Here is a 45,038-nt window from a genome sequence, read left to right as displayed (position 1 = left end):
CGAGCGATAAACTAAACTTGTAGAAGTCCCCGCAAACCCGCGTCGGAAACCGGTTCGATTCCGGTCATCTCCACCATAACAAGCAAATACGCACCCTATATTTTGTTAGGGCAAGTGTTCGCAATCAATGTAAAACACCGCTTCGAGTGAGGCGGTGTTTTGTCGTTATTTATTCTTTAACTGATAGATAGAACTTTCAATCTGCGTTGTGAGCCATTCTTCAATGTCTGTGCCACTCTCTGTCATATAGTTAGTGAATTCGGTAGAGAGCTGCGCTCTTGCGGCTGTACGGGCTTGATTTAGGGCTTCTCTTTGCGCTTCGGGTGTGAATTCACCTTTTGCTTTGAGAGTTTCCACGAATGTTTGATATGTAGCCTGTACAACGCTTGTAACGGAGCTTATCGCTTGATTGAGAATAGCACGGAGCTTATCATTCTTAATCTTCGTATTGAGCCACGCCACCAAAACGCTTACCGCCCACGATGCCAAGCCCGTGAGAATAACGCTTACGACACTAATGATAATAGATTGCCAAGTCATACTGATACCTCCTTGTTTTTATATTAAAAGCGCGATAAGTGCGCCAAGTATGCCGCCGATAACCGTTGTAATAATGCAACTGATAATTGTGCGCTTATAATACTTTGCGTTATCGGCAGGTTCGGTTTCGAGTTTTTTCAACCTTTCGCCTTGCTCTTTCTGTTCGTCAAACATATAGCCCATATTGATGGCAAGTTTATTGACGGATTGTGTGAGTTCTCCGATTTCAGATTGTTTCTGTTCGACTTCCTCAACACGATGCTTTAACGACTTGATTTCGTGGTCGTGGTCGTTAAGTTTGAGTGCAATCTGCTGTTCGTTCATTATGAAGTACCTCCTTAAAGAATTCGTCCGAGTTTATTTTGCCGCGCTCTAAACACCTGTACCACAATTCGCAGGGCGTAGAACACGGTTTGTTTTTGCTTTCACAGGCTTTACAGATATTCTCAATCGTGAGTAACATTTTGCACCCCGTAATATTCTCTTGCGAATGTTTTACACGCCGTTACATAAGCGAGATATACGGCGTATTCTTCATTCTCGCTGTCGGTGATACCTTTACGCATAAGCGATATTTCATCGCCGGGAGTGTATTTCAACGCCACTAACGCCGAAACCATATCATCGTAGTTGTCAACGCTTACGGTTTCAAGGTAAAGACGGTATTCATATTCCGTGTGCTTTTTATTGCTTTCACGATCCGTTACAGTTACCTTTTGTGTGTTGTCGGTATGGGTAAGTTCATACACATTTCCGAAAAGGTGGTTGATGTCAAACTGCTGCGGCGAGTTTACCGCCCGTGTAATATTTCCTGCTTTCATTTCTGATAATCTCCTTTATTTTTGATAAATTTATTTTACCGTTAATGTGGTTGCGCCTTACATTTTCGCTATCGGTGTGTTTCAAATAGCCGTTGTAAGACATAAACGCTTGACAATTCTTCGGCGTATAATGACCTTTTTGCAAGCTACGGATATTTCGTAACAGGCGTAGAAAGATTGTTTTGCGTATAGTAGTTTTATATCGAAAGAACTTGAACCCAACAAAATCGGTTGCCCTGTGTTCTCTCGACCGTTTTGGTCGCTCTTTCTTATCCTTGAGGTACGGCATTTTGTAAACCTGCCAATTATATTTCAATCGTAACCCAAGTTTTACATTTAGAAATTCTGCCATTTTCTTACGATCTTCGTGAAGCTCTCTTTTGTTGCCGCAATACATAACCATATCGTCCATATACCGAACAGAATGTGTAATATGCAAAGTTTCTTTGACATAACGGTCGTTAGGAGTAAGATAAAAATTAGCAAGCGGAGCGGAAGTATAAAAACCTATCGGAAGTCCTGCGCCTTTGAAAGCATAAATTATTTTCGCAAGTATCGCAATAATCCGTTTATCTTTAATTTTCCGTTCGAGCATTTCAACTAATTTTTCTTTATCTATGCTCGCATAATAGGATTTAACATCCACTTGTAGGCAATATTTCGTACCCTTTTCATCTTTAAGCATTCTTTCAACTGCGCGTTTCGCATAGTGAGTTCCACGCCCTTTGATAGATGCACAAGAATACTCATAGTACGATTTCATTAAAACTTCGCCTACGATTTGCATAACCGCCCAATGGGCGCAGTGGTCGGGAAAGAATTGAGGTTTGTCTAATTCACGCTTTTTGCCTTTTGTTCCCTCGTAGGTAATTCCACGTTCACCATCGTGAAATTCTGCATCGGGATCGAGAAGAAATTCCTGTAAGCGTTCTGCCGCCTCGTCTAAATGCTCCACATACCACGCAACGCTTTTTCGTCTGCGCTTTTTCTTGCTTGCATTTAAGATTGCACGTTTGCAATTCTCAATGTCAGCAATTTGTTCTAATGTTATTTTTGCTCTATTCATATAACCGTTGTTCACAAGATGAGAGAAATTACTTTCTCTTTTCGCCTAATGCGCTTTCGCATCTTTCGACCTACTAACACACCTTTGCTTTGACGATATTTCTCCCAAGAGGGACGGGGATTGTGAGGTATAACCAAGTTTCATAGAAAAGAGATAGGCGCGCACCGATATTCCAATTCGAGTTGCCGACCGTATTATTCAGATTCCAATACGACAGACCGCAGTCACGACCGTTATTCAGATTACCGCCACACTCACAAACCCCGTGTATATTAAATATGTTATTTACGCAGCACAAAGGGGGAGAACCCCCTTAAAATCCCCCCTACAAAGACCTATGAGAAAGGCGCGCACCGATAAACCAATACGAGTAGCCGACCGTACTATACAGATACCAAAACGACAGACCGCAGTCACGACCGTTATACAGATAACCGCCAAAGAAAACGGTTCTTGCCCCACTTGCTACCCATACATAATCTGCATAATAGGTAGCATCAGAACCGCCGACAGCGGTCGGGAGAATAACTTCGGGATGTTGTGCATCATATCCCATAGTCTTGACATATCCGTTTTCCGTAGTTACAGAATAATTTACCGCACTGAACGCTTCGTTTGTGTTCGGAGTGCTTGTTTCCGTCCATTTTTGCAGGTCATCACATACATAGGGAACATAATCAAGAATAGTAATATCAAGAACGTGCTTCCATTGATTTCCCCATAAATTTTCGATTCCGAGCATTTTGAACGAATGAAGTTTATCGTTCGCTACCGTGCCGTGTAAACCATTGATCACATCCGTTTGTCCGGGCATAATAAGGTTGGATTCATCCCACGAATTGTCCGTATGTCCGTAATATCCTGCATCGCTGTTTTTGGATGCAAGCTGTATGTAAATTAACGGTTGCCAAATTTCCGTAATTTCGCTTGCGGTGGTAATGCAATAGAATTCACGGGTTAAATCGGTTATACCGAGTTTGGAGTGCCACGCCTTTGCCCTGTCAAACGCCGCCGTCCTTGTAAGGCTTCTTGCAAGCGTAGAGCCGCTTTTCGAGTTAAGATAGGTTACGCCGTCAATCGTTTCCGTACCGCCCTCGTAAACGGCAATATCGACATATTTCCAATTAGGTAGGAACGCTTTCGGAAGTCTGTAACCCGGTTGAACCTGTTTTCTGCATACCCAAATATACTCATAGTTTCCTATGGTTTCTTTGAGATAGTAGAACCTACTGAAACGCCTGAAAACATTTCCTGCGGCATCCGTCCAAAGTGCAGGATTAAACAGGTCATAAGCCGCAAACGGACAGTTTGCATTTCCGTTGTTAATGTTTCTTGTAAAGGTGATATTCCAAGCGGAAATAACCCCATTTTGCCTAATAACACGCTCACCTGCGGAATTGCTTGCACCGATAGTAAAACGCACTCCGTATTCGATTGAATCGTTACGGATCGCCGCACCTAATCCTTGAAGTGCAGCTACAATGTCTTGCCCCGTTTCGTCCGTCATAATTCTATGTTTTTCGGTTGATGTTGACATAATTTTTTGCTCCTTTTAATTTGTTGATTTATCTTGATAACAGGGATAACCCTCGTCATCGTAGAAGAAAGTTATTTGCATAGTAGCGGCTATTGCTTCTATGTTTGCGGCGTTTTCAACCACTTCATTAGCGGCATCGGTAGCTGTTTCCATAGCCGATTTCAAGGAGTTGAAAGTCTGTTGCCGTTGCGTTTCCGCCGTAACACGGGAATTTTCGGCAGTTACACGCCCAGCTTCTGCGGCAGACATATTGGTATTAAGCGTTTGCACTTGCAGGATAAGCCCTGTAAGCACATCGTAATTTTCATCTTCCGTAACAGCGTTCCCGTCATAGGCGGCAGGTTGTACCCGTATGATGAATTCAAGCGTAGTCAAACGGTTATCGCCCGTAATCATAGATATATCCGCTCGAACTTCACCATCTCTTTCTAACGCCCAATAGGGCAACGGTACTTTAACTTTACCGTCAATGACAGAACCGCTGAATGCCGCCTGATAATCGCTTGTAGCTTCTCCGTCATTGTGCGGTCGTTCAAAGTTAATGGTTATTGCAGAATTCGCATCAACCGTCATAGCTTTGCCGAGATTCGTGATAGTTGCTAAAATGTAACGGGTTGCTTTGTCGTACTGTTTAGCCAAGATAGCCGCAAAGATATTTTCCCGTGCAACATCTATTTCAAGCTCTCTTACAATTTCGTTAGCCATTTGCATCCTCCTTAATAAAATCTTCGATTATGGCAATATCGAGAACGGATAAAGTTAAATTTTGCAATTCGTCCAAAGTGAACGATATATCCGGTACGGTAACTTCAATATTGTTCAGTTCTTCGATTGCCTTTTTGAACTCATCGCTTTTTTCAAGGACGATATTCCCATTATTATCGAGAACGAATTTCCCGTTTTCGTCCTTTTTACCGCAGTCTTGAAGTAGCTCACGGAATTTTGTGTTGAAAAATTCTTCTTCAAATTCTATCGCTTTGATAAACTTCAAGAGCTTGTACGATAGACGGGGCGGTAAGCGCATCCGAATAAAGGGAGTGAATACGCCTTTGATTTTTAGTAATTGTCCGATTTTCATATTTACCTCCTATTAAACTACGATCGTGCCACCGCCACCCGATGAGCCACCTGACGAATTTTTCCAAACTAACGGTACTACATTTCCGCTACCTGCATTCGTCCGTAAATCATTTATGCTTCCCTCAATTATGCGAATTTCAAATATAGGAACAGATGTTCCCTGCGACACGGCGGCATAGTGTTCGTAGTTTTCAAATCCAAAGAAGATTACTACTGTGAATGCACCTGATGAACTTGCCGGCATTCGATTGTCTGTATCTTGAATTTCAAAAAGCGGATAATACTTATTGTGATAATAAGGGCGGTTTAATATTGTCGCACCCGATGTTTCTTTGATTTTTGTTTCGATAACCCAATTATCGTGGAGAATACACCTTGCTTGACTGAATTCAACCCAACCGGCGTGGGATATATCTTCTTTGTTATTTAGTTGATTTTCGCTACCGAATTTAATGGTGTTAGTAATCCAATGATAATACTCTGTAAACGAGGGGGATATAAACACGCCATCATTAGGTTGAAGCTCCGTTCCGCCCGATGAAGCGTATAATGCACCGTCCCGTAAAGTAAATCCACCGATAGTACCCGATACTGCTTCAATAGAACCTTTTACCGTCAAGCCGTCCGCCGTTACCTGCATAACGGTTTCGTTGTTGGATTTGAGCGTAAACCCATCCGCCGTTAAGCTCCACGAAAAAGACTGATCGTTTCCGCCTGTTGCGCTTACCTTTGCGGCTATTGCATCGGCAGTTAATGACAGTTGAGAGCTTAACGCCTGTTCCGCACCTGTTGCACGGGTTACTTCGGCGGTTATTGCATCCGCCGTTGCGCTAATGCGTGAACCGAGAGCTTCTTCCGCTTCCGTAGCCCGTGTTACCTCAAGCGTGATAGCTTCCGAAGTCTGCTGGATGGTGGAAGATAAAACTTCTTCCGCACCTGTTGCACGGGTTACTTCGGCGGTTATTGCACTTTGCAATAAACCATCTGCCGCCGTAAACTCCTGCCGTACTTCTGCCATACCTGTCGCAATTTGCTTTTTAACTTTTTGTACAACAACGGCTTGTTGTGTATTCAAAGGATTTTGATTGCTATAAGAATTTTTCTTAACGGTTTCACCTTTACCTGCAATTTCGTTCGACATATTCATTTTGAACGTCGTATTCGTAATAATTGTGTTATGTGCTACCTTATTTTTATCTGTATAGGAAATGCAGTCTAACGGATAAAGGAAAGGCATAGGCTTAATTGAGCAGGAATAAGGGCGGTAGGTAAATCCTCCGACAACCGCATACAGTTTTTCGACAACGCTTTCAAAATCGTGAGTAATGAGTTTATTACCCATAATGTTGAACGCATAGTCATCCGTGCCTTTTAGATAGACACTATCGTTTTCATCGGTTATCTGAATACCCGTTATGGTAACATCGTTTTCGTACAGATCAGAAGAATATCTGTCGGACGGTGTAATATTTATATCCGTGCTTGAATACCATTCCAAGCGCAATTCGCCGTTCCAATCAATGTAGGCGCAAGTACCCGTAAGTTGTGCCGCCCATTGTATGAGCTGCCTATATGTCAATTCTTCGTCCACTTCGGGTACATAGGTTATCATATAATCGTAGTTAGGTAACTGCGTTAAATCGGTATGCAAAGGAACACCGCAGGTCGTACAGCAGGTTTCGATTAAGGTTTTCACCGATGCCGGGAAAATATTTCCCGTAACAACGGTATCAAACTTCACCATCCTATCGAGCGCGGAAAGCGTAATGCTTGTAAGTTTGCGCGGCGGATCGTCAATGGTAAAAAAACCGCACGGAATCCACTCAATTTTTGCGTTTTCCCATTTACCTGCATCCCATTTTTTAACGCCGATTTTTACTTCTAATTCGGCATCTTCAAATACTTCGTCTGCGAAGCGGTCATCAGTATTTTCGAGCGTAAGCGAAAGTTCCGCCGCCACCGCAGAACCGAGTTCAAGTTTAGTATTAGATACGCAATATCTATCAATGGATAATCCACCTTGACGAATGTCCGATTCCGTTAAAGTGAACGTGCGGTTTTTGCCGTGAAAAATAATTTCCACGACCTGCCTGTAATTTTCTTTATAAAGTTTTTTTACATATTCGGAAATAGGGTACATTATTTCCTCCCATCGCGCTCGATAAGGTTGAAAGATATTTTCGACCACACTCCGAGTGCGGCATTATAAAGGGGAGAAGTACGGTTGCCGACATAAAATTTTGAAGTAACGAATTTTCCCTGCATAGCATCGAGGTATGTAACTTTTATATATTCGGGATTGAACGCTTGCAAAATTTTAGCGGCATCCGCTATTGAAACATTTTGCCACGAAAGCTCTATACCTACCACTTGCCCGATGCGCTTCTTATCCATAACGGTATCTTCGGTTCGTCCTGCATCGGAAGCGGAAATGTCTTCGAGCTTCCATTGATAGGCGGAGGGGCAAGGTATAGCGTGTCCGTCAACAGATTGAATAGGATTGAATTCATCTCTTTCGTCCATACCTTACACCCCCACACTAATAACGGTTTTACCATCACGGCGGTTTTTACGCTCTGCCGCAGTAATAATGGTTTCGCCTTTAATCTTTCCGTTAGGATCGACAATCTGAATAGTCCAATCGCCGCCTTGCCCGCCGCTTTCTTCCATAGCTTCTTTAACGCCTTGTTTAATGCCTCCGATAATCTGCATATTGTTAGCAACGGCAGTTTTACCGTTGGAGAATTCTCCGACAAGCTCCGTATGGTTAGCCATAAACAGCCCATCTTCAACCATACCGCCATTAGCGTGTGCAGGAACATCAACTTCAAATTCGGAAACGCTCCCTAAATAGGATTTTATCATTTCGAGAATTGCTTGCTGTTCTTCGTAGGCTTCCTTTCTTCCGTAATAACCCCAATCGTATAACCACGCAAAACCTGTTTTATACCAAGCTCTTTCGTCTTCCATAGCGTTAGCATTTAAGGCAGAATAGATAGAGTTGATAACGGCATTCACTTGATTATTTACTTCGTTTAAGGAAGCGTTGTAGCTTTCTGCAAGGGCGGCTAAATCATCTTGACTGAACAGGTCGGGATAAAGCGCAATAAGCTGTGTAAGAGTGCTTACATTCGATGCGTAGCTTTCTTTCATTGTTGCTATGTACTTGTTGCGTTCTTCGGTTAATTCCTTTAATACTGATTCAACATCTTCCTTGTTGAACCCTGCAACCGTACCTTTTTTGAGCATCTCATCCAAAGTCATTTGCCAACCGACAGCGGCACTCTGATCCGTAAGAGTATAGGTATCTAATTCTGCACGCAGTTCTTTTAGGCGGTCATACTGTTCGGGGGTATAATTTCCGCCATTATTGCTTATTTCGTTCAACAAACTTTGATATTCGGCGTTAATACCCGTGATTTTTGCGCTTAATAAATCCTGCGCCACCTCAAGCGAGTTTACCAATTCTCCTAAACGGGCGGTGAGTTCGGGTGTGATATTCATATTGATGCCCGTAGCGATGCTTGCCATTAGAGAACCGATGGCAGCTTCATTGACTGCATTCGCCGCTTCTGCTAAATCGTTAAAAGCATTACTTAAATTCTCAATGGTTTTTGCACTCATTTCACCGTTTTGCACCGCAGCCCACAGGGTGTTATAGTTGATAGCCGCTGTGTTCAATTCTGAAATTGTATCTGCGAGAGTTTCGTTCCATTCCTGTTGCTTGTCGATACCGAGAGCATTGAAATAGCCGTAAAGAGCGGTGGTTACTTCGTCAATAGCTACGCCTGATACTTTCCAAAACTTTTCCATTTCACGGTCTTTTGCCGCTTCGCTTACAGCTTTTATCCCGGCAACAACTCCTGAAATAACGGCAACAACCGCCGCTATAATCAATCCGACCGGTCCCCACATCGCATACATAGCAGCACCGACAATAGCTAACACGGGTATCAATTCGAGTAAGCCCTGTCCGACTGATTTTGTACCTTTAACCATTGAATAAAGCGCATCATAACAAACAAACGCCTCAACCGCTACCGCCGCAATAGAGATACCTGCTTTTTGCCAAGTTTTTGCGTTTTTAAGATACTTCCAAAGGTTTTTAATACCGCCGCCGAGCTTCTTGAAGAATCCCAATACATTCACGCCTTTTATAGCGGAAATAAGTAAAACCACGCCCGTAGTGAGAGCGGCAATTTTTCCGATAGAAGCCGCAATATCCCAACCGCTAATATCAACTTCTTCAAACATTTGAGAAGCATCAACGGCGGAAGTGTCCTGCTGTCCTAAAATATTTAATTCATCGAAACCCGTAGTCGCTCTCTTTACTTCGTTGAGCGCACCTGCGTAGTCCTGCGCATATTTCTTTGCTTTAATGAACGTACTTTGCCCGTTAAGAGCTGCTCCGAGATAGCCAACACTATTAGTAATGTCAACGAGTATATCGCCGATATTTATCATTGTCGGTAACAATGCCTGTAAAGCAGGAAGTAATGCAGAGCCGACCGCATTTTTCATATACAGGAATTCAGTCTTATATCCCGACATTACGGAATTTGCCTGTTCACTAAACTTTGCGATATTTTGAATTCCATCCGTTGCCGCCTGTGAAATTTTAGATAACAAGAAACGAACTATTCTATAAAACGCAACTCTTTTGAATTGTGCGAATAGCTTTTTGAATTTACCTGCGGATTTGGTAGATTCATTTCCAAGTTCGGAAACCGCATTTGTATTTTTATTTATCTGCTGTTCTAACGACTGATACTGTAAACGCACGGAGAGCAACTGTTTTTGAAGATTATCCCAAGCAGATAAATCTATATTGCCGTTTTCGACCATACTATTGAACTTTTCTTTAAGTATTTCCGCCTGTAAACGCAAACGCTCAAATTTATCGTCTAATGTATCTGCGAGATTGTTTCCTGCAATAAAAGTTTTGTCATCCGAGTAGAAAGTTGATTTCTCGCCTAATGCGGTTTTAAGCCTATCCCGTGCTGCATTCAAAGAGCCGACAGACTGTTCAAAACTATCCGAGATGGATTCACATTCGCTCTGCATACCGTCAAGCCAATCCGGGCGAGTGATTTCTGTCGGTTGCCCGAAATTTTCAACGGCTTCACGCACTTCTTCGCTTGCACGCTGTACTTCTTCAACCGTTTCACCGAGCGGAGCTGTTACATTTTGCGTTTCGATAGTAGGCGCAGGAATAACAATTTCGCTTATCTTTTTGCCGCTTCTTTGTAATTCTCTTATGTATGCCGTAACAGCAGCAAGCTGTACGGAAAGATTATCAAATTGAATGCGCGCTATACCTTGTAACTGCTTTTTAACAGCTACAAGGTTGGCGGATTTCCCGATTTTATCGAGTTTTTTCAACGAAGATACTAACCCGTTTAGGTTTTTAGCCGCATCGGTGGCGGACGATGTTATTTCAATTTGCAACGAATCTATATTTTCTTCGCCCGGCATAGTTTGTACCTCCTTATTGTTTTTTCTGTAACGCTTGTTGCGCTTTCGAGAGCATTATTGCTCTCATTTTTTCATATCGAGCTATCCTTTCAGCTTCTTCACGCTGTTTAGCTTCCTGCTCCGTCAAAGGTATAGGCTTATCAAGATACGGGATAGGTTTAGTACCCGGTTTGGCGAAAGCGTGAAGAACAGGAGCGGCATCAATAAGTGCCTGATATACATACAATCCCTGTAACCATAATTCCTCGTTTTTCCGTTTTTTCTGCAATTCGTTAGCTTCGCGATAGGCTTTAACAAGTGTACAATCGCTATCCCAAAACTGTTCCGCTGTCATACCGATAGAAAGGTAAAAGGGAAAGATTTCGTCAAACTGTTGTGTGTAAGTTTTAAGGGGAGCAGGAGCAGCACTCCCACCCCCCTTGATTTCTTTTACGGGCAACGAACAACTTACTAATTCGTTGTCCACGATATGTTTCCCTCGTTGGATTCGGGTTCGTCCATAAGGGCAACGATGGGTTCGTTATACATATCCGCAAGGGTTTCAAACAGCTTTTCCCTGTCCGTCATCCTTGCAAATATTCTGTCGATTACTTCCTGCTTGATAAACTTGTGATGCGCAAGGAACGCGCCTCTGAAAAGTGCAGGGAGAATACTTATCGGCTTGTCTGCGACCTGCGAAAGAGTAAATCCCTGATTTTCCATCGTCTTGATAGTGTTGCGTGTGAATTCAAGGGTGTATTCGTTTCCCTCGAAAGAAAATTGAATAGTCTTTGCCATAATTCACCTCGTTTTAGCTTCCCGATGCCGTTTCATCTACGGCGATGGGTTTTGTAGGCGCGATAGTGATTTTGATTTCCTGTATCTCGTTCACGCCTTTGCCGACAATGCCTGCGCTCAAATAACCTGCGAATTTGAACTTTCCGTCCACGCCCGTAGGGGTAGGAACGCCGTTCGCATCTTCCGTTCCGCCGAACCAAACCGCAAATTGAGTTTCTTGTCCTTTCAACGCCCTTAAAGCGGTAAAGTCGGTAAGCGTATAATTTGCGGTGAATTCCATTGAATCGCTTTCCTCGATGCCCTCCTCATAAGTACGGGCGCGATCCGACAGCGTAGTTTTTTCCAACGCTTCGGGAACGGGGAATAAATCGGGAAAGTCCTTAATATTAATGAGCTTTTCCCAAGTAACGGCATTTCCGGTTCCCACCGTGCCTTTCATCAGAAAGGATTTGTAACTGTTCATATTTTACCTCCGATAAAGTTTTTTTTCTGTTGATACAACAGCGGCATACCGCCCGATAAGACAATAAACGCCGCTACCTACATCGTTTACAGGTGTTCGGCTTTTGCGAGTAAATCCCAAAGAGAGAAGTACATCATCCGCCACCTTAAAAATGTTTTTGCATTCGGTCTTATGACCGCTTTTTTTGTTCGAGAAAACATATACTTCGTACATAACCCTTGCGTGGTTTTCATTACCGCCGCTGTCTTGTGTTTTCTCATAAGAATAGTTATCCGCTTCGTAAATGCTTGCGCAAGGAAATTCAGACGGGGCGGCAACGGGATCGCCCGTAACCGTAAGAGAGGGGAATTCAGCTTTTAGTGCATTATAAACTTTCGTATAAACGGCGTTTTCTATGTCTATCACCCGAATACCTCCTTTGCAATCTTTAATAATTCAGACCGCATTTTTTTACTTGCTTCCCACATACAGCGGTTTGCAGGATTACCGTGTGTAAAAACCAAACCCCGTGCTGCCATATTAGGATCGTGCGGTTCTTCACCGTTTGTTCCCGGTTCGCCTTGATAAAACCAAAAATCGTTCTTACCCCTGTGATGCCCGTAGCCGCCACGTTCATACCCAAATTCTTCGGCTTTCTCGTGCTGCGGTGTTCCGTAATGAACGCCCGTGCCAAATTCAATAAACAGAATAGAGCTGCCGCTTGCTTTAACAATAATGGTATTATCATTTACCCATTCGGGTTCGTGAACGACCACATCATTTTCACCGTCATACTGCGCTTGCTCAAACTGAATTGTCGCTTCCGCTGTGCCTGTTTCCGCAATACGGCGTAAGAATTCCTTTTGCTTTTTTTCAAGCGATTTTTGGTATTCTTCAACCTGCTTTAACGCTTCGGATATGTTCCCGATACTAACCTTTATTTTCATTTGCGTTCACCTTGCTTATGGCGATTGATACGCTGTTCAAGGATTTTGCGACCGCTTTAACGATGTAGTCGTGGTCGGGAGTTTCACCAACCGTAGGGGGCTGTGCGATTATATCGAGGCAGAGGAGGGAGTTCGTGTCGATAGGACAAGTTATGTCATCAAGCACGATTACCTTATCGTAGATAATATTCGTGCCAAAAAGTTCGACCTGTGCATCTCCGCTCCCTGCCGAGATATTCGCTTTACACTCAACGGGTTCAAGGTATGTAACGGCATTTTCGCCCGTATAGTTCCCGTCATCGTCCGTTACAGGTTGTTTTCCGCCGTAGAGATAGTAGAAGAACGTCTGCTTGTTTTTCTTTAAGCAACGCATTTACATCACCCCACAAAACGGAATAATATCCTTTAACATATCTTCGGGAACATCCGCACTTGCATAGGTACGGTCTATGCCGTTTTCCTTATGTGCCGTTTCGCCCTCTGCTCCGCGCTTCCCAAGCAGGTAACACGCAATCGAAATTTGAGTGCGTATATACCTGTCGGGAATTTCCGTTTTACTTGTATCAAACGGGTAGAGGCGGTTGAGAATTTTATCGGCGGCAAGGGCAAGATAGGTGGATAACACGGCATCGCTTTCATCCCCGTCATACATATTTTTCAGTAATTCGAGTTTTTCATTGTCGGTCATATTACCCACCTCCCGTTAATTAGTTTCCTGCCGCTTCGCCGATAGTAAGCGTAAATTCCTTGCTTACCACGCCGTAATCGTTGGATGCGATGACGGAGAACACATACTCACCAATGGTGGTAGGCGTACCCGTAATTTTACCCTTATCGCTCATAGACAATCCGGGCGGCAGAGTGCCTCTTTCGATTTCGGCTTTAACCGTTGCCGTACCCGTCAAGGTAAGCTGTTTGGTGTAAGCCGTGCCTTTCGTACCTGCGGTAAGCGCACCTGCGGCTTCGGTTATACCTGCGCCCGTATTGCTTGCGCCCTTGACGATTCTGACAACCTGCGTTTCGTCCGTAAGAGCAGGAAGGAAGTATTTACGGGAATAAACCTTGTTCAAACGAACATTGGGATCTCTTTCCTGTTCAACTTCCGTACCTTTCTTAACGAAATAAGTAACGGCTTTTCTCGTGCCGATTACGATATATCCGTTGGGTGCATCTTTTTTGGTGTAAAGGTTAATACCTGCGACCGTGCCGATATAACCCGTCCTTACAAACGCTTCCACATACTTCAAATCGTCTTTGAGTTGCTTACGAAGCTCTGCGGTATGCGCCGCATTGACGAAGCCAAACACTTCGATAGCCTTTCTTGCATTTTCGTCTTCGGGCAAATCAAGTTTCGCCGCCGCATCCACGAATGCCGCAAAATCGAAGTTTGCGGTAGCAACGGAAAGAGTTGCTTTGCAAAATTCCGTCATAACGCGCTTCTGCGAATTATTGAACATATCCGTAGTCATATGACCGATACCCGTAGGTACGACCATAGGATCGCGCATCTGTTCCTCATCGTAATACGGAAAACGGTTCTGCAAAAGCAAAACTTTATACTGTTCTTCCGCATAGTTTACTTCGATGTTTTTGGAGTTGCCCTCGCCCATTTCAAGGCGTTCCGTTCCGTCCGTTGCTCTGTATCTGCGAATCTTCTTAATATCGCCGGCAACGCCCTCCAAAGTTTTATCTACCGTAACGAAACGGAGCAGGTCGAGTTTGGAGTTATACTGATCTTCAATCTCGTTAGCAAGCACCTCGTTATCGTAGATAATGTGATTGTGATTAAGTGCCATAATGTTTATTCCTCCGAATTAAGTTTTTTGTATAAGGTGGGATTTTCCGTTGCCAATTTCTGTTTTTGGTCGAGCGGCATAGCACGATAGGCTTCTTTCGTTATGCCGTCCGTTCCGCCGCCGGGAGGGGGATTGGGAGTGCCTTTCATAAGTTCGGCTTTAATTTGCGAACGTTGCGCCTCGATGAATTTCTTCTGATTTGCAAACAGCTTCGCCGTATCTCCATCCACCATAGCCTGTGCGGTTTCGGTAGCAAGTGCCTCATCGTAACCCAACGCTATGAGCTGTCCTTTGTTTGCAGCTAATGTTTTTTCTTTGCGGAGTGTTTCGAGTTCCGTCTGCATAGCCGCAAGTTGCTGTGCTTGTTCTTCCTTTTGCTTTTCTTCTTCGGTCTGCTTTTCGCGCAATTTACGCTTATAATCAGCCGCTTCGGTGTTGCTTTTTGAAAGAGCCGTTGTCAACCTTTCGATTTCCTTTTTGGATTCTTCATCCGCCGGAAGTTCTGCTTTTGCAAGAGCCGCTTCGATTTCCGCCGTAGTCATTCCGTCCTTATAGGAATCACCGAGAAGTTGTTTGAGTGAAAGTGCCATAAATACCTCCTGCGATTAAAGTCTTCCCTGACTATTTTTTCCGTTTTACCGTCTTTTCTTGACCTTGCGATTAAAGTCTTCCCTGACTAATCAACTCTGTCGAGTTTAATTTCTAAAAATAAAAGGTTACAAGCAAAACGCTCATAACCCTTGTTGGTTGTTTCCTGCTAACCGTTTATAGCAGTCTTTATTTTTACCTGCCGCTTAATTTCGATAACGACAATATTGTTTTTTTCTCGTTTGACCTCTGCGGTATTACCTCGCTTAATTATATCGAGAGCGATTTTAACCCATTCATTATTCGGAATTTCCATCGTTTTTACCGTCCTTTTTCTGCTCTTTTGCCATAGCTTCTTCCCGTTCAAGAGCTTTTTTCTCCTGCATTTCGGCGTATTCGGCACTCATTTTATAGGCAAGCTCCGCATCGGGGAACATTCCACAATGTTGGAACGCTAAAAGCGGATGAATTTTCCCGTTATTGAGCATCGTGGTTAAAACGGTAGATTTGTTGGAAATATTCTCATAGTTGCGGCGCGTAAACCTAACATCAACTTGCGATACTTTCAAATCTAAACCACTTATTGTTTTAGCTATATCCAAAGCAATTCGTAAAAATGCTTTTTCCGATCGTTTGAACATAAGCTCCGTGTCTTTTGCTTTTGCTTCCGCAACTTCCCAACCATCACGCATAATTACCGCAGAACCCGTGTCGGAAGTAGAGCTGCCGCCATTACGGTTAGGCATTCCGCAAATAGTAAGTATCGTTTGGTACATATCGTTGAGAATTGTTTGGGTGTTTGTCTGATTGAGTTCAGGCGTAATGTAATCGACATCCGCAGGATTATCAGAAGTGGACTTGAACTTAATACCACCCAAATCTTTCAATTCCTTAAATTGTTCGGGTGATATATCAACATTGACAAATTTAATAAGTGCTTGAATGAATTGCTCCAATCCGTTCAATCTATCCGATACGGTCAAATTGTAGGCATCGAGTAGAGGAATAACAATTTCAAATGCGCCGAGCCGAGCCGAGTTTGCAGGGTATTCAACGATTGGGATAGTATGTAAAATATGCGGTTCGTTTTTTACTATACTGTCATTGACTATTTCGTAATAATCCGTTTCAGTATAAACACTATAAACGACCGTTTCATCCGAGCGTTTCACAAACTTAACCCCCATAACAGGCTTGTTTCCAAGCCCGTTATGATATACGACAAATGTTTGTCGGGGATCAAGCGTGTAAATATGGAAAGGAGAATCGTCCGTACCTCCATCTTTATTCGGTAGAATCATCCGATAGGAAGTTCCGCAAATGGTAAACCAATCGGCAAGCTCTTTATCCTTTGATGCTTTATCTTCCGAATACATAAACTCATTAAGTTGCGTGATTTTTTCAGTAGCCGTCTTATCATTAGAACTTCTGCTAACATATTGCAAAGGTTCTCCAAGAAGATAACCGACCTTAAAGGAAGTGATTTCGTTCGCCCTGTTCACAACGATTTTGTTGTTAATTTCGGGGCGAGTATCTTTCACACGGTTTAGAATAGGTTGAACACCGTTATTGTACTGATAAAGATAATCGATGCAACTTTGATTTATGTTATGGGTAGTAAGAGCCGCTTTCAATACCGATACAATATTCTTTTTTGTGATGACATCGACATCGGTAAAAATCACTTTACGACCGACTAAATCGGTTCTCGGTTCGACAGACACGGCACTTACCTCCTTAAAATTTTTTCGAGCGCATTATAGCACAAAAATATTATAGTTGTCAATGGTTTACTTTAATTTTGGTACGAAAAGAACCATTAGAGAATATTTTATTAAAAAGGACGGCGGAAAATTTCGGGTTTTCCACCGAAAGTTCCATCTCTCATTTCAACAAGCATCGCCAACGAATCGGGGGCATCATCGTTTTTGTTTTTGCCTGTAATTTTGAAAGAAAACAGGTTCATCATAAATTGACTATACTCCTTTGAGCGTTTCCCTTGCTCCAAAAAGTAGAATTCCCTTATTTCGGGAGCTTTATCGAAAATACGAAGTTCCTTTTTCTTCGTGGTTTGCGCTCGTTTCGAGGTAATATTCAACCGATAACCCTTTTCTTTTAATCGAGCTTCAACCCATTCTTGATATTCTTCGCCGCCGTTATTAGCTTCAAATTGAGCCGCCTGAACTTTGTTTCGCAGTACAAGCTCAACTACCATAGGACGGGTGATTTTTTTATCACCTGCATTAAAGACTAAATCGTGAATGAACACATCGTTATCATACTGAAACGCAACGGGAGCGGAAACAAAATCCCCACCACCGAACGCAGGATCGCAAGCCATAAAAATACGGTCGGGTTCTCCGTCCGGGAGTATGCCATTATAATACCGCAGGTCTTCGGGAGCGAACAAAGTTCCATCACGTTCAATGGGTTCTCCCATATATTGAGCGTTCCACGAAGCAATATCGTTGTTTCGTTCAAAGGATGCGCGGCGTTGACGATAATATTCCGTAGAAAATCCAACTCCATATTGATAATCAAAGTTAGATTCGTCCGTTTCGGGATCAAGAGCAGGAATATTGATTATTTTGTAACGGACAGTTGCGTATGTAGGATCGTTTATGAGCAAATCCATTCTTACACCGGCAGGATCGACCATCGACCATCTTGTACCAACCCATAACCTTTTTGCATTTTCCTTTGCACGGGGAATAAGGTTATTATCGACTTTGAACCACGCACTTGCAAGACGGTCTTTGTTCAGAGCTTCTTCAATACCGCCGATAAGGTCATCGCTTACCAAAAACCCGTTACAGTCGCAAGCACCGTTCAGCGTTCCGTAAAGAGAACGGCAGGTAAGTGAGGGATAACGCTTTTTTCTGTCTATATTAAGAATTTCATCTTTTGCATTAGTGTTAGCGATTTTACAATCCGGGAATATTTCGTGCCAAGTATAAGTGTAGCTGTCGTTGATTACCTCAAGCGCACCTGAATACATAGCGGCGGTGATAACATCCGAGTATGCGGAGTAAAGATTTGATAATTCCGAATTGCGCCCGACAATCCAAGTAAGAGCGAACATTATCAAAGTTGTTTTACCGACACGGGGAGGCATAGAGATAAACAGTTCGTCCAACTCATCATCGACAAGCTCTTGAATAGCATCAACCACTTCTTTTAACCGTTTGCGGCGCGGAAGATAAAATCGTTCCTGCGGTTTACGGTTGATTTCAAGATACTGCATATAACTATCAAACAGGTACGGAGCTTCAAAAAGTAAAGTTCGGTTTGACAATTTTACAAGTTTCGGGATAATACCGCCGCTTAACTGACGAATACTTTTTTCACATATCGAGCGAAGCATTGTGCTGTATGAGAGAGCTTCTTTTCGCTCATCGGAAATTGCCGCACGACAAAGAGAAAACAGGTCTTCGTATGCCTGATAGTCCGTAGGTGTCTTTTTGATTTTTGCGAGAATTTTTGCAATCAACAATTTATCCATATCTTTTCTCCAAAAAGAAAAGGCTATAAGCATTTTGCTCATAGCCCTTGTTAGCTTTTAATCACGCCTTTTTGCGTGAAGTATATTAAATTTAATCTTTTAATTCATATTCGATACGGTTCAATTCTACCACATAACCGCCTGAATAGTCAATGCCGCTCTTTTCCATTTCGGCTTCGTATTCGGAGTAAAATATATTCTCCGTAACGGTTTTACCTTGCCCGATGCCGCCAACAATCTGAAATTTATATTCTACCATTTGTTCGGCGGCGGTTATCCCGAAAATGAGATAAACCGAAATGGCATCCGCACTTGCATTACTTTTTATCACATAATAGTCGTGTTTCATAACCGCCGTGCCGTTAAGTATTGCTTCGAGCCGTTCTTCTTCGGTTTTGAATTTCATTTCTTCGTGCGTAATATGCGACACGGTGAAGTCATCTTTCCAAGTGCGCGGCTTCGGTTCGTCCGTACACCCAACAAAGAGCATAAGCACCGCCGCTAACAGACAAATTAAAAACGCTTTTTTCATATATTCACCTCGCTGCATAGTCTGTACCATTTGCTTTTTGAAATGTTGAGAGCTTGCATAGCTTCTACCGCCATAAGTTCGCCGTTCTGCACTTTACCTAAATACTCTGCAAAAAGCGGCACTTCGATTTTCCGCCGACCGTCCTTGTAGCCGGGCTTCTGCTTTGCGATAGCTTTTCCTGCATCCGTGCGCTCTTTGATTATTGCACGTTCAAATTCTGCAAAGGCAAGGAGCATAGTTACCATAAGATTGCCGATAGGGGTATCTTCTATCAATCCCATATTAAGAATATGGATTTTCACGCCTTTGCTTTTTAGGTAGTCGATATATTCTAAACCCTCTTTGGTGGAACGACAAAACCTATCGAGCTTCGTAACCACCACCGTATCACCTGCGGAGCAGCTTTCGAGAAGTTTCAAAAATTTCGGGCGTTCCTTTGCGCCGCTGTAAGTTTCTTCTATCACGGAAGCGGACGGGTAACGCTCTTTTATAGCGTTGGATTGATCTTCTTTTGAATTTCCTTGTTCCTGCTTCGTTGTCGATATGCGTACATATCCGTAAATCATTTTTCTTCACCGTCAACAATATACGCACCGTCAATACGCCCTGCTTTGCCACGAGGCATAATAACAAGGTCGTAATCGAGATAGCGGAGTATTTCAATCAACTTATCCGTACTGATATTTTCCATTCTTAATCTATCGCTCACCAAGCGAACTGATTTTTGCATTCTGTCGGCAAGTTTGGATAAGCCTACATTTTGGTTTTTCATAATATCACGCATAATTTCGTTAGCTTTCATAGTATTTCTCCTGTTCGTATAATATAGCACGATTATATTCGTAATGTCAAGAGTTTTTCGTAAATTTTTCCGAAAAAATTTTAAGAGTGATAATCAAAGTGATAAAAGTGAATGATTTTAGCGATTTTCCATAAACTCTTTTATATATTACTTCCTTATAGACACTTTTAGGGAAAAACTAAATATTATTCACTTTTTACACTTAAAGGCATCCTAAATAGGGTGTCTTTTTATTTTTTGCGAGTGCATACGGGGTTCACCCACCCACCTGCTCCGCCAAAATTCCCCCACGCCCGGCGGATCGCTGCCGGGTTGACAGCTCCGCAAACGCTCCGAAAATGTGCAAAAATGAAACGCAAAAAAAATTTACGAAAAAAATCGTAAAAAGTTTATAAAAACTGTTGACAATACGAATATAATCGTATATAATAAGCATATACGAAAATAATCGTAATAGCGGAGGCAAGTATGAAAAATTTTACAATTATAACGGGGCTTAATGACAAGGACACCAAACGCCAAATAATAAGCACCACGCAAGCGGAAAAGCGGATCGCCGGGATAATCCTATTATATACAGGGGGCGCAACGCTCACACGCTGCAAGGGCATTTACACCCACAACGACAACGGCGCAACGGTTTACGAAAACAGCATTAAAGCGGAGTTAAGCGGAATCGACACCGAAACGGCGTTAAAAATTGCAAGGGATATAAAAACAGCCCTGAATCAAGAATCAATTTATTTTGCCGTTACCGATGCGGAAATAGATTTTATTTAATGGAGGTTTATATATGTACATTTCATCGCAAGCAAGGATCGACAACCTTTTTACACTCTACGAAAGGCGCGCCGGGTTTATGTCTTATCTTATTCCCGGTAGTCTGTTAGACGGTTATATTTTAACCGCGCCGGGATGCAAAACAACCATTATAAAAGAGGTTTATTTGAATTGTTATTCAAGCGGTTATTCTGTCCGCAAATATAACAAAATCCCGGCTAAATATCAAAAGGTTATCGACCTAATAGAATCGGGCGCACCTGACGAAACAGTTTATAAAGCGTTTTGCGCCTAAAATGCACCGATGAGTCTTTGAGAATTAAGACGAAATCCGCCGCCGGGCGGATCTGCATAAAAATTTTATTGTATGGAGGTAACATTATGCAAACAGTATTTAACACAACAAGCAAGGGCGCGGAAATCGTTATAATTTGCCGCTCCGAAAGCACGCGCAACGGGTTTAGGCATATAGCCGAAATTCAAGTATGCAACGGAAAACAGGGCTATTTTTACACCCTGAACACGGCTAAAATTAGCTATTTGAATCGCACTTGGGAACGGTATAACTTTGAATCGGTTATACATAAAGCCCTCGAAAAATGCGTATTATGCGCCGACAAAGCCGAAAACGCAAAACGCATTAAAGGCATCAAGACAAGAATCGACCACAAAGCCCTCCCGGTTTGGGCGTGGTAAAGGAGGCGCATTATGAAATTATTTACTTCAAGTTGTTATAATCCGTTTTTTACGGATGTAAATGGTAAGCCTTACGAAATAGGCAATATATTATTTTTTGACCGCTCCGGCGTTATATGCGAAACGGGGCGCGGATGGTTTAGTATGGGCGCAAGCACAAATAACGAATTCAGGCGCGGCGGTTTAGAGCTGCCGACCGTCTGCACCTTGAAACGCAAGGCGGATTTTTCGCTTGATTCTGCCTTTATTATCAAAATAGCGGATAATGACGATCATATTTTCGGCGTTCGTTATGCGCTTTATATCCCGGCGGCGGTTGTTGGGTTGCAAGCTCCGACTGTTAGCCGTTGCAAATGGGAAGCGCGGCATTTTGAAATAACCTATAAAAGCAATATTGAGGGCGTTGGCGTGGTTCGTTGGCATTTTGTCGATAAAGCGTTAGCACCTATTCAGGAAAAAATAACGAAGTTGGGGGAAAATCTTTCTCACGCTTACAGAGAAACGCCCGAATCCCTGCAAAAGTATATAACGGAATTGTCTGTACTTAAACGGGAATACACAAAGGAATATAATAAAATGCTTGCTATAACTCCCGATGAAGTTTTGCAACAGTACAGGAGGGCAGAATAATGAAACGAATTTCAAAACAGGAAGCACGGGATAAATACGGCGTAATTGTAACGGGCGTAAACTCCCTTTACGATTATTATTTGACCGATGACGGAAAAGTTATAGACAGCGGCGGCGATGTACGATATACACCGCCGACCGCATACGAAAAGCACAAGCAAGCTGCAAGGCAAGCCGCCATCGAGTGGCAACACGAAACAAGCGAAACGGCGTGAGTTATTCAGAATTAGCGGCGGCATCTGCACACTTTGAAAAGTTGGCGCGGCGTTTTGGGTTGGTTCGAGAATTCAGGGAAAACGCTATTATTTGATTTTATAGGAGGAATATGTTATAATGGCAGCATCAAATTTTAAGTATCAGGAAGATTTTGACCTTTGGGCGGCGGATTTTTCTATTCCGCTTTACCCTATCAATGAAGAAACAGGCGAGGAAGACGAAAACGCCGATCCCGTTGATTATCTGTTCGATAATTATATGTGCAACGAAGCCGAAAAGAAAATTGACGAAGTAAACAAAACTTTGAAATTTTTCAAGCTGTGTTTATGGGATGGGTATTATGCCGGTACACAATTAGGCGTGGACGATTCCGAAGTTCCCGGCGAGTGGTATTTTGAACAGTATAGCCGGGATGCGTTTGCCGATTATGGCGTAAATAGCTATATTCTGCGCCGTATGATAAACGCCGAGCGGAAGCGGATAAACAACGAAATTTTACCGTTATTCAAAGAATACGGATTTGACAAATACGGCATAACGGCGCGTTTCTCAAACGGTGAAACGTGGTACAGTCGAGTAGCATAAAAAGGAGGCAAATATGTACATTCATACGAAATTAAAGCAGCTTGAAGAAATGGGGATTGATTCCCCGTCTGCGTTGGCGGATTTGCTTATTAAAGGCATTCTCCCGAACGGACAAACGATTGACGATCGAACACGCAAAGAATATATAAGCGTAACTTGCGGCATCGTGTACGAAACGGCGGAGGATATTAGGCATATCCAAAACTTTATCAACAATTAAAGGAGGTAAATATGGACTACTTTGTTAGCTTTACGGAAAACGACAAAAGCGTTATTCTGCACCAAACGCCCGATAAGGCGGAAGCGGTCGGATTTGCAATCGAGCGGCAAGCCGACTACAAAGCGCAAGGCAAGCACGGAATGTTGACCGTTTACACGCTTTCAACTGAACGTGGTAAGCCGATGCAAAAGTGTTTTGAATTCCTTGAGGTGTAATATGTTCTACAATTTACCGTCAAGCAAAATACTTTCAAGCGGTTCTGCAACCGGCGCAAGCAGCAGGATTTTCAAGGGCGAGGGTATAGCCGCCGCCCTTTCTGCCTATGGTTTGCATTGTGAATTTGTTTGCGCCGATGCAGCTCCGCAAGTTATCACCTATCACTTTGACCTTTCCGATCCTATGCAGCGTAACAGCGTAAAACGGTATATAAAGCCCGTGTCTGCGATGTTGCGTTGCAAGGTGGCGGAAGTTGACAGCAACAAAAACGCACATTTTGCGCTTGAGGTAACACGGCAGGAACGGCAGTTTGTGCCTTTCTCCGATGTACTCCGTAACAAGGAATACAACGACGTTCAAAATCCTTTGTCGGCGTGTTTGGGATATGATACGGCAAGCAAGCCCGTTATTTTGGATATAACCAAAGCTCCGCATATTCTTATTGCAGGTGAAACGGGCGGCGGTAAATCCGTTTGCTTGAATACCCTGTTAAACAGCTTACTATTCAGGGCAACGCCTAACCGCCTGCGCTTGCTTATGGTTGATACTAAACGGGTTGAACTTTCCGCCTATGAGGGTTTGCCGCACCTGTTAGCACCGATAGCAAAGGACGGGCAACAAGCGTTGCAAGTGGTTAAAAATCTGAATACCCTTATGCGCTCCCGGTATGAAAAACTGAATGCGGAAGCGGTTAGCAATATCGAGCAACTACCGCCCGACAAGGCGTTACCGCATATCTGCCTGATTATTGACGAATTAGCCGATCTGATGCTTATGTGCAAGGACGAAGCAGAGCCGCTATTAGTTAGCATAGCGCAATTAGGCAGGGCGGCAGGTATTCACCTGATACTTGCAACGCAACGCCCGACAGTCAATGTTGTAACGGGTTTATTGAAAGCGAATCTCCCGTGCCGCATAGCCTTACAAACGGCATCCATACGGGATAGTATGACAATCCTCGACCATAAAGGGGCGGAACGCCTGACCGGGCGAGGCGATGCGTGGTTGAAAACTCCCGACAAAGTTGAAGAACGGCGCATACAAATAGCATTTATCGACCGTGAAGACATCAACGCCGTTTGCGGTTGGTGGCGGAATAACGGCATAACTGAATAGCATACACCCCATATAATAAAAATCCGTAGCTGCATAATCGCAACTGCGGATTTTCTTTTGCGCCCGGAAGCGGCTAATTGTCATCGTCTTCGGGATGTTCTGCAAGGTATTTTTGTTTGATAGCTTCGGGATCGTCTGCATCTCCGAGCGGATTTTTAGGTTCAACGACAATTTCCTGTTTGTCGGTATATCCGAAGTGGTTTTTACCGAGAAAAATACCGCTTACGGGGTTTATTTTGCCGTTCTGCATATAATCTTCCCAAAGGATTTCCAACGCCGCCATAGCCTTTTTTACTATGGGTAAGTGCGTAACACCTCTCGTTTCGCCTCTGTTCCAATTATTCAAAGTCTTTCTGTCAATTCCCAACGCCATAGCTAATCCGCTAACGGTGGGCTTCATATCGTCCTGTATGCAATAAGTGAAGTACCACCTAATGCGTTCTTCAACCTTTTCTGCATCGGCAATATCAATAGGCGGTAAATCCCACATACCCATTGTATGCCGTAAGTAACGGGCGTTATCTCCCGGTTGAGTGTTAACATCTCCGAATCCACCAATCCCCGTAGGATTATTTCCTTTCCGCTTTACAACTTCTTTTGCCGTATCTGCGGATATTGCAGGTAAATTCTCACCTGATTTCTTTGCCATAGTTTACCTCCTAAAAGTGATTTATTTTATTTGAGAGAGTGTAAAAAGTGAATTATTTTAGTGTTTTTCTATAAAGTCCTCTATAAGAGAGTAATATATAAGACACTTTACTGAAAAAAGCTATTATTATTCACTTTTATCACTTTCGCTGAAAATTTCAAGACAGCGGTCAATCGCTCTATCCCAACCATACCGACCGCCGCCGACAGTACAACCGATAGGCGGGACGGCTTTCTGCAAGCATTCTTTCACGCCGTTGAGCCGTTTCTGCACTTCGTCCGAAACGCACTTTTCAAAGTATTGCGCCTGATTATAATTTGTTTCGTTTGCGACAGCGCAATTATGCTGTAAGCATTCAATCTGTTCTATGAGTTGCGCTTTCGTCCACGATTGCAAATAACTTCGTGAATATTGTTTAATGTAAATACTTTTGCTGACATCCGAGAACAATTCAACGAGTGTGCCACTGTTATCCATACACACTTTAATGCTTTCGTATAGGGCATTATCAATCGCCTGAATAAGATCGCTCCAACAATCGTTGGCAGGGGAAATATTGTATTTTTTGAGCCATTCAAATGCGGCGTGTTCTGCCTTATTATAAAGGATGTCCGCAAAGTGGTTCTGAAACGCAACGCTGACCTTTAATTTGCCGAATTCCGTATTAGAGTTGAGTGTTTCCATAATTTTTCTCCTGTCTTCCTATAATTAGCGCGCTATAAACGATAGCAGATATTTCATCGGTAACAACCGCTGATTGATATTGAATTTCTACGGCTAAACCGCTATTTTGCAGTTCTTGTACAGCTTTCATAGTTTTTTCTGCAAAGGTGGTTTCGTCCGTTGCGGCGGTATGTTTTATTTTTACTATTGAATTTTTCATACTTTTAATTCTCCTTTTCAAAAAGTAAGAGTTCCAAGCCCATAGCATCGGCAACACGAGCCGCCTTAACCAAAGACGGGATAGCCTTGCCGTAGAGCCAAGATTCGATTGTGGTTTTCGGGATGCCCGAAGTTCTTGACACTTCGTAAGCTCCGCGCCGCCGAATTTCCTTTAAGAGTTCGTCAAGAATTTTTGGTTTCATTACTTGCCTCCGTCCAACAACATTACTTTCGGCATACCGCCGACACGATAAGCCTTGTCAATCTGCGGTAAAAGATTTTCCGCCGCAGTCTGTCCGTTGGGTAAGACAATGTTCGCCATAAATTCTTCCTCGAACACGCTAATGCCGCTTTCGACCGCTTCCAATTTCGCCTTAATAACGAGAGCGAGAGCGCGCCATTTCTGCCGTACAGCCTGTTCGTAGGCTTTTATCTGTGCATCCGCACTTCGGATTGTACGGCGTTCGGGAGTAAGTCTGAACTGATCGCTGTTCCTGTCCGGGAGAATAAGCATAAACTTAATCCGTTTGCCGTTATACTCAAACAGAATTACAGCCATTAAGCCCTGCCACATATAAGCAAAACTTGTTGCGCCATATCTGCCGAGAGTGGTTTCTATTTCCGCCCGTGAGCGTTCCGAACTTACCGTTGTTTGTTCTGCATAAATCATTTATCCACCTCGTACACATTGAATTGTCTTTGAAGAATGTCTTTTACGGTGGAAAGCACTTCTTCAACGGTTAGGGTATCGCTCTTATCCTGATAGGCAAATGCGCTTTCAATCGCCTGTGCAAATTGAATAGCGACGGTTTCCTGCACTTTGTCATTCGGATGCTTACCCGTAATACGCTGAATTTCACGGTTTAAGTACCATACGGCTTTACCTAAATCCGTTGCTTCGTCCGCGCCGTTTTTCTTTCCAGCACGAGCTATGTACTTTACGGCGTTACCTTTGTGAAAATCGAGCCGTTTGTCTTCGATGAAGTCAATTACTTCGATTTTTCCGTCCGTGTAGTGAGAGGGGTGATTGATTGTTTCGTAGTTCATAGAATTATTCTCCTTTTTGTCGTATGCACGACGTTCTTTTTCATATTTACAGGTGCAGATACACCGATTGACGAAGAATTGCATATCAATAGCGGCATCATACGCACTATTGTTCTGCGATAAGTATTCGTCCGATTGCTTCTTCCCGATAGGGCATTCGTTGATACAGTAAAGGCTATAAGTTTTATCCATTTTTCCGTTTCCTGTGCTTTGGGATGTAACCGTTTATGAATCGTTGTTCTAAATCAAAAATCGAACAGTCTTTCTTAAACGGTCTATGGGTTTTTGCTTGAAGTTCTTTTAATCTCTCCCAATATTTCGGTAAGTATTTCCAAATATTGTATAGCTCCCATAGATTTTTATTAGCGCAACACCAACACGAAACACGGTCGAGTATATCGTACAAATCAATACTGTTTTCTTTCCAACTGATACCTTTATCACGGCAATAATCAAGGCACTCTCTCTCTGTCATTTTCCACTCTGCAAGGGGAAATAGTTTATAAGGCTTCCGTTCCTTAATTAGACGTTCGGTTTCGTCTGCTGCTATGCCTACATAACATTTTGCATTTTTCGCTTGACAGTATTCATCAAGAGCTTTTAACTTTGCGGTAGTTCCCCAACGGCAGCATCCACCGCACCACGAATATCCTTTATGTTCGTTCGGTTTTCCAACATTGACGGGTTTTTCAAACATTGTGTAAAGAAAAGAGCATTTAGGTTCTAATCGAGTACACTTTATTCCGTGTCTTCCTGCATAGCATTTTAGCAATAGCCAATTATCATAGATGCACTTGAATTCCATATCCGTATCGTAAAAAACGATTTCGTCCAAAGGTTTCTTTTCCTTGATTAAGCGCAAAACCATAGCTAAACTATCTTTGCCGCAGGAACAACTTGCTATGTAATAATTCATACTTCCTCCTAAATAGGGATTTTATAGGGCAATTTCTAACGCTTTGCTGTCCGTGTCTTGCGAAACGCTTTCGGTCGAGCAACTGACCGATTCGGGCTTTCGGGCGTTACAGGGCAAATTACGGGCTTGTAGGAGCATCATTTACGCCGTATTTTTTGTAAAGTTCAACCAACCACGCACCACCGTAATGGGTAGATACTTCATCCAAAATTTCTTTCGCAATTTCAGGTTTTACAAGCTCACGCATTTCGTCCAAGCCTTGCTGATATGCGTTAGCCGCATTCTTCCGTAAGAGCGCATTTTCGGCGGATAGCCGTTCTGTTTCCTTTTCCAACATATTTACATAGCCGAGTGGATAAAGGTCTTTACTTAATTTCGGTTCGCTGTATAGGTGAATTGTTTGCTTCCGTTCTTTCCAAAAGTCTTCCCGTTCTTGCGACCATTCGTTAAAATCGATCCGCTTGATATGCTCCATTGAAGTGCATACGATTTTACCGATAACACGATAAACATTATCGGTAGTTACTTTGTAAACATACAGCACATAATCGTCAGCGATGATACTGTACTTCCTGATATATAAAAGATAGGTTTGATTAGTCATTACTTTTTCTCCGTTTTATCTTGTCGCAATTTCCTTTGCAGTTCGGGTTATCGCAGTTAAGGCAGGTTTCGAGATTTGCTTCGTCAATCGTCTTTTGCGGTTTGTATGGTCTATCTTCCAAAACCGCCGATGCTTTGAGCGTTATCCTATGCCGCCCTGTGCTTACATATTCTTCGCCGTGCTTCATATCCACTTAATCTCCGTACCGCCGTAATTGCCTTTTTCCCAAACGAACCAAGCGTAGGCAACGGCAGAGCCGCCCGTATCTTTCATCCGTTGAAAATCGCCGTTCTTTGCGCATAAAACCCGTTCGCTGAAAACATATACGGTTTTCGGGGGATATTTGCTGAAAAGTTCTATGTATCGAGCTTTGCCCTCTAAAAAGGTGAGCTTCAAAAACATATAGACCTTTCTTCCCGGCTTTATCAACTCTAACGCCCGTAACACAAATTCCTTTGCGTATTTGTACGGGGGATTTGTGAGAATGTCGCAGGTACAGGGGGGGGGATTCGCCGTTAGAAAATCTTTGACCTGCGTTCCCGGATAACCCCTGTCAATAAGGTCGGAAGAAAAAACCATAAATCCGTTTTTCTTCAACCTGTCCGACAGGTGTCCTTGTCCGCAAGCGCACTCCCAAATAATCCTGTACGGCTTTTCCGCCGCCAATAGCTTATCAATCGCTATCGGATCGGTAGCGTAATAATCGTTGTCTTCACGCTCCGCTTCGGTATGGTTGGATGCGCCGAGAGCTTTATATATCGAATTGCCGTTTCCTTTCCAATCTTTTGCCATATCAACCTCTCAACTCAATACCCTTATAAAACGGGTAGCCATCACGCATAACTTTTCCCTTATGCAGTTCGGGATGCTGTTCCATCCCTGCATTAAACTTCTTTGCGCTGCAAACGAAATAGCCGTTGCTTTTACACCATATCTTGTAGGCATCGTAAAGCGTTTTCGCCCTGCTGCCCGTTTCGGAGCTGATACAGCGTTCTTCCAAAAATTGCAACACAAGGTCGTTATCTTTTTCGTACTGCTTAATAACGGCTTTCATTTCGTCATTCATAGCAAGTCCGAAACGCTTGTATTTGAAATATCCTGCAAGAAGCCAAGTGAAGATACCCATAACGGCTTCTTTCGTCCTAAATACTTCCTTGAGGTTGATATCACGTTCTTTTTCGGAGAAGTGCCGATTGAATTCAATCACACGCACACGATCCGAAGCAAATAAGGATTTGTCCTGAACGGCAGGTAAATCATTACAGGACAGCCACATTGTGAACTGCGGAAGATATGTCATCATCGATTCGTACAGGTTCCGGGCGGTTATTTCTTCGCCGCCCGTAAGCTGCTTGATTACTTCTTCGTCCAACTTTCCGTACTGATCGCTTTCCGACATCGACACGAAACGCTTACCTTTAAGAGCGGCGATTGTCGGGCTTGCTGCTTCTGCGTTCTTTGACCTATCCGATTTGCAGATAATCGAAACGGGAGATACGGTCGCATAATCGCCTAACAGGTGGTGGATAGTTCCGAGAAGCGTACTTTTGCCGTTACGGGTAGTTTTCCCGTGCAGGATGAACATACATTCTTCCTTGCAAACGCCGAGCATTGAATATCCTAACGCCCGTTGTAGGTAGTCCGCTTTCCCGTTATCGCCGCAGGTTACTTCGTCTATAAACTTTTCCCAACGGTCGCAACGGACATCTTCGGTAGCCGTGTACTCAATGTTGGAACGCATCGTCAAGAAGTCGCGCCAATTATGTTCACGGAAAGTCATTGTTTCAAGGTCGTAAGTTCCGTTGATGCAGTTGATAAGATTCGGATTGCTGTCGAACATAGCAACAGGAATAGGCTTTACCCCTGTTGCATCTTTCATAAGCCTATCCCTAAACCGTCTATCACCCATTTTGGAAACGAATTTGAAATAGTCTTTGCGTTTGCTTTCGTCTGCGATTTCGCCGCAGTAGAGAGCCATAAGGCGCGTAAATTCCTTTATCTTTTCTGCAACAAGCAGAGAGCCGACATCTTTTTTCCAATACCCGTTGTCATAGGTGTACCACGATTTGTTTTCGGGGCAGAAGCGCGTATCATTTTCGTAACATTCCGAAAACAGTTCCGCCATACCGCTTTCATCCCAAGAATAGCCGCTGTTGTTCGCCTGATATGCTTCGGGCTGAACGCTCTTTATGTAAAACATTTTTGCCGAAAGGTCTTCCGACATAATGTATTGTCCGTTTTTAAGTTGGAACAGTTCGGGTGTTATAGCTTCGTTGCTCATTGATTACCTCCGTTCGTTATCCATTATCACTTCGATATAGGAAATGATTTCGCTCCCGGATTTACCGAACATTACCGCAGTATAAACCAGTAGATACATCCGAGTGTAGGAAAGTCTGCCGCTATATCGCTTTATTAGGTTGAGAAAAGGTAGTTTATCTCTACGCTGATCTAACCCTATCGCTTTGAAAAATTGCTTTCTTGTCATTTGTTGCCTCCGTGTACCGTGCCTTTGAGTAAGTGCCTAAAACGCATATATTGAAAAATATAGGCAGGAGTTTTCCATTGACCGCCGATAAGCTCCATCGTGAGAGCATCGCGCTGTTCAACGATAGCAGGTACACCTGCAAGCGATAATTGTATGTAGCAAGCGTGAACACACCTGCTGTCAACATCACCTGCAACGGTGAAGCTGTGCGCCGTGTAATTGATACCGCAGTCGTTTTGGAGCGTATCCATCGCCGCAAGTATCATTCCGCCGCTTCCGCAGGTAGGTTCGTAGAGAGTGATAATATCCTCTTTCAAACTATCGCTGCCTTTTAAGGTGAGTTCGGCGGAGAGCTTTGATACGCTGTACGGCGTGAAGAATTGTCCTGCCTTTTTGTTGCTTGTATCGCTTGCCATATAGAGTTCGCCCAAGTAATCCGCAAACCCGTTTTCGGGCATTTGCGTAAGCGTTATCCATACCAACGCAAACAGCTCCGCCATAATGTCAAGGTCGCACTTATCGTACTTTTTGACGATTTCAAGGTATCGCTTTTCACGCTCATCACGTTGCGGCGTATCTACCATATTTGAAAGGCAGATAGCCCAACACTCAAAGCAATCCGAAAGAACTTCGTGTTTATGATGCCGATTGCTGAATTTATCAACAAGTTTGAGCATTTCCTGTACTTTGCTGTTCATCTTTAATTCTCCTAATTCTGTCTATGATTGAGCCAATGTTTGAGCAGGTATAAGGGGATAGGCGTTCCTTTGCAATACCGAAGTAATGTTCGTTGAGTTCAACGCCTTTCCCGTTTCTGCCGTTTTCGGCGGCAACGAGAAGATGACTGCCGCTTCCCATACAAGGATCGAAAACCATATCTCCCTCGTTGGTATTATCCAAAATCAACTCTCTCAATAATTTGTGGTTCTTTTCGGTCGGATGCAGTTTGCTTGTGCCATTAGGGTACTTGAAAACCACATTTTTGCACCGCGCATTAAACACTTTCGAGCCTTGCTTTTTGAACCATACGGCGAATTCCACGCCGCTTAAATAAACGTACTGCCCGTTCATAGGGGAGGGATTTGATTTCTCCCAAACGATAGGTCGGCAACTCCCCCCCCCCAATCGAGGTAAAGAATTTATGTATTTCGCTAAATTGTTCCCGTCCGCAGAATATACAGATATTGTTTTTCGTTATTCTGTACACTTCCGAGAGGAAGTCCGTTAGCCCAAAAGTCAATATGTCGGCTTGCTCTTTTGTGAGCTTCCGTAAGCCGTTGTCGCTCCGATTTACTTCCCCGTATGGAATATCGGTTAGCGTAAAATCAACGCTGTTATCCGCCATCGTAGGCATTATTTTCAGGCAATCGCCGTGAGTGATCTGAACTGACATATTTTCACCTTTGATACTTCGTTACGCTGTTTACAATGGTCTGTATTTCACGCGCCGGGAGTGGCGGTGTACACGCTTCTTGATTGCAACGGAGCAGTTCGTAGTAGATTTGTTGTTTCGTGTAGCCCCTGCTGTGCAGTTGCCCTGCAAGGGAAGTAAGGGATTGATTTCGTAAGCCCTGCGCTATTTTGGGATAGGTCGGTTTTAAGGAAATTTTGCCGTTTGCAGGTTTCTCAAAAACGGGGGTATAGAATGCAGGTGCTTTTTCAACCGTACCGTCTTCACGCACTCTGTCGATTTCGGGGAAATACTTCTCAACGATATAATCAATAGCCGCCTGATTTTCAATAAGGTCTTTATACACAAGCATTCTGCCCGTTGTGATAAAAAACCTGCCTTGCTGATAAATTTCAACGCCCTGCCGATTGTTCTTTCCGTTAAACGGCAATTTACCTTTGACATAGATATGAATTCCTCGTCCGCTCCGAGATTTCTCCGTGAACGATTTACACGCTTTCATAAGGTCTATGCTCAAATCCGAAAGAAAACCTGTCGAATCAAACCCGTCATCTACATCAATTCCGACAATGCCGTTATCGTTAAACACGAATCCCACATAGTCGTAAGTTCCGTTTTCAACGGCGGCTTTCGCAATTTCAAAGTCGCTCCAAGTAGTCGAATCGATGGATGATGCCGCTTTTTTTTCGTATGCTTTCATCGGAAGTTTTGAATTGTTCCAAGCACATACCCATTGTTTCAAGTCTGTTAATTCTTTTGGGATATTCTCGAAAGGATTACTCATATCAATCACCGCCTTGTATCTTTCTGATAGTTCCCACAAAATCTTCGAGGGTAGGAGGACGATATACACGCCCTCCGTTTTTCACAAGCCGTTTATCGTCTTTCACGCTTGCCGCGCCGAAGCGAAAAGCAATGAACTTTTCGTTTATGCAGACGAACAAGCTATCCTTAACAACGGTATGAAAAATACCCTCCGATTTGCAGTATTTAACGCAGTTTAGCAGTAGTCTGTTCTCTCTCATTTCCTACCTAAAATGGAAGCCAAATCCACCTTTTTGCCGGGAGCGGCGGCGGTTTTCGGCGTAGTGGCAGGGGTAGCCTTTGCAGGAGTAACGGGGGCTGCTTTCTTCGGTGTGGCAGGTGCAGGAGCGGTGGCGGTTTCTCCGTCTTCGTACTCGTCCGCCTGCGCCTTACTTCCCAAGCGAGAGAATGTAATATTCTTGTTAGGATCGTTCTTGTTCGGCTGAACATCGTGCGTTACTTCGCATTTGATAAAGCAACCAACCAAATCTTCGTGGTCGATTTCTTCGAGGTCGAAGTTCTGCAAACAGATTTTTGCAAACAGGGAGAAGATGCCGATTGCAATTTCGTTGGGTTCTCCGTTAGATTTGACGAAATTGAAACGCTCGATATGCGTATAACCCTCTTTCGTCTTCATCGTGATTTCGAGTTTGCCGAAGTCTTCTTTGTAGCTTACCGCTTCAATACGGAAAATGTGAGTTCCCTCCGGGCAGACAGCGAAAGTGCTGTCGGAAAGTGCGATTTTTGCCATAATTATTTGTTCTCCTTTTTAATAGAATTTTTTGTTAAACGATAGCCGATTTTCGGCTTGCTGTACTTGTCAAGCAGTCCGTCCGCTTTGAGTGCGGTTTTGTCGATTTCGGTGGATTCCGTTTTCGCCAACTGCCAAACATAGGTGCTGCCGCTGATAGTTACTTTCGTATCGCCATCACGGAATTGCGACATAGCGTGTTCTTTGATTTGTTCGGTGAGAATTTTCAGACGGTCGGTGTCGGCTTTCATTTCCGCTTCTGCCGCATCAATCTTCGCTTGCAGGGCTTCCGCTTCCGCAATAATGCCGTTTATGTCGGTGTCAGGATTGAGATTGTTCGTGCGTAAAACTTTAAGAATTTCCGCATCCGCCTTTTCGTCATAGCAGGGGGATATACCCGTTTCCACGAAGTCCGCCCACCATTGCCGCGCAGGAAGTATGTAGTCTTTTTCAAAGTTCGGATAGCGTTCACTCAATTTGAAAGGAACGGTTATCGTATTCTTTGCGCTCGGAACGAATTTTTCGGGTGCGGCGTAGTCCGATTCTTCGAGGAACGAACAAATCATTACCACGCTGTCAACGCCGAGCAGATAAGCGTACAGAGCCGCTTGCAGGGCGTAATATTCGGGAATTTCACCCTGCCAATCTTCGGCGCGTTTCGTAGTCTTGAATTCGAGAACGGAATACACATCGCCGTTTTTGTTCACCCTGATTGCATCCCACATTCCGCCGAATATCGGATCGCTCTTGAAAAAATCGCCGTAGGTTTTGTTGAAGTAGTCCGCGCCGTATATATCTGTCGGCGTTTTTGTGTCCGTCATATAGTAGGATTTCTTCATAAAGGCAATCTGCTTCGGTTCGATTGCTTTACCTGCTTTGGTGTAAATTGTATCTTCAAAAGGCTCTTGATAAGTCTTCGTGATTTCACACCAAACGGCGAAAGGGGTAGTCCACTTGTTAAGCCCGAAGATTGCCGCCAACCTTGTACCCGTGAGCTTCTTCGGGCGTTTAGGCGGCTGTACTTTGATTTGCTTTGAGTTAAGCCATTCCATACCTTATTCCTCCGAGCCATTGACAACGGTGTACGATTCGACAAGCTGACCGAGTTCGGTGATAAGCGTTTCACACGCTTCCTTGCTGATATTCGTGAGCTTGTCCGTTTCGACAACGATTTGCTGAACGAGCGATTCCTGTTCGGGATCGAGTTCGAGAAGCTGTTCCATAACATTTTTCAGAGCTTCGATTTGAAGTTCGTCTGCCTGTCCTGCGCTGTCAACCACTTCGTTTTTGATTTCTTTGCGCTTTTCGGGCGTAACGGGAGCTGCCTTTTTGGGCGCAGGTTTCTTCGTAGTAGCCTTTGCTTCGGGTGCGCCAACATCTCCGTCAAATCCGTCCGCTTCGACAATATCGAGCGCGGTGATATAGAGATAGCGGCGTTGGTAGGTTTCAACCGAACCCAAGTTCTGAACGGCGTTAGTGAGCTTGCCGCCCGTCCTGCTCGATTCGATAGAATCAATCTCTTTCATAGGGGATTTGAATTCAATCGTTTCGGTAGGATTATCGGTATTGACTACCGTCATAAGCGCGTATTCGTTCTCGAAAGTAGTCAAGAACAGAAGCCCGATTTCGTTTCCGATTTCGGTAGCAACCGGCACGATGTCTTCAAGCTCAAAATACTTGAATTCAAGGTGTCTATTTACGCCCGTTTTCTTCACACCTGCCGTAAGGAACATTTTCCTTGCGAGTAGGAGTTTTGCGTACACGTTCAAATCCGTGTATGTGCCTTTGCTGTTGTTGTTAGTTACTGCCATTTTTAACCTCCAAAATTTTATTATTTATTTTTTTAGCAGCTAAATTTAAGTACCGCATTCTTTCGGAATCGCTGAATTCACCATCGCCCTCGCAATCGCTTGTTTGGTAGATCGTTTCTCTTTCACCGTCCGAATGAATGAAGTCAACCCTAAATGTTCCCCACCTCAAACGAAGATAGCCAACCTGCTTGCTCTCCCAATCAAACACTTCGTATTGTTCAGGGCAAGCATAGCTCGTTTGTTGTAAAAACAATCCGTCAATCTTGTAGCTCGGCATAGGTTCTTCCTCGTAGGTGTACGGGCGATAATCCGTTATGTCGATTGCTGCCGCAGGTTCGGTTTCTTTCGGCTTCGGTTTTTCGGGCTTCTGCGGCGGTTCTTCGCAATTCAGAGCTTGCAGAATTCTCCGCCTGATAGCCCTTATTTTGTTACCGTTAGGCTTCTTAACCACAATGCCGAGAAAGTCTTTGATATACTTCTTCGCCAAGCGGATATACCACACTTTGTCGATGTCCTTTACGGAGAGCTGATTTTCGTTGTCTATCACGCAATGGTCGGGAAGCCCTGCAATTTTGTTGTCGTTGCTTTTCGTAGCGTGTACTTTGTACAGCGTTCCATTTAGAACGTCGGGAGAAGCGTACACACGGTTACAACGCTGTATAGGCACTTTCACGCCGTTTACGATATGAAACGCTTCGGTGTACTTGCTTGATACCTTTGCGACAAGCTGAAAAGCGAGTATGTCCTGACATTCGTTTATCGTCTTTTCAACGGGCGTATCGTGGACGAAATATTCCAAGATAGCCTTTGCAACGATAGTAGCGTTATTGTTGATATTGAACGCTCCTGCCGGAGCAATTCCCCGTACCAACTGACCGCCTTTGATTTTTGTTCCACCGTCCATAGCGATTTCGATATAGTTATTTACATCCTTTTGAACGATTTCTTTGATACAGTCTTCTTCAAGTTCAAATCCCGTGCGTTCCTGCCATTCCTTGCAGATTTGCGAGAATGAAACGAGGTCGGAATTGTCAAGGCTAACCATAATACCGTCCGTATTGAGCTGAATAACCTTTAATGTAGGGCAATGTGCAACGAGGTTGAAAGTGAGTTCAAGCAAACGGAGCTGCCCCGTAATACACACGCTTCTACCCATAAGCGGATCGTAAAGGTCGTTGTACTGATTGAGCATTGCGCCGTAGGTCGTATTTGCAACGAGCTTCAAGGCATTTGCCGTAGCCTTATCACCCGTCTTTTTAGCCAACATACGCTTTTCAAGCATTGCCGCATAAATGCTCGGATCGGGGATGTTTCGGCTACAATACCCGTCCAAAGTCATTAAATGGGGGTAGTAACTTGCAACATCTTGATTGCGGATTGAGCGGCTTTCCGTAGCCTTTTCCCGATAGGAGGGGATAGCTCCGTGTATTCCGCCGTAAGCAACCGTGCATTCGCATTCACCGATTTTGAATTCATACTTGCTTGCGAATATCACATCGTCCGGGATAGTCCTGTCGTGCAACTTATCGAAGAAGTCGAACACTTCCTGCGGAATGTATTCACGGAGTAAATTTTCGGGATATACATAATCGCGCTCGTCCGTGTATTCCGCCACAGGTTTTTGAGCATCAAGATAGCTTGCGGTTAATTTTGCGTTTGTCATATACAACGCTTTGGTGTCGGGAATACCTTTTGCCCTGCCAAGCGTGAGTTTATTTTGCAGATAGTTTTCACGCAGTCTGAACAGCCTTTCGGTAGAATCGACATCGTATTTGCAGTAAAGAATTGTTTCGTCAAGTTCTTCCGTAGTAAGCGGTCTGTCAATATTGAAGTCCACTTCGGATTCTTTGATATTGATACCTAAATGGGCTTCTATGGCTTTCAGAGATAATCCCTGTTGCATATCGTCCATAAGGTCGAAGCTGTCGAAATAGCACTTATGCGCTTGAATGAAAGGGTGTTCCCAACCATTCCTGCCGCCGATAATAAAGTCATTGATACCCTTTATCGTTTCGTTGTCGGCATCGCACAGGACAGCTTTCAGAATGTGATTGTCGTACCATTTGTTATTGAATCCGGCAATCACCTTGTCTTCTGTCATAAACCCTTTCACGGCATCGTTATCATTGTGAATAACGGTGTATTCGCCCGTTTCAAGGTCTTTGAACACGAATAGCCAATCGTACTTAAAAACTTCGCAGTCGAATATGTGCATTAGCCTTTACCTCCGATTTTTCGTAGTAGCTGCTTTCGCAGTTGTTGAGCTATACCCTGCATAACGAACAGCACACAAGGGAGAGCCATTCCGTTGCCCCACATTTTGTATTCGGGCGCATCCTTATGAACAACGCCTTTACACCACCAATCGGGCATTCCTTGTAGCCTTGCGCATTCAGTAGGCGTTACACGGCGGACAATCCATTTTGTGTTGAGCAGATAGGCTATAACTTCTCTTTCCGTGCCGTTGCGCTCTCCGCAACCTTTATAATAACTTGCATCAAGCGTTCCTGCCTTATCGCCGTGAAGTCCGACAGGATAACAAACTGCGCCCGGACCTTTCGCAACAAGCGTGTGAGCAATTCCTTTATCGTCTATGCCGATATTGAATTGTGCGTTTTCGCCCTGATTGAACGCCGCTCTGTCAATCGAATAACATAAGCAAGGCGGATGTCCTTTGTCCTGCGCCCGTAATGTCGGGCTTTTCTCGGCGTTTAGTTTAGTGCGGATTACTCCGCCGCCTTGATCGTCAAGCAATATGTACGGTAGGCATACTGCCAATGCCGCCTGTCCTGTTTTCGGGTTGCCGGTTGATAAGCACGGCGCGACATTTTCGCTTGATATGGCATCTTGCAAAATGTTTAACGCCACGCAGGGTACACCGTCTTTGTCGATGTGTCCTGCAAGCAGGGTTTTAGCTTTATCGCCCGTCAAGGTCTGATTGAACGTGTCAACACCCTCTGCGACAAGCAAGAGCGGTGTATTTCCGCCGCCCGTTCCCATACGGGAAGTTAATGTTTGAATTATGTTATCTGCATTGACGGTTACTCTGCTGTCGGCAGGATGATTGTCAAGTGAGATTACAGGGGGGGGGATTAGTCGTAGCTCTTGCAGTTCCGCTTCCGTCAATTCCCCCTGTTGGATAAGGGCGATAAGTAGAAGCAGGGGCAATTCCGTTCCACGCTTCACGGCTCTCCGCAAAACGCCTTTGCAAGCCTTTTTGCTCAAATAGTATTTCTCCGGCACTTCCGCCTGTAAAATCTGCCACAAGGAAGATTCTTCTACGGCGTTGGGGTACTCCCCAAAATTGTGCATCGAGTGTTCTCCAAGCGATTGAATATCCGTCTGCCAAGATAAATCCTGCTGTGCGCCACTTTCCGCCCGTAGGTCGAGGAATAGCGGTTGAACTGTCTTTGATTTTGCAGAATTCTTCGAGGACGATTCGGAAGTCTTCGCATTTGTTGGAGCTGAATGCTCCGGGAACATTTTCCCATATTGCGTATTTTGGATATTTTCCATCGGTCTTTTCACGCATCTCCTTTATGATTCTCACGGCTTCCAAAAACAAGCCTGACCGCTCTCCGTCCAACCCTGCTCGTCTTCCTGCAACGGATAAGTCCTGACAGGGCGAACCGAATGTGATAATGTCAACGGGCGTTATTTCGTTTCCTTTGATTTTCGTAACATCGCCCAAGTGTTCCATTTTCGGGAAACGCTTTTGTGTTACTTTTATCGGGAACGCTTCGATTTCGCTTGCCCAAACAGGCACTATGCCGAATACCGAACCTGCAAAGGGGAATGTTCCTGCTCCGTCAAATAAGCTGCCTAATGTCATTTCCGATCCTCGTATAAAGTCCACATAGCAGCCTCTCTCTCGGTGAGCGGTATTCCGAGATTGATTTTTGCTTCTATCTTTTTCAAGATTTCTTCTAATGCTGTCATAGCGATACTCCTTTAATCCTCTACAAAATAACAGCCGTTCTTTTTGTAGGTGGTACACCGCTTTTTGTACGCCTTGAACAGATAGCGAATATCGTCCACGAAGTCGTAACAGATAGGCGGTTGTTTGTTGTTACTTATTCGGGCTATACGCCCGATGCTTTGCGTTATTACAGCATAATCCTTTTGCGGCGTTGCCATAAATAACCGTTCCAAGCAGGGAATATCCAAGCCCTCTTTTGCGAGTGAGTATGTTGCGAATAGGTATTTCTTTCTGCCCGTGCGCATATCTTCGATAGCCCGTTTCCGTTCTTCCTTGCCTTTTTTCGTAGTCATTTTTCCGTCAACCATTACAGCCTTAATTCGTAAAGTTAAAGGGAGCGAGTTCATCAAGGCTTCGAGATGGTTAAGGCGATCCGAGAGTATAAGCGCAGGGTGTTCTGCATTTTCGATAATACAATCGGTGATAAGCTGATTTCGTTCAGGGCTTGTGCATAGGTGAGTGATGAGCTTCGTATAGCATAGCGTTCCGTCCGTATTCAAGCATTCGTGTGTGAGCTTAACGGGAGTGCCAACGGGCTTTATTCCTACCTGCATAATCTTGTCTTCCACAGCTTCTCTCGGAACGCTGTAAACGATATTTCCGAGTAAAGCATAGGTCGCTTTGATTAGCCCATCGCTTCTATGCACGGTCGCAGACAATCCGTATTTGTTACGCGCCGACAAGGAATTCAAAACCTTGTAGAACTGCGTTACGGCGGTCGGCGTTCCCGTACACCTATGACATTCGTCAACGATAATCAAATCCCAAGTGTATTTGTACTGTGCCAAATCTAAATTACACATTGTTTGAATAGTCGCAAAGGTTATTCCTGCGCCGATATTCACTCTGCCCTCTGTGATAGTGCCTAACAGCGATTTATCTATGTACAGTTCGGCGCGTTCCTTACTTTGGTCGAGCAGGTCTTTGGTGTGTGTGAGCCATAAGGTCTTAACACCCATTCTTGCAATCACCGCAATTCCCATTTGCGTTTTACCGCTCCCGGCAGGGCTTTGAAGTATGCCGTAATATTCTCCGACAAGCGCATCAACCGCTGTTTCCTGATAGTCGTAAAGAGGAACATTCGCTCGATAATCAACACGCGCCGTATTTCCGAACACCGTTCTTATCGGACTGCCCTCAATAAGCGGCAGAATATCGCGCAAACACCCAAAAGGGATAAGCAGGTCGTTTCCGTCAATCTCGAACAGGAATAAATGCGAGGGGGTGTTACCTATCCACAAGTGCATTCGTAGCTTCTTCGAGTAGTCGGGGTTAGGAAGAATTAAGTTATCACGACACCAGCTCATAACTTCGTCTGTCGGATCGGTTATTCTGATTTTGCTGCCGATTTTTACTTGCATTTTTCCAACCACCTTTCAAGCGTAGGGAGCTTACGGATTTCGCTTGCCGGGAGAGCGGAGCGGATATTTCGATTGAATGCGATTTGTGCGTGTGAGAGCATATAAACTTCGTCCTCGAATAGTAGAGCAAACCAACCAACTTCGTTGCCGCAGTCCGCCCACAAGAGCATTGAACTGTCTTGATTTTCTTCTACCCGTGAATACGGAAATTCTTTACCCGAACACACTTTGCAATCTATCAAGTATGCCGCACCGTTTCTTACGGCGATTACATCCGCAGGTTGCCCTGCTTGGTTTTGCGCAAGGTTATGAACCCAAAAACCATTAGAGAATAATTTCTCGCAAAAAAAGGCTTCAAATTCATTACCCGATTTTTTATTCGTCTTTGCTTGCATTTGCTGATGCGCCGAATAATTTTCCCAAACCTTTTGTTAAACTGTTAATCGCTGATTTTTTAGCTCGTTCTGCACCCTCAATCAAGCCCAACAGTCTAACAGTATTGCATTCGGTGAGTAAATGTACGGCTGTTCCTCCTGTTTGATCTTCGCTTTCTGTACTTACAGCGGCAAGGATTCCGTCTGTGTCGATGTCGGTGATAATGTCTTCACCGTGCTTAATAGTGATGTGAAACGGTAGTGTTTTTTTGGTCGGTCATTTTTGATTCTCCTTATTATTCAAAATATTTACAGTAAAATTCTGTATTGTTGTCTTTGAACTCAAACGCATTAACGCTTTCATCGAATGAGAGAGAGTGTCTTACGGCAGTTTCGATATTTGCGATAAGTTCGTCCGTAAAGTCCTGCCATTTCTTGTCGTTTTTCCGCAATTCTTCGGAAAAACGAGGACGAACATCTTCCAACACTTCACGAAGCGGTTCAACCAATTCGCCATCACCCAAAGCGTAGTCAATTTCGCTTTCGATTGTTTCAAGCGGCTTGTCGAATTCTTCGCTTAATTTTGTGCAACAGCCGTTATTGAAATAACGACACCACCGACAACGGTGATAAAGTGCATTTTTAGCTTCTTCTGTCATTATGGGATTCTCCTTTCCATACATAGGGTTTGCCGTAGTTTTGCAAGTACCACTCCTCAAACGCTCTGCGATGTTCTTCGTTCTCAAAATAGGCTCTTGCAGCTCTACATACTAATCTGCCGAGTACAGTCTGATTTTCTCTCGGAATTTCAACCGTACTCATACCTGCTTCTTTTTCCAATCCTCGTAGTCGCTCAAAATCTGCAACGATGCGGATATGATTTTGTCTATCTTTGCACCCGTGCGAGAACCGCTCAAAGCAGAACTCAATTCCGCTTTGTCCGTAGCAACACCCTTGTCGGCAAGCTGATTGATTAGCCATACCTGCGAAAGATTGTTGTTCAGAAGCATAATGCGTATCTTATCACGCTCCGCTTTCATAGAAAAACCTCCTTGATTTTCAAAATTTATAAACAACAATCGTTGACATTTAGTGTTCGTAATGGTATAATGTTTTTGCCACAATTCAAAAACCATTCAAGAACTCTTGACCGTAAAGCAACTCACGCAGAGAGTGTTTTTCTTATGCAATCTGCCAACGAAAGTTGTTTATACGCCTATTATAATCCCTATTTAGGAAGATGTCAAGAGTTTTTAGGAAAATTTTTGAAAATATTTTCCCTATTTAGGAGAATTATTATGAACACCGAACTTCTTAAACTTCGCATCAAGGAATTATGCAAGAAAAAAGGCGTGAGCCAAACCACCGCTTTTATTGAGAGCGGCGCAGGGAAAAACTTCCTTTCTAACCTACCGAGTATTAGCCAAAAGAACCTTGTACTTTTAGCAAGGTATTTCGGAGTAAGTGTTGGTTATCTTACAGGCGAAGAAGATGAAGAAGCCTATGCCCGTAAAATTATGGGGCTTGTTGCGGAATGGTTGATAGATAATGACTATTCCTATAACGAGAGCGATACGGCAATCACCATAAGCAAGAACGGCAAAACAATGAACTTCGCTTACGGCGATTTTATGCGTGAGAGCTTACGCATAAAAGAAGTATCGGAAGATGGATTTGAACTTGCTATGCTGAATTGGGAACGTGTAAATTTCACGAATGATAACTCCGTTCGTTCCAACCACCTGTTCAATGCAATAAACGAAAGCCCGAATGCCACGCTGACGATTGCCGAGAATAACGGGTTTTCTAAACAAGAATTAGAGTTGGTTTCGGTATTCCGCTCTTTGGGGATTAAAGAACAAGCAGAATTTATCACATACCTGTTAAAATTAAAAAGTGATAAAAGTGAATAATAATCGGTTTTTTCTATAAAGCTCTCTATATATTTATTCTTATAAGACACTTTACTGAAAACCACTAAAATCATTCACTTTTATCACTTAAAAACACACTTTTGGAGCAAAATTATGGATGTTGTATTATATATGAGATACAGTTCCGATAGGCAAAACGAACAGTCTATTGAGGGGCAACGGCGCGAATGTGAAAAGTTCTGTGAAGCCAACGGATATACCATTGTCGGAGAATATGTAGATCGCGCCCTGACTGCGACAAAGGATGTCGAAAAGCGTGTTGAGTTCCAACGAATGATAAAGGACAGCGACAAGAAACTATGGCAAGCCGTTATCGTCTATAAGTTAGACCGCTTCGCCCGGAACAGGTTCGACAGCGCAACATACAAAGCAAGGCTTAAAAAGAACGGTGTGCGCTTGATTTCCGCCACTGAAAATATCACCGATAACCCGGAGGGAATTATTCTTGAATCCGTGTTAGAGGGTATGGCTGAATTCTATTCACGGGAGCTTGCGCAGAAGATTACAAGAGGTATGCACGAATCGGCTCTGAAATGTAATTCCTGCGGCGGACACATTTCATTAGGTTATAAAATCGAGAATAAGAAGTTAGTCATTGACGAGCGCACCGCGCCTATCGTCCGAAAAGCGTTTGCAATGTACGCAGCAGGACAAAGCGTTGCTGATATTTGCCGAGTGCTTAACGGCGCAGGTTATCGGACGAAAACAGGCGCAGAATTCAACAAGAACAGTTTTACCTCGATGTTCCGCAATAAGAAGTATATCGGACAGTACAAATTTATGGATATAACGGTTGAGGGCGGCGTTCCTGCAATCATTGACGAAGACACTTTTAACAAGGTACAGGAACGGCTAAATAGCCACGCAGATGCACCTGCACGGGGGAAAGCTCTTGTTGATTATATGTTGTCGGGAAAGCTCATTTGCGGTCATTGTAACGAAGTTATGACGGGTACGGCAAGCACAAGCCACACCGGGCGTAAATACTTCTATTACACTTGCGCAGGGCGGCGCGGAGAGCGTAACAACGGATGTACCAAATCACCTATGCGGAAAGAGTGGTTAGAAAAAACCATAGTGCAAGATACATTAGAGTTGCTCACACCCGATATGATAGAACACATTGCCGATATAGCAATTCAGGCGGCGGAGAAAGAAAAGGCGGAAAAGACTGCCATTCCCACCATAGAGAACGAAATTGCCGACATAGAAAAAACCATTGCAAGGCTTCTTAAATTAGTCGAGAACGGCGCAGAATCGCTCACATTAGCCAACCGCCTTAATGAGTTAGAGAAAGACCGCAGAAACGCAGAACGGCGGCTTGCAAAGGAAAAAGCGGCTGTCATAAAGTTAGACAAGCCGCAGGTGATTTTTTTCCTTACCGAGTTTACAAAAGGGAACGTGGACGATCCCGAATTCCAACGGCGCATTATAGACCTGCTTGTTAATTCCGTTGTAGTATGGGATGACACGGACGATCCCGGCACGTTCAAATTTACTATTACCTATAATCTCACGCCGAAGAAAACAAAGACAATTACGGTGAAAGACCTTTCAAAATCGAAGTGCGTATTTCACCCCGACAACTCCACCATCTGCTTGAAAGGGCGCGTCTTGCGCTCTTTTTGCATATCGTGCAATTAAAATAATATTTATGAGGTTA

Annotated in this window: 60 protein-coding genes; 10 read left to right on the top strand and 50 right to left on the bottom strand. The window is 43.8% G+C overall.

Annotated elements, in window-relative coordinates:
* Window positions 1–165: 165 nt before the first annotated feature.
* The 24 genes from NFR57_RS08505 to NFR57_RS08390 all read right to left on the bottom strand — a co-directional run bounded on the left by NFR57_RS08505 (window position 166) and on the right by NFR57_RS08390 (window position 19,905).
* Complete coding sequence (locus NFR57_RS08505) at window positions 166–540, bottom strand: hypothetical protein (protein WP_251183418.1); 375 nt, start codon at window positions 538–540, stop codon at window positions 166–168.
* An 18-nt stretch (window positions 541–558) separates the two neighbouring features.
* Entirely contained in the window at window positions 559–864 is a 306-nt protein-coding gene (locus NFR57_RS08500) for a hemolysin XhlA family protein (RefSeq protein WP_251183417.1), read from the bottom strand.
* A gap of 122 nt (window positions 865–986) precedes the next feature.
* Window positions 987–1,361, bottom strand: coding sequence for a hypothetical protein (locus tag NFR57_RS08495; protein WP_251183416.1), 375 nt, complete (start codon window positions 1,359–1,361; stop codon window positions 987–989).
* Entirely contained in the window at window positions 1,312–2,427 is a 1,116-nt protein-coding gene (locus tag NFR57_RS08490; RefSeq protein WP_251183415.1) for an RNA-directed DNA polymerase, read from the bottom strand. Before NFR57_RS08490 ends, NFR57_RS08495 begins: the two co-directional genes overlap by 50 nt.
* Before the next feature lie 325 nt (window positions 2,428–2,752).
* Window positions 2,753–3,964, bottom strand: coding sequence for a hypothetical protein (locus NFR57_RS08485; RefSeq protein ID WP_251183414.1), 1,212 nt, complete (start codon window positions 3,962–3,964; stop codon window positions 2,753–2,755).
* Between the two features lie 15 nt (window positions 3,965–3,979).
* Window positions 3,980–4,669 carry a BppU family phage baseplate upper protein gene (locus tag NFR57_RS08480; RefSeq protein ID WP_251183413.1) on the bottom strand — a complete coding sequence of 230 codons (690 nt, stop codon included), beginning with the start codon at window positions 4,667–4,669 and terminating at the stop codon, window positions 3,980–3,982.
* Window positions 4,662–5,042, bottom strand: a complete 381-nt coding sequence (locus NFR57_RS08475) for a hypothetical protein (protein ID WP_251183412.1) — start codon at window positions 5,040–5,042, stop codon at window positions 4,662–4,664. Before NFR57_RS08475 ends, NFR57_RS08480 begins: the two co-directional genes overlap by 8 nt.
* 12 nt (window positions 5,043–5,054) lie before the next feature.
* A complete protein-coding gene (locus NFR57_RS08470; protein WP_251183411.1) occupies window positions 5,055–7,184 on the bottom strand; it encodes a hypothetical protein in 2,130 nt (709 codons plus the stop codon).
* Window positions 7,184–7,567, bottom strand: coding sequence for a DUF6711 family protein (locus NFR57_RS08465; RefSeq protein ID WP_251183410.1), 384 nt, complete (start codon window positions 7,565–7,567; stop codon window positions 7,184–7,186). Before NFR57_RS08465 ends, NFR57_RS08470 begins: the two co-directional genes overlap by 1 nt.
* A 3-nt stretch (window positions 7,568–7,570) precedes the next feature.
* Window positions 7,571–10,519, bottom strand: a complete 2,949-nt coding sequence (locus tag NFR57_RS08460) for a phage tail tape measure protein (RefSeq protein WP_251183409.1) — start codon at window positions 10,517–10,519, stop codon at window positions 7,571–7,573.
* A 13-nt stretch (window positions 10,520–10,532) separates the two neighbouring features.
* A complete protein-coding gene (locus NFR57_RS08455; RefSeq protein WP_251183408.1) occupies window positions 10,533–10,985 on the bottom strand; it encodes a hypothetical protein in 453 nt (150 codons plus the stop codon).
* Window positions 10,970–11,296, bottom strand: coding sequence for a DUF5055 domain-containing protein (locus NFR57_RS08450; protein ID WP_251183407.1), 327 nt, complete (start codon window positions 11,294–11,296; stop codon window positions 10,970–10,972). Before NFR57_RS08450 ends, NFR57_RS08455 begins: the two co-directional genes overlap by 16 nt.
* 13 nt (window positions 11,297–11,309) lie before the next feature.
* Window positions 11,310–11,759, bottom strand: coding sequence for a phage tail protein (locus NFR57_RS08445; RefSeq protein ID WP_251183406.1), 450 nt, complete (start codon window positions 11,757–11,759; stop codon window positions 11,310–11,312).
* Between the two features lie 3 nt (window positions 11,760–11,762).
* Window positions 11,763–12,164 carry a hypothetical protein gene (locus NFR57_RS08440; protein WP_251183405.1) on the bottom strand — a complete coding sequence of 134 codons (402 nt, stop codon included), beginning with the start codon at window positions 12,162–12,164 and terminating at the stop codon, window positions 11,763–11,765.
* Window positions 12,161–12,685 carry a hypothetical protein gene (locus NFR57_RS08435; RefSeq protein ID WP_251183404.1) on the bottom strand — a complete coding sequence of 175 codons (525 nt, stop codon included), beginning with the start codon at window positions 12,683–12,685 and terminating at the stop codon, window positions 12,161–12,163. Before NFR57_RS08435 ends, NFR57_RS08440 begins: the two co-directional genes overlap by 4 nt.
* Entirely contained in the window at window positions 12,669–13,058 is a 390-nt protein-coding gene (locus NFR57_RS08430) for a hypothetical protein (protein ID WP_251183403.1), read from the bottom strand. Before NFR57_RS08430 ends, NFR57_RS08435 begins: the two co-directional genes overlap by 17 nt.
* Window positions 13,059–13,373: a phage head-tail connector protein gene (locus NFR57_RS08425; RefSeq protein WP_251183402.1), complete on the bottom strand. Its 315-nt coding sequence runs from the start codon at window positions 13,371–13,373 to the stop codon at window positions 13,059–13,061.
* 19 nt (window positions 13,374–13,392) lie between these two features.
* A complete protein-coding gene (locus NFR57_RS08420) occupies window positions 13,393–14,481 on the bottom strand; it encodes an Ig domain-containing protein (protein ID WP_251183401.1) in 1,089 nt (362 codons plus the stop codon).
* Window positions 14,482–14,486: 5 nt separating this feature from the next.
* Window positions 14,487–15,071, bottom strand: a complete 585-nt coding sequence (locus tag NFR57_RS08415; RefSeq protein ID WP_251183400.1) for a hypothetical protein — start codon at window positions 15,069–15,071, stop codon at window positions 14,487–14,489.
* Window positions 15,072–15,368: 297 nt separating this feature from the next.
* On the bottom strand, window positions 15,369–16,793 hold the full coding sequence (locus NFR57_RS08410) for a phage portal protein (protein WP_251183399.1): 1,425 nt from the start codon (window positions 16,791–16,793) through the stop codon (window positions 15,369–15,371).
* Between the two features lie 110 nt (window positions 16,794–16,903).
* Complete coding sequence (locus NFR57_RS08405; protein ID WP_251183398.1) at window positions 16,904–18,571, bottom strand: hypothetical protein; 1,668 nt, start codon at window positions 18,569–18,571, stop codon at window positions 16,904–16,906.
* 91 nt (window positions 18,572–18,662) lie between these two features.
* Entirely contained in the window at window positions 18,663–19,103 is a 441-nt protein-coding gene (locus NFR57_RS08400) for a hypothetical protein (protein WP_251183397.1), read from the bottom strand.
* On the bottom strand, window positions 19,100–19,669 hold the full coding sequence (locus NFR57_RS08395; protein ID WP_251183396.1) for a recombinase family protein: 570 nt from the start codon (window positions 19,667–19,669) through the stop codon (window positions 19,100–19,102). Before NFR57_RS08395 ends, NFR57_RS08400 begins: the two co-directional genes overlap by 4 nt.
* On the bottom strand, window positions 19,666–19,905 hold the full coding sequence (locus NFR57_RS08390; RefSeq protein WP_251183395.1) for a hypothetical protein: 240 nt from the start codon (window positions 19,903–19,905) through the stop codon (window positions 19,666–19,668). Before NFR57_RS08390 ends, NFR57_RS08395 begins: the two co-directional genes overlap by 4 nt.
* A 468-nt stretch (window positions 19,906–20,373) precedes the next feature.
* Between NFR57_RS08390 and NFR57_RS08385 the strand changes: the two genes are divergently transcribed.
* From NFR57_RS08385 to NFR57_RS08350, 8 genes are all read left to right on the top strand, one after another.
* The gene (locus tag NFR57_RS08385; RefSeq protein ID WP_251183394.1) at window positions 20,374–20,685 is read left to right on the top strand and encodes a hypothetical protein; all 312 of its coding nucleotides are present in this window, start codon (window positions 20,374–20,376) and stop codon (window positions 20,683–20,685) included.
* A gap of 381 nt (window positions 20,686–21,066) precedes the next feature.
* A complete protein-coding gene (locus NFR57_RS08380) occupies window positions 21,067–21,381 on the top strand; it encodes a hypothetical protein (protein WP_251183393.1) in 315 nt (104 codons plus the stop codon).
* 144 nt (window positions 21,382–21,525) lie between these two features.
* Window positions 21,526–22,011 carry a hypothetical protein gene (locus NFR57_RS08375; RefSeq protein ID WP_251183392.1) on the top strand — a complete coding sequence of 162 codons (486 nt, stop codon included), beginning with the start codon at window positions 21,526–21,528 and terminating at the stop codon, window positions 22,009–22,011.
* Complete coding sequence (locus NFR57_RS08370; RefSeq protein ID WP_251183391.1) at window positions 22,011–22,226, top strand: hypothetical protein; 216 nt, start codon at window positions 22,011–22,013, stop codon at window positions 22,224–22,226. Before NFR57_RS08375 ends, NFR57_RS08370 begins: the two co-directional genes overlap by 1 nt.
* A 118-nt stretch (window positions 22,227–22,344) precedes the next feature.
* The gene (locus NFR57_RS08365) at window positions 22,345–22,812 is read left to right on the top strand and encodes a hypothetical protein (RefSeq protein ID WP_251183390.1); all 468 of its coding nucleotides are present in this window, start codon (window positions 22,345–22,347) and stop codon (window positions 22,810–22,812) included.
* A gap of 13 nt (window positions 22,813–22,825) precedes the next feature.
* A complete protein-coding gene (locus tag NFR57_RS08360; protein WP_251183389.1) occupies window positions 22,826–23,032 on the top strand; it encodes a hypothetical protein in 207 nt (68 codons plus the stop codon).
* Window positions 23,033–23,043: 11 nt separating this feature from the next.
* Window positions 23,044–23,247, top strand: coding sequence for a hypothetical protein (locus NFR57_RS08355; RefSeq protein WP_251183388.1), 204 nt, complete (start codon window positions 23,044–23,046; stop codon window positions 23,245–23,247).
* Between the two features lies 1 nt (window position 23,248).
* The gene (locus NFR57_RS08350) at window positions 23,249–24,364 is read left to right on the top strand and encodes an FtsK/SpoIIIE domain-containing protein (protein WP_251183387.1); all 1,116 of its coding nucleotides are present in this window, start codon (window positions 23,249–23,251) and stop codon (window positions 24,362–24,364) included.
* A gap of 73 nt (window positions 24,365–24,437) precedes the next feature.
* Here NFR57_RS08350 and NFR57_RS08345 read toward each other — a convergent pair whose 3' ends face one another.
* The 26 genes from NFR57_RS08345 to NFR57_RS08225 form a co-directional block, all read right to left on the bottom strand.
* Entirely contained in the window at window positions 24,438–24,854 is a 417-nt protein-coding gene (locus NFR57_RS08345; RefSeq protein ID WP_251183386.1) for a DNA-packaging protein, read from the bottom strand.
* Between the two features lie 285 nt (window positions 24,855–25,139).
* Window positions 25,140–25,697 (bottom strand): hypothetical protein, encoded by a 558-nt coding sequence (locus NFR57_RS08340; RefSeq protein ID WP_251183385.1) that lies wholly within the window; start codon window positions 25,695–25,697, stop codon window positions 25,140–25,142.
* Window positions 25,678–25,896 (bottom strand): hypothetical protein, encoded by a 219-nt coding sequence (locus NFR57_RS08335; RefSeq protein ID WP_251183384.1) that lies wholly within the window; start codon window positions 25,894–25,896, stop codon window positions 25,678–25,680. Before NFR57_RS08335 ends, NFR57_RS08340 begins: the two co-directional genes overlap by 20 nt.
* A 4-nt stretch (window positions 25,897–25,900) precedes the next feature.
* Window positions 25,901–26,098 (bottom strand): helix-turn-helix domain-containing protein, encoded by a 198-nt coding sequence (locus tag NFR57_RS08330; RefSeq protein ID WP_251183383.1) that lies wholly within the window; start codon window positions 26,096–26,098, stop codon window positions 25,901–25,903.
* The gene (locus NFR57_RS08325; RefSeq protein WP_251183382.1) at window positions 26,098–26,565 is read right to left on the bottom strand and encodes a hypothetical protein; all 468 of its coding nucleotides are present in this window, start codon (window positions 26,563–26,565) and stop codon (window positions 26,098–26,100) included. Before NFR57_RS08325 ends, NFR57_RS08330 begins: the two co-directional genes overlap by 1 nt.
* Window positions 26,562–26,942 (bottom strand): DUF3310 domain-containing protein, encoded by a 381-nt coding sequence (locus NFR57_RS08320; RefSeq protein WP_251183381.1) that lies wholly within the window; start codon window positions 26,940–26,942, stop codon window positions 26,562–26,564. The genes NFR57_RS08325 and NFR57_RS08320 overlap by 4 nt, the downstream gene beginning before the upstream one ends.
* Before the next feature lie 184 nt (window positions 26,943–27,126).
* Window positions 27,127–27,858 (bottom strand): adenine nucleotide alpha hydrolase family protein, encoded by a 732-nt coding sequence (locus NFR57_RS08315; protein ID WP_251183380.1) that lies wholly within the window; start codon window positions 27,856–27,858, stop codon window positions 27,127–27,129.
* 118 nt (window positions 27,859–27,976) lie between these two features.
* A complete protein-coding gene (locus NFR57_RS08310) occupies window positions 27,977–28,462 on the bottom strand; it encodes a hypothetical protein (RefSeq protein WP_251183379.1) in 486 nt (161 codons plus the stop codon).
* Window positions 28,455–28,649, bottom strand: a complete 195-nt coding sequence (locus NFR57_RS08305) for a hypothetical protein (protein ID WP_251183378.1) — start codon at window positions 28,647–28,649, stop codon at window positions 28,455–28,457. The genes NFR57_RS08310 and NFR57_RS08305 overlap by 8 nt, the downstream gene beginning before the upstream one ends.
* Complete coding sequence (locus NFR57_RS08300; RefSeq protein ID WP_251183377.1) at window positions 28,646–29,254, bottom strand: NAD(P)-dependent oxidoreductase; 609 nt, start codon at window positions 29,252–29,254, stop codon at window positions 28,646–28,648. The genes NFR57_RS08305 and NFR57_RS08300 overlap by 4 nt, the downstream gene beginning before the upstream one ends.
* A 1-nt stretch (window position 29,255) precedes the next feature.
* Window positions 29,256–30,743 (bottom strand): DNA primase family protein, encoded by a 1,488-nt coding sequence (locus tag NFR57_RS08295; protein WP_251183376.1) that lies wholly within the window; start codon window positions 30,741–30,743, stop codon window positions 29,256–29,258.
* Between the two features lie 203 nt (window positions 30,744–30,946).
* Window positions 30,947–31,648, bottom strand: coding sequence for an N-6 DNA methylase (locus NFR57_RS08290; protein WP_251183375.1), 702 nt, complete (start codon window positions 31,646–31,648; stop codon window positions 30,947–30,949).
* Entirely contained in the window at window positions 31,611–32,021 is a 411-nt protein-coding gene (locus tag NFR57_RS08285; RefSeq protein WP_251183374.1) for a DNA methyltransferase, read from the bottom strand. Before NFR57_RS08285 ends, NFR57_RS08290 begins: the two co-directional genes overlap by 38 nt.
* Window positions 31,945–32,343, bottom strand: a complete 399-nt coding sequence (locus NFR57_RS08280) for a hypothetical protein (protein ID WP_251183373.1) — start codon at window positions 32,341–32,343, stop codon at window positions 31,945–31,947. The genes NFR57_RS08285 and NFR57_RS08280 overlap by 77 nt, the downstream gene beginning before the upstream one ends.
* A 4-nt stretch (window positions 32,344–32,347) precedes the next feature.
* Window positions 32,348–33,061 carry a primase C-terminal domain-containing protein gene (locus NFR57_RS08275; protein ID WP_251183372.1) on the bottom strand — a complete coding sequence of 238 codons (714 nt, stop codon included), beginning with the start codon at window positions 33,059–33,061 and terminating at the stop codon, window positions 32,348–32,350.
* Window positions 33,062–33,146: 85 nt separating this feature from the next.
* A complete protein-coding gene (locus NFR57_RS08270) occupies window positions 33,147–33,386 on the bottom strand; it encodes a protein kinase family protein (RefSeq protein WP_251183371.1) in 240 nt (79 codons plus the stop codon).
* A complete protein-coding gene (locus tag NFR57_RS08265) occupies window positions 33,383–33,916 on the bottom strand; it encodes a hypothetical protein (protein ID WP_251183370.1) in 534 nt (177 codons plus the stop codon). Before NFR57_RS08265 ends, NFR57_RS08270 begins: the two co-directional genes overlap by 4 nt.
* 2 nt (window positions 33,917–33,918) lie before the next feature.
* Window positions 33,919–34,968: a YqaJ viral recombinase family protein gene (locus NFR57_RS08260; protein WP_251183369.1), complete on the bottom strand. Its 1,050-nt coding sequence runs from the start codon at window positions 34,966–34,968 to the stop codon at window positions 33,919–33,921.
* 3 nt (window positions 34,969–34,971) lie between these two features.
* Window positions 34,972–35,727 carry an ERF family protein gene (locus NFR57_RS08255; protein ID WP_251183368.1) on the bottom strand — a complete coding sequence of 252 codons (756 nt, stop codon included), beginning with the start codon at window positions 35,725–35,727 and terminating at the stop codon, window positions 34,972–34,974.
* On the bottom strand, window positions 35,714–37,942 hold the full coding sequence (locus NFR57_RS08250; protein WP_251183367.1) for a DNA polymerase elongation subunit (family B): 2,229 nt from the start codon (window positions 37,940–37,942) through the stop codon (window positions 35,714–35,716). The genes NFR57_RS08255 and NFR57_RS08250 overlap by 14 nt, the downstream gene beginning before the upstream one ends.
* Window positions 37,942–38,727 carry a DNA cytosine methyltransferase gene (locus NFR57_RS08800; RefSeq protein WP_338022279.1) on the bottom strand — a complete coding sequence of 262 codons (786 nt, stop codon included), beginning with the start codon at window positions 38,725–38,727 and terminating at the stop codon, window positions 37,942–37,944. Before NFR57_RS08800 ends, NFR57_RS08250 begins: the two co-directional genes overlap by 1 nt.
* A 67-nt stretch (window positions 38,728–38,794) precedes the next feature.
* Window positions 38,795–39,559, bottom strand: a complete 765-nt coding sequence (locus tag NFR57_RS08795; protein ID WP_338022278.1) for a DNA cytosine methyltransferase — start codon at window positions 39,557–39,559, stop codon at window positions 38,795–38,797.
* Between the two features lie 119 nt (window positions 39,560–39,678).
* Window positions 39,679–41,067, bottom strand: a complete 1,389-nt coding sequence (locus tag NFR57_RS08240; RefSeq protein ID WP_251183366.1) for a DEAD/DEAH box helicase — start codon at window positions 41,065–41,067, stop codon at window positions 39,679–39,681.
* Complete coding sequence (locus NFR57_RS08235) at window positions 41,058–41,462, bottom strand: hypothetical protein (protein WP_251183365.1); 405 nt, start codon at window positions 41,460–41,462, stop codon at window positions 41,058–41,060. Before NFR57_RS08235 ends, NFR57_RS08240 begins: the two co-directional genes overlap by 10 nt.
* Before the next feature lie 275 nt (window positions 41,463–41,737).
* Window positions 41,738–42,100: a hypothetical protein gene (locus tag NFR57_RS08230; protein WP_251183364.1), complete on the bottom strand. Its 363-nt coding sequence runs from the start codon at window positions 42,098–42,100 to the stop codon at window positions 41,738–41,740.
* A 159-nt stretch (window positions 42,101–42,259) separates the two neighbouring features.
* The gene (locus NFR57_RS08225) at window positions 42,260–42,481 is read right to left on the bottom strand and encodes a hypothetical protein (protein ID WP_251183363.1); all 222 of its coding nucleotides are present in this window, start codon (window positions 42,479–42,481) and stop codon (window positions 42,260–42,262) included.
* A 258-nt stretch (window positions 42,482–42,739) separates the two neighbouring features.
* Here NFR57_RS08225 and NFR57_RS08220 point away from each other — a divergent pair, with 258 nt between their 5' ends.
* Both NFR57_RS08220 and NFR57_RS08215 read left to right on the top strand, forming a co-directional pair.
* Window positions 42,740–43,354 carry a helix-turn-helix domain-containing protein gene (locus NFR57_RS08220; protein ID WP_251183362.1) on the top strand — a complete coding sequence of 205 codons (615 nt, stop codon included), beginning with the start codon at window positions 42,740–42,742 and terminating at the stop codon, window positions 43,352–43,354.
* Window positions 43,355–43,486: 132 nt separating this feature from the next.
* Window positions 43,487–45,019, top strand: coding sequence for a recombinase family protein (locus tag NFR57_RS08215; RefSeq protein WP_251183361.1), 1,533 nt, complete (start codon window positions 43,487–43,489; stop codon window positions 45,017–45,019).
* Window positions 45,020–45,038: the final 19 nt, after the last annotated feature.

This window comes from Anaerocaecibacter muris, from assembly GCF_943192945.1.
Taxonomy (GTDB): Bacteria; Bacillota; Clostridia; order Christensenellales; family Pumilibacteraceae; genus Anaerocaecibacter; species Anaerocaecibacter muris.
Note: the sequence above shows the minus strand (reverse complement) of the source record. Positions and strands in the feature narration are given on the sequence as shown.

What these genes read in the sequence shown, in the direction of transcription:
- NFR57_RS08355 (WP_251183388.1), top strand. Translation starts at nt 23,044, where the DNA reads ATGGACTACTTTGTTAGCTTTACGGAAAACGACAAAAGCGTTATTCTG.
- NFR57_RS08435 (WP_251183404.1), bottom strand. Translation starts at nt 12,685, where the DNA reads ATGAAAATAAAGGTTAGTATCGGGAACATATCCGAAGCGTTAAAGCAG.
- NFR57_RS08225 (WP_251183363.1), bottom strand. Translation starts at nt 42,481, where the DNA reads ATGAAAGCGGAGCGTGATAAGATACGCATTATGCTTCTGAACAACAAT.
- NFR57_RS08800 (WP_338022279.1), bottom strand. Translation starts at nt 38,727, where the DNA reads ATGGGAACGGGCGGCGGAAATACACCGCTCTTGCTTGTCGCAGAGGGT.
- NFR57_RS08260 (WP_251183369.1), bottom strand. Translation starts at nt 34,968, where the DNA reads ATGGAATGGCTTAACTCAAAGCAAATCAAAGTACAGCCGCCTAAACGC.
- NFR57_RS08310 (WP_251183379.1), bottom strand. Translation starts at nt 28,462, where the DNA reads ATGACTAATCAAACCTATCTTTTATATATCAGGAAGTACAGTATCATC.
- NFR57_RS08450 (WP_251183407.1), bottom strand. Translation starts at nt 11,296, where the DNA reads ATGGCAAAGACTATTCAATTTTCTTTCGAGGGAAACGAATACACCCTT.
- NFR57_RS08490 (WP_251183415.1), bottom strand. Translation starts at nt 2,427, where the DNA reads ATGAATAGAGCAAAAATAACATTAGAACAAATTGCTGACATTGAGAAT.
- NFR57_RS08360 (WP_251183389.1), top strand. Translation starts at nt 22,826, where the DNA reads ATGTACATTCATACGAAATTAAAGCAGCTTGAAGAAATGGGGATTGAT.
- NFR57_RS08400 (WP_251183397.1), bottom strand. Translation starts at nt 19,103, where the DNA reads ATGAAAAAAGCGTTTTTAATTTGTCTGTTAGCGGCGGTGCTTATGCTC.
- NFR57_RS08290 (WP_251183375.1), bottom strand. Translation starts at nt 31,648, where the DNA reads ATGAACAGCAAAGTACAGGAAATGCTCAAACTTGTTGATAAATTCAGC.
- NFR57_RS08480 (WP_251183413.1), bottom strand. Translation starts at nt 4,669, where the DNA reads ATGGCTAACGAAATTGTAAGAGAGCTTGAAATAGATGTTGCACGGGAA.
- NFR57_RS08215 (WP_251183361.1), top strand. Translation starts at nt 43,487, where the DNA reads ATGAGATACAGTTCCGATAGGCAAAACGAACAGTCTATTGAGGGGCAA.
- NFR57_RS08305 (WP_251183378.1), bottom strand. Translation starts at nt 28,649, where the DNA reads ATGAAGCACGGCGAAGAATATGTAAGCACAGGGCGGCATAGGATAACG.
- NFR57_RS08300 (WP_251183377.1), bottom strand. Translation starts at nt 29,254, where the DNA reads ATGGCAAAAGATTGGAAAGGAAACGGCAATTCGATATATAAAGCTCTC.
- NFR57_RS08405 (WP_251183398.1), bottom strand. Translation starts at nt 18,571, where the DNA reads ATGGATAAATTGTTGATTGCAAAAATTCTCGCAAAAATCAAAAAGACA.
- NFR57_RS08340 (WP_251183385.1), bottom strand. Translation starts at nt 25,697, where the DNA reads ATGGAAACACTCAACTCTAATACGGAATTCGGCAAATTAAAGGTCAGC.
- NFR57_RS08415 (WP_251183400.1), bottom strand. Translation starts at nt 15,071, where the DNA reads ATGGCACTTTCACTCAAACAACTTCTCGGTGATTCCTATAAGGACGGA.
- NFR57_RS08795 (WP_338022278.1), bottom strand. Translation starts at nt 39,559, where the DNA reads ATGACATTAGGCAGCTTATTTGACGGAGCAGGAACATTCCCCTTTGCA.
- NFR57_RS08485 (WP_251183414.1), bottom strand. Translation starts at nt 3,964, where the DNA reads ATGTCAACATCAACCGAAAAACATAGAATTATGACGGACGAAACGGGG.
- NFR57_RS08365 (WP_251183390.1), top strand. Translation starts at nt 22,345, where the DNA reads ATGGCAGCATCAAATTTTAAGTATCAGGAAGATTTTGACCTTTGGGCG.
- NFR57_RS08320 (WP_251183381.1), bottom strand. Translation starts at nt 26,942, where the DNA reads ATGAACTACGAAACAATCAATCACCCCTCTCACTACACGGACGGAAAA.
- NFR57_RS08420 (WP_251183401.1), bottom strand. Translation starts at nt 14,481, where the DNA reads ATGGCACTTAATCACAATCACATTATCTACGATAACGAGGTGCTTGCT.
- NFR57_RS08325 (WP_251183382.1), bottom strand. Translation starts at nt 26,565, where the DNA reads ATGATTTATGCAGAACAAACAACGGTAAGTTCGGAACGCTCACGGGCG.
- NFR57_RS08235 (WP_251183365.1), bottom strand. Translation starts at nt 41,462, where the DNA reads ATGCAAGCAAAGACGAATAAAAAATCGGGTAATGAATTTGAAGCCTTT.
- NFR57_RS08475 (WP_251183412.1), bottom strand. Translation starts at nt 5,042, where the DNA reads ATGAAAATCGGACAATTACTAAAAATCAAAGGCGTATTCACTCCCTTT.
- NFR57_RS08390 (WP_251183395.1), bottom strand. Translation starts at nt 19,905, where the DNA reads ATGAAAGCTAACGAAATTATGCGTGATATTATGAAAAACCAAAATGTA.
- NFR57_RS08345 (WP_251183386.1), bottom strand. Translation starts at nt 24,854, where the DNA reads ATGTGGGATTTACCGCCTATTGATATTGCCGATGCAGAAAAGGTTGAA.
- NFR57_RS08350 (WP_251183387.1), top strand. Translation starts at nt 23,249, where the DNA reads ATGTTCTACAATTTACCGTCAAGCAAAATACTTTCAAGCGGTTCTGCA.
- NFR57_RS08230 (WP_251183364.1), bottom strand. Translation starts at nt 42,100, where the DNA reads ATGACAGAAGAAGCTAAAAATGCACTTTATCACCGTTGTCGGTGGTGT.
- NFR57_RS08330 (WP_251183383.1), bottom strand. Translation starts at nt 26,098, where the DNA reads ATGAAACCAAAAATTCTTGACGAACTCTTAAAGGAAATTCGGCGGCGC.
- NFR57_RS08505 (WP_251183418.1), bottom strand. Translation starts at nt 540, where the DNA reads ATGACTTGGCAATCTATTATCATTAGTGTCGTAAGCGTTATTCTCACG.
- NFR57_RS08270 (WP_251183371.1), bottom strand. Translation starts at nt 33,386, where the DNA reads ATGAGAGAGAACAGACTACTGCTAAACTGCGTTAAATACTGCAAATCG.
- NFR57_RS08395 (WP_251183396.1), bottom strand. Translation starts at nt 19,669, where the DNA reads ATGATTTACGGATATGTACGCATATCGACAACGAAGCAGGAACAAGGA.
- NFR57_RS08380 (WP_251183393.1), top strand. Translation starts at nt 21,067, where the DNA reads ATGCAAACAGTATTTAACACAACAAGCAAGGGCGCGGAAATCGTTATA.
- NFR57_RS08315 (WP_251183380.1), bottom strand. Translation starts at nt 27,858, where the DNA reads ATGAATTATTACATAGCAAGTTGTTCCTGCGGCAAAGATAGTTTAGCT.
- NFR57_RS08250 (WP_251183367.1), bottom strand. Translation starts at nt 37,942, where the DNA reads ATGCACATATTCGACTGCGAAGTTTTTAAGTACGATTGGCTATTCGTG.
- NFR57_RS08385 (WP_251183394.1), top strand. Translation starts at nt 20,374, where the DNA reads ATGAAAAATTTTACAATTATAACGGGGCTTAATGACAAGGACACCAAA.
- NFR57_RS08280 (WP_251183373.1), bottom strand. Translation starts at nt 32,343, where the DNA reads ATGTCAGTTCAGATCACTCACGGCGATTGCCTGAAAATAATGCCTACG.
- NFR57_RS08460 (WP_251183409.1), bottom strand. Translation starts at nt 10,519, where the DNA reads ATGCCGGGCGAAGAAAATATAGATTCGTTGCAAATTGAAATAACATCG.
- NFR57_RS08255 (WP_251183368.1), bottom strand. Translation starts at nt 35,727, where the DNA reads ATGGCAGTAACTAACAACAACAGCAAAGGCACATACACGGATTTGAAC.
- NFR57_RS08425 (WP_251183402.1), bottom strand. Translation starts at nt 13,373, where the DNA reads ATGACCGACAATGAAAAACTCGAATTACTGAAAAATATGTATGACGGG.
- NFR57_RS08295 (WP_251183376.1), bottom strand. Translation starts at nt 30,743, where the DNA reads ATGAGCAACGAAGCTATAACACCCGAACTGTTCCAACTTAAAAACGGA.
- NFR57_RS08275 (WP_251183372.1), bottom strand. Translation starts at nt 33,061, where the DNA reads ATGAAAGCATACGAAAAAAAAGCGGCATCATCCATCGATTCGACTACT.
- NFR57_RS08285 (WP_251183374.1), bottom strand. Translation starts at nt 32,021, where the DNA reads ATGAACGGGCAGTACGTTTATTTAAGCGGCGTGGAATTCGCCGTATGG.
- NFR57_RS08500 (WP_251183417.1), bottom strand. Translation starts at nt 864, where the DNA reads ATGAACGAACAGCAGATTGCACTCAAACTTAACGACCACGACCACGAA.
- NFR57_RS08240 (WP_251183366.1), bottom strand. Translation starts at nt 41,067, where the DNA reads ATGCAAGTAAAAATCGGCAGCAAAATCAGAATAACCGATCCGACAGAC.
- NFR57_RS08265 (WP_251183370.1), bottom strand. Translation starts at nt 33,916, where the DNA reads ATGGCAAAAATCGCACTTTCCGACAGCACTTTCGCTGTCTGCCCGGAG.
- NFR57_RS08495 (WP_251183416.1), bottom strand. Translation starts at nt 1,361, where the DNA reads ATGAAAGCAGGAAATATTACACGGGCGGTAAACTCGCCGCAGCAGTTT.
- NFR57_RS08465 (WP_251183410.1), bottom strand. Translation starts at nt 7,567, where the DNA reads ATGGACGAAAGAGATGAATTCAATCCTATTCAATCTGTTGACGGACAC.
- NFR57_RS08375 (WP_251183392.1), top strand. Translation starts at nt 21,526, where the DNA reads ATGGGCGCAAGCACAAATAACGAATTCAGGCGCGGCGGTTTAGAGCTG.
- NFR57_RS08470 (WP_251183411.1), bottom strand. Translation starts at nt 7,184, where the DNA reads ATGTACCCTATTTCCGAATATGTAAAAAAACTTTATAAAGAAAATTAC.
- NFR57_RS08430 (WP_251183403.1), bottom strand. Translation starts at nt 13,058, where the DNA reads ATGCGTTGCTTAAAGAAAAACAAGCAGACGTTCTTCTACTATCTCTAC.
- NFR57_RS08370 (WP_251183391.1), top strand. Translation starts at nt 22,011, where the DNA reads ATGAAACGAATTTCAAAACAGGAAGCACGGGATAAATACGGCGTAATT.
- NFR57_RS08220 (WP_251183362.1), top strand. Translation starts at nt 42,740, where the DNA reads ATGAACACCGAACTTCTTAAACTTCGCATCAAGGAATTATGCAAGAAA.
- NFR57_RS08335 (WP_251183384.1), bottom strand. Translation starts at nt 25,896, where the DNA reads ATGAAAAATTCAATAGTAAAAATAAAACATACCGCCGCAACGGACGAA.
- NFR57_RS08445 (WP_251183406.1), bottom strand. Translation starts at nt 11,759, where the DNA reads ATGAACAGTTACAAATCCTTTCTGATGAAAGGCACGGTGGGAACCGGA.